Origin of the sequence: Paraburkholderia sp. CNPSo 3272 (genome assembly GCF_024206495.1) — a bacterium.
In the GTDB taxonomy this organism is placed as follows: domain Bacteria; phylum Pseudomonadota; class Gammaproteobacteria; order Burkholderiales; family Burkholderiaceae; genus Paraburkholderia.
In genome coordinates this window covers 1-46013 of record NZ_JAMBPQ010000049.1, presented here as the reverse complement: position 1 = coordinate 46013, position 46013 = coordinate 1, and the positions used below count along the sequence as shown (strand labels likewise).

The window sequence follows — 46013 nt, the reverse complement described above, 5'->3', positions numbered from 1 at the left end:
GGGCGGGATGGGCTGGGCTCGCGCCGGGCTTGAACGCTTCGGCGACGGTGGCCGGTGTCGCCGCCGCTGCACTCGACGTGCCGAGCGCGAGCGTCACGCCGGCTGAAACGGCGAAGACGGCAACGTAAGCATGCAGGCGAGACGCGCGCGGGAACCGAAAGGCAGAAGAAAGGGACATCCTTGTCATTGGCTTACGGGTCGCGACTGCGGCGACCCTTCAGTGGCGGCGGAGGAAAAGACAGCGGGACGATGCGCGCGGCTGGGGGCGCGTTGGCGCGGCGCAAAGGCTGCCGCCGCCCCGTTCGTCGGAACGTTCGACGCGCTGCCGCAATTTTGGTGCCCGCTTTGTGCGGGGTGGCCCGCATGCGTTTGCGGAACCGCCAAATACGGCGCGGCGCACGAAAGGTGAGTGCTGACTATGCCGGGAGTATGCCTCTTTCACCTTACGAACTCGGATGAGGCGCGCACGCCGGGCGTCGTTAAAAGGGACGCTTCATGCCGGCTTCGGTTCGCGGCGTACGCGGGTTTTGATCAGTGGCGCGTGCGCCCGGGCGAATGCTACCGTTGCACGGTCAACATTCAGGCCCGCCAGAGGCCGACGAGGAGCGCCATGAACAGCGTCAGCATGACCGGAGTGCGCAAGGGCAAACTGAGCCGCACGCAGTTGATCGTCGCCGCCACAATCGGCAATGCGCTCGAATTCTTTGATTTCACCGTCTACAGCTTCTTCGCGCTGACCATCGGCAAGCTGTTCTTTCCCACCATGTCGAGCTACGGGCAGTTGCTGGCCTCGGTGGCGACCTTTGGCGTGGGTTTCGTGATGCGGCCGCTGGGCGGCGTCGTGATCGGCGCCTATGCCGACCGCGCCGGACGCAAGCCTGCCATGACGCTCACCATCTTCATGATGGCGCTGGGCTGTATGCTGATCGGCCTCGCGCCCACCTATGCGCAGATCGGCGTCGCCGCACCGGTCGTGATCGTGTTCGCGCGCTTGCTGCAAGGGTTTTCCGCGGGCGGCGAAGTGGGCGCTTCCACCACGCTGCTGATCGAGGCGGGCACGCCCGCCAATCGCGGCTTGCTCGGCAGCTGGCAGTTTGCGAGCCAGGGAATGGGCGTTTCGCTCGGCGCATTAACGGCCGGACTCCTGACGACTTTCCTCGCCGCCGACACGCTGCTCGCCTGGGGCTGGCGCGTGCCTTTCCTCATGGGCGTGGCGATCGCGCCGCTCGGCATGTGGATTCGCCGGCGTCTGGACGAGCAGTTGCCGCAGCAGGCGAGCGTGGTGCGCATGCCAGTGCTCGCCGTGCTGCGCGACCACTGGCGGCGCGCGGCGCTCGGCATCCTGCTGACGATCGGCTCCACGGTCACGGCCTATGTCGTTACGTTCTATATGCCGACGTATGCGATTCACGAACTGAAGGTGCCCGCGCCCACGGCGTTGCTGGCGGGGCTCGTTTCCGGCGTCGTGACCTTTCTGGTGGCGCCCGTGTCGGGCCTGCTCTGCGACCGGTTCAGCCGCCGCGCGCTGATCTTCTGGCCGCGCGTGGGCGTCTTGCTGTTGATCTACCCGGCGTTCCTGTGGCTCGCGAGCGGCCCGGATGCCGCGCGTCTTTTGATCACCGTAGGCGGCCTGAGCGTGCTGCTGGGGCTGCAGGCTGCGCCCTCCATCACGATGCTGCCCGAGATGTTCCCGCGCGCGGTGCGCGCGACGGGCATGGCGATCGTCTACGGCATTGGCGTGGCGATTTTCGGCGGCTTCGCGCAGACCGTCGCCACCTGGCTCGTGAAGAGCACGGGCAATCTGCTCGCGCCCGCGTGGTACGTGATGGGGTGCGTGGCGATCTCGTGCCTCGCGTTGCCGTTCATTCGCGACCTCACGGGCAAGCCGCTCGAGGATTGATGGCTAGCGTTTGTGGCGCGCCGCTTCGAGATTCGCGTCGAGCTGGCGCGCCAGACCGTAGAGCATGCCGAGCGAAGGCGCCGCGATGCCCACGCGCTGCGCCAGTTCATAGGGCGCGCCAAGCAGTGCTTCGACTTCGAGCGAGCGGCCCGCCTCCACGTCTTGCAGCATCGAAGTCTTGAACGCGCCGAGCTTGCGCGTGAGCGCGCTGCGCTCCTCGATGGTCATCGCAATGCCAATGCCGAGCGCTTCGCCAATCGCCCGCGCCTCGACCATGACCGTGCTCACGAGTTGCGCCGTGAGCGGGTCGTCCAGAATCACGTCGGCGGTCGAGCGCGTGAGCGCGCTGATGGGGTTCATCGTCATATTGCCCCAGAGCTTCGCCCAGATATCGGCCTGAATCGGCGCGGCCTTGGTGACCTCGAACCCGGCCCGCGCAAGCAGATCGCGCGCTTCCTGCGCGCGCGCGGCCATGTGCGCCGAGCCCTCGCCGACGATCAGATGATTGCCGCCGCCCTTGCGGATCACGCCCGGCTCCGCAATCGACGACGACAGATGCACGACACAGCCCGAAGCCTGTGCGGGCGGCAACGCCTTCGAGACGACGCCGCCCGGATCGACCGCTTCCAGCCGGCCGTTCGCGTGCGCGCCGCCGAAGCCGTGGAGGAACCACCAGGGTACGCCGTTCATCGCCGAGACGATATGCGTGTGCGGCGCCACGAGCGGCGCGAGCGAAGCGGCCGACTGGGCGAGCGCCTGACCCTTCAGGCAAACGAAGACGATGTCTTGCGCGCCGAGCGTTGCGGCGTCGTTCGTGGCGTTGACGGCTTGCGTGTAGCGCGTGTCGCCTTCGACGATCGTCAGACCGTCGCGGCGAATCGCTTCCAGATGCGCGCCGCGGGCGAGCAGATTTACGGCGATGCCCGCGCGCGCCAGACGCGCCGCGATCAAGCCGCCGATCGCACCGCCGCCGACGACGGTGATCTTCTGATTCGGTGTGTTCAAACTTTCACTCCTGATATGACGGGTCGATGCGCGTGACACGACGGACCAGCGCGTCGAGCACGTTCTGGCCCGCGCCATGTTCGGGCGAGAACTGCAAGGCGTCGCGCGTCGAGCGCTCGGTAATGGCGGGCGAAATCGGCAGCGTCTGGCCGCGCATCGAATCGGTCAGGACCTGCACTTCGCATGCGCGGTTGAGCGTCCACAGCAGCGCAAACGCGTGCGCGAGGGTCACACCGTGCGAAAGCAGCCCGTGATTGCGCAGGATGAGCAGCCGCTTGTCGCCCATCGACTGCAGGATGCGCGATTTTTCTTCGGCGTGCACGGTGATGCCTTCGAAGTCGTGATACGCGACCATGTCGTGCAACTGCGCCGAATAGAAGTTCGTATATGCGAGGCCTCCTTCCATGCACGCCACCGCGAGCCCTGCCGTGGTGTGCGTGTGCATCACGCAATGCGCGTCTGCCACGTTTGCATGGATCGCGCTGTGAATCACGAAGCCGGCCGGGTTGATCGGATACTCGCTCGGACTCAGGATGTTGCCTTCGAGATCGATCTTGACGAGATTGGAGGCCTTGATTTCGTCATACGTGAGCCCGAACGGGTTGATGAGGAAATGCTTGTGCGGCCCGGGCACGCGCAGCGTAATGTGATTGAAGATCAGCTCAGTCCAGCCCATGAGATGAAACACGCGATACACGGCGGCGAGTTGCACGCGCGCCGCCCATTCCGTGGGGTCGCACCATTCGGGGCGCGTGCGCTGGATGTTTTCATTCATGAAAGTCTCCTCGTGGCGGGCTCTGATCTCGCCGATCCTACGCGCAAATAAATGCGTGTGCAAGCATCAAATCGTCAATGAAATGCCTGCAGAATAGGGCTTTCATCGATGCTATCCTGATGGCGTGGCCGCATTTCGCGGCCGGTGAAAACCAGGCGGGAAGATCGATGACGGGGAAGTACAACCTTGCGGAGTTGTTCACCTACCGGCTCCATGTGCTCAAGAAGCAGACCGATCGCACGATGAGCGACGCGTTCGAGGCAGCGCTTTCGCTGTCGCTCACGGAGGCGCGGCTGCTGCTCAGCGTGGGCGCGTTCGGATCGTTGTCGGTGTCGGATCTCGGGCGCGTGTCGAACCTCGACCGCAGCCAGGCGAGCCGCGCGACCGACGTGCTCGAACGCAAGGGCCTGCTCGCCAAGACCTCGAACGAGGCGGACGGGCGAGGCGTGCTCGTGGCGCTCACGGCGCAGGGGCGCAGCACCTACCGGCGCGCCGCGGCGATCTCGAAGGCGACGAACGACGCGATTCTCGCCACGCTGAGCGAGCACGAGCGCGAAGTGCTGGCGAGCGTGTTGGCCAAACTCGTGCAGAGTGGGGAAGAGGGCGAATGAAGCGCGCTCCGCGCGTGATGGGGTGAACGCGTACCGAACGCGAAGAGCGCGCGTTAGACGCGGCCGCAGGGTGGCGGAATTTGCCGGCCAGTTCGCTTGCGCTGCGGGCGAGCAACGCCTGCGCGATCGCTTCGAGCTGGGCAGTTCGCTCACGTACGAGTCGGCAAGTGCGGCCCACAGGCCGATTTGCCGGCCGCCTTGCGCGAGGGCACGCGCGAACGGCTGGCGGGTACGGCCATCATTACGGCATCCTGATCAGATGAAATGGAAGCCGATGCCGCCTAGCGTGCCGTAATCGGCATGGAACGTATCGCCCGCGCGCGCCGTAATCGGGGCCGTGAACGAGCCGCTCAGGATCACGTCCCCGGCTTCCAGGCGCTCGTCGTGGCGCGCGATCTTGTTGGCGAGCCAGGCAACGCCGGTTGCCGGATGGTCGAGCACCGCGGCGGCCAGCCCGCTTTCCTCCACGGCGCCGTTCCTGTAGAGCAGCGCGCCGACCCAGCGCAGGTCCACGTCGAGCGGCTTGACCGGGCGGCCGCCCAGCACGACGCCCGCGTTTGCGGCGAAGTCGGAAATCGTGTCGAACACCTTGCGCGGCGCTTTAGTTTCGCGGTCGAACTGCTCGATGCGCGCGTCGATGATCTCGATGGCCGGCGTCACATAGGCCGTCGCGTCTAGCACGTCGAAGAGCGTGACGTTGGGCCCTTGCAGCGGCCGGTTCAGCACGAACGCCAGTTCCACTTCCACGCGCGGCGCGATGAAACGGTCCGCGCGAATCTCGCTGCCTGCTGGGATGAACATGCTGTCGAGCAGCGGCGCGTAGTCGGGCTCGTCGATCTGCGACGCGCGCTGCATGGCGCGCGACGTAAGGCCAATCTTGCGGCCCTTGATCGTGTGCCCCGCGGCGAGCTTGAGCTTGACCCACTCGCGCTGGATCGCGTAGCCGTCGTCGATCGTCATGTCCGGATGCGACCGCGAAAAATGCCGCAGCTGCGTACGCGTGCGTTCCGCTTCGTCGAGCCGTGCAGCCAGCTCGCAGATGGTTTGCTGATCTAGCATCATGAACTCGCGTTTTTGAGCCGTGCGTGCAGGTTGTTGTGCTTCCACGCGCCTTCTTCGCTGAACTCGACGATTTCGAGCGAGAGCGCGAGGCCCTGCGACGCGAAGGCAAGGGCGAAGTGCTGTTTGATCGCATCGAAAAGTGCATCGCCCGTCGCGCGGCGTACAGCTTGGGAGCGACCCGCGCCGATCTTCAGGCAGCCGTGCAGGAAGGCGTTGCCGGGATCGCCGTCGGCAATGAAGTACTGCTCGCAACGCAGCGCGCGCGTGCGAATGCCGCCGCGCGGAAAGACGCGCGCGCCGTTTTCATCGCGTTGCGCATCGAGCACTTGGGCAAGCGTTTCGCAGAGCTGAGCCATGCTGCTCGCGTCCGCGAGATTCGCGCTGTATTCGAGGGTGAGATGGGGCATGGCGTTCTCCCGTGTTCAGGTCGGCAGAGGCGTGACCGGCAGCACGGCGTTGATCTGTCCGGTGCCGGAGCTGCCGAAATACGGCGTGACGACTTCCGCCACGCCTTCGTAGCGGTCCCACCCGAGCGCGCCGAGCAGCATGGCCGTGTCGTGCATACCGCCTTCACCCCAGCACTTTTCGTTGTACATCGGCAGCATGTCGCAGAAGGTTTTCCAGTCGCCACGCTCCCACATCGCCACGACGTTGCGATCGGTCGCTTCGAGAAACGGGTCCCAGACCTTGTGCATGAAGGCTTCGGCCGTGCCGTTGTTGGCGAAGTGGTGGCTCAGCGACCCGCTCGCGAGTATCGCCACCGTGCCGTCGTAGCGCTCTTCGATCGCGCGTCGTACGGCCAGGCCAAAGCGCGCGCTGGTGGCGAGGTCGTGCCACATGCACCAGCCTGCCACCGAAACCGTGCGGAAATGTTCGTCGCCGTTCATGTAGCGCATGGGGACGAGCGTGCCGTATTCGAGGTCGAGCGTCGTATCGCTATGTGCGCGCGTTTTCACGCCCATTTCGTTCGCGACATCGGCAATCAGATGGCCAAGCTGCGGATTGCCGGGGTACGCATACGGCATGTTCTTGATGAAATGCGGCAGCTCGTTGCTCGTGTAGACGCCTTCGAAGCGCGGCGCGCAGTTGATGTGATACTCGCTGTTCACGAGCCAGTGCACATCGAACACGACGATCGTGTCGACGCCCAGTTCGCGGCAGCGGCGGCCGATCTCGTGATGGCCGTCGATGGCCGCCTGGCGGCAGCCCTTGTGGGGGCCGTCCAGTTCGGAGAGGTAAAGCGAAGGCACGTGCGTGACCTTGGCCGCCAGCGCGAGTTCGCCCATTACACGCCCCAGTGCGGAATGTGATGCGAGCCGAGCGAAACACACACGTTCTTCGGCTCGAGGAACACTTCGTAGCTCCATGTGCCGCCTTCGCGGCCCACGCCCGAAGCCTTCGTGCCGCCGAACGGTTGGCGCAGGTCGCGCACGTTCTGGCTGTTCACGAAGCACATGCCCGCTTCGACGGCGGCGGCCACGCGCAGCGCGCGGCCGGTGTTCTCGGTCCACACGTAGCTGGACAGGCCATAGGCGATGTCGTTGGCAAGGCGGATCGCGTGCGCTTCGTCGTCGAAGGGAATCAGGCACGCCACCGGGCCGAAAATTTCTTCCTGCGCAATGCGCATGCGGTTATCGACATCGACGAACACGGTCGGCTGAACGAAGTTTCCATTCTTCACCGCGTCGGGCAGCGCCGGCGCGTCGAGGCCGCCGCACGCGAGCGTCGCGCCTTCCTTCGGTCCGAGCTCGATATAGCTGCGTACCTTCGCGAGATGGCCCTCGCTGATCATCGGGCCGACGATGGTTGTCTCGTCGAGCGGATCGCCTACTCTGATGCGCTTCGCACGTTCGACGAAGCGCTCGGCGAACTTCGCGTAGATCGAACGCTGCACGAGAATGCGCGAGCCCGCCGTGCAGCGCTCGCCGTTGTTCGAGAAGATCATGAACACAGCGGCGTCGAGCGCGCGCTCGAAATCGGCGTCGTCGAAGATCACGAACGGGGATTTGCCCCCCAGCTCCATCGAGAACTTCTTGAGGCCCGCGGCCTGCACGATGCGGTTGCCCGTAGCCGTCGAGCCCGTGAACGAAACCGCACGCACATCGGGGTGCGCGACGAGCGGCTCGCCCGCTTCCTTGCCGTAGCCATGCACGACATTGAGCACGCCCGCCGGAATGCCGGCGTCGAGCGCAAGCTGGCCGAGCATCGAGGCCGTGAGCGGCGATAGCTCGCTCATCTTCAGCACGGCGGTATTGCCGAACGCGAGGCAGGGCGCGACCTTCCACGTGGCGGTCATGAACGGCACGTTCCAGGGCGAGATGAGCGCGCACACGCCCACGGGATGAAACAGCGTGTAGTTCAGATGCGTGGACGTGGGGTAGGTGTGGCCGTCCACGGCGGTGCAGACTTCGGCGAAGTAGCTGAAGTTGTCGGCGGCGCGCGGTACGAGTTGCTTGCCGGTTTGCGAAATGGTCTGGCCGGTGTCTTTCGTTTCGGTCTGCGCGATTTCGGGCACGTTCTTCGCGATCAGCTCGCCGAGCTTGCGGATCGCCGTCGCGCGCTCCGCGGCGGGCGTTGCCGCCCAGGTGGGGAAGGCGTCTTTCGCGGCGCGCACCGCGAGATCGACTTCCTCTGCGCCGCCGCGCGCGACTTCCGCGAGCACGTCCTGGTTCGCGGGATTCACGGTTTCGAAGTAGTCGCGTCCGCTGTGTGCGCGGCCGTTGATCAGATGGTCGATTCGCATGTCTAACGTAGTCCGTGTTCGATTCGTTGGCGGATCAGCGCCCGTAGTCGGCGTCGCTCGCGACGGTGTTGACGAGACGGCCCAGACCGTCGATCTCGCACACCACTTCGTCGCCCACATTCACGTTGACGACGCCTTCGGGCGTGCCGGTCAGAATGACGTCGCCGGGGGCGAGCGTCATGAAGCCGCTCAAATACTCGACGAGCTCCGCGATGCCGGTGACGAGATCGCGCGTGTTGCCGTTCTGCTTGAGTTCGCCGTTCACGTAAGCACGCAGGCCGAGCGCGTTGACGTCGGCGACATCGGCGGCGTCGACGAACCAGGGGCCCAGCACGGTGCCGCCGTCCCGGTTTTTCACGCGCAGGTTCGGGCGGTAGTAGTTCTCCAGATAGTCGCGGATCGCGTAGTCGTTCGCGATCGTGTAGCCGGCCACGTACTGCATGGCGTCCTCGCGTTTCACGTTGTACGCGGTGCGGCCGATCACGACGGCAAGCTCGCACTCGTAGTGCATGAATGTGACGTCGGCGGGCCGGCGCGTGGCGCCGCGATGGCCGATCACGCTGCCCGGCCCCTTGAGGAACACGAGCGGCTCTTCCTGCTTCGAGAACTGCAGTTCTTTGGCGTGCTCGGCGTAATTGAGCCCAAGGGCGAAGATCGTGCCGGGCTCGAAAGGCGCGAGCCAGACGACTTCGTGCTCCTCGCGCACGCGGCCGTCGGCGAGCCGCACGCGGTTTCCTTCGGGCGTGGCTTCGTGGATGGCGCCTGCATAGGCAACGCGTGCGCGCATCATGCTTGTGCTCCCTGCGCCACGTCTGCCGCGACGAATTCGATTTCGAGCGGCGCCCAGTCTCCAATGGAGATCACTGCACGCGCGCCGGCCTGAACCACGGGTGCGCCATGCGGCACGCCGAGCGTGATGACGTCGCCGGGGGCGAGCGTCATGAAGTCGGTGACATCGGCGAGCAATTCGGCTACGCCACGAACGCTCGTGGCCGTCGTTGCATGGAAGGCCGTGCCGCCTTCGATGTTCACCGCAATGGCAAGCGCATCGGGATCGGCCACATACCGGCGCGCGACGACGGCGGGGCCGATGACGCAGAAGTTGTCGCGCGCGCGAAACCGCACCGAGGGGCGATAGACGCTCGCATGCGGCACGCTCAGATCGGCCACGAGCGTATAACCCGCGATGTAGTCGAACGCTTCGTGTTCGGCGACGCGCGCGGCGGTTCGCCCAATCACGACGCCGAGCGACGCGCCCACCTGAACGCCGTCGCTGCCGGGCATGGCCACGCGCGCGCGGTGGCCCGCGAGCGTGTTGCGCGGCTTCAGGTAGAGAATGGGCGCGCGCGGCGGCGCTTTGTAAGGGGGCGCGTTCACGGCGTCGCCCAGTGCTTCGAGCGCGTGGCGGTCGTTGAGCAGCGTGCCGTAGACAGCGCCGCTCACAGGCGCCCGGCAACGCGCGCCGGTCGCGAGCAGCCCGCGCATGGCAGCGGCGCTGACGTCGCGCGGCAAGGCCTCGCCTTCGACGTGGAGCAGATGATCGGCAACGGAAAACATGGCTTGGATGGGCTTCATGGAAACACTAATATGTGAGTGATGGTGCGCTTGCTATCATCCGTCGTCAATCGTCGATGGGATTTTTTCGGGTTTCCCCTGGCCCAGGGCCTCGAATTCTTCGTTTAGCTGAAACCGCCATGTCCGATACCTCGCGTCCGACCACTCGCGTTGCGCACCGCAACCTGCCGATGCTGCTGCTGCGCGCACGCGAAAAGATGATGGAACGCTTTCGCCCGCTGATCACGGCGCACGGTCTCACCGAGCAGCAGTGGCGCGTGATCCGTGCGCTCAATGAGTGCGGACCGCTCGAGCCGCGGCAGATTTCCGACCTGTGCACGATCTCCAGCCCGAGCATGGCGGGCGTGCTCGCACGTATGGAGACGCTCGGCCTCGTGACGAAGGAGCGTTTCGCCGACGACCAGCGGCGCGTGCTCGTCTCGCTCACGAAGAAGAGTCATCAGCTCGTGAAAGCGATTTCGAAGGAACTGGAGGCGCGCTACAAGGCGCTGGAAGCGGAGGTGGGGCCGGAGGTGGTCGAGCGTGTGTATCGCGCGATCGACGATCTGCTCGCCGGCCTGGAGGCGTGAGCGCGGCGCGCCTTCGGGCGCGCCCGCGCGCAAAGGTGAGGCTTTTCGGGAGCGGTCCGCTCGGATCGTTCGGACCGCGTAGGAGGGCGCGGCGCGACTACGCGAGCGAAGCGAATGCCTCGTCGAGATCGGCGGCGTTTTGCGGACGCACCACGCGCGCGACCTCCACGCCGTCGCGCAGGAAAATGAGCGTGGGCCAGAGTTTTACGCGGAACGAGCGGCCCAGCGCGCGGCCCGGTCCATCTTCCACTTTCAGACGACGCACCTGCGGATTGCGCTCGAACGCCGCGCCGATCAGCGGTTGCGCACCCTGGCAATAGCCGCACCAGTCGGTGCCGAATTCGACGACGGCAGCCCCGCTGAGCGAGTCGATCTCCTTGCGGGCGGGCGCGTTCGTGGCGTAGCTCATCGCGTGATTCCTCGTATTGGCATCTGCAGACATCCACATACGATACCGCATCGCGCGGCAACGTTCAGGCTTCGCATTGGGCGTCCGCATGGACGTTCGCATGGACGTTCGCGCGAGAGGTGAGGCTTTTCGGGAGTGAGCAGGATGGCACTTGATCACGCACCTTGAACCGAACGGCGCGAGCGCGCGGGTCGTGCCGTCGTGAGTAAAAGTGCCTTGAAAACAAGGGCGAAACGCAAATCCGGTGTGTGATGCGGTGAGCGCGAGCCGATCGGAAGACGCACTCGAAGCGGCGTGGATCCGCGCTTCGAAGCACAAAGGTGAGCGCTTACGGGAGGGGATGGAGAGCGCCATCGGTGATCACGCGAAGCGACGTGAGGCACCTGCCAGGTTATCATGCGAAACCCACATTAGCCCTGATTTCAAGGGGTTTTTTAGTCGCCGGGCACGACGAAGCGACAAGCCGTCGCGTTCGCGGCCTCTGCGCGTGGGCGGCAAAGGTGAGAAGATTCGGGAGTGCGCCTTGCGTTGTCCCTCGCGCTGCCTGGCCTCGAATGGACGCCCGGACGCGATGGGTATATAACATTAAAAAGTGCGGGATTCTTTTGACTATTGCTCACCAAGGGAGATCGAGTTCATCATGACGAGCGACGACAAGCAAAAGCAGGACGCTCAAATGCCTGGCGCCGGTTCATCGCAACCGGATCTGGAGAGTCTGAACGCCGCCTTCAGTCACGTCGACGAAGGCGTGAAATCCGGGAAGATCGCGGCGGGCGCGGCCAAGGGCCTCGTCTTCAGCCTCGTCGAAACGCTGGGCGCGCTGGTGGGCGACCCCGATCTGCCGCAACACGCGCGTTCGGGCTACGAAGGGTTGCTCGAAGCCGCGCGCGAGTTGCGCGCCAAGCTGGATCACTAATCGTTCTCAACGCGTGCGGCGGCTCTGCCGGGTCGGCAGCCGCACGCTCACGCAGCCAGCAGGGCGGCCGCGAGGCCGTCCGGCGCTGTGCCGATGCGTAGCTCCGGCGTGCCGTGCCAATCCGCGCAACGCTGCAGCGCCCGGCGCAAGTCGGCCACCAGACGGCCGCTCGCGCGCACGCCGGGCTCCAGATGCAGCGACTTCACCTCGAACACCTGCTGCGCCCGATGCGCCTTTGCGTCGATGCGCCCGACCAGCCGCCCACGATTCAAGATCGGTAGTACGAAGTAACCGTATTTTCGCTTCGCAGCCGGCACATAGCATTCCATGGCGTAATCGAAATCGAATAGCGCGAGCGCTCGCTTGCGATCCCACACCACCGGATCGAAGGGCGAGAGCAGGGTCGTGACCGTGGAGGCCAGCTTGCCGCTCGCCGCATCGTCGAGGAGCGCCGCGTGCTCGCGATGCACGAACGCGTCGTGCTTCCAGCCTTCCACGCGCACGGGCAGCAGCTCGCCCGCGTCGGCGAGTGCGTGCAGGGCATCGGCATAGGGGCGGCGCGGCAGGCGGAAGTAGTCGGCGGCCCAGTCCGCGCGGATCACGCCGAGCGCGCGGCAGGAGCGCAAGAGCAGTTCGCGCTCCGCTTCGGCGCGTGGCGGCAGGTCGCGCGCGTCGTTCCAGTGCGGCAGCACGCGTTCGGCCACGTCGTACACACGCTGGAAGTTGTGGCGCTGCGCCACCATCAGCGCGCCGGTGGCGAACAGCACTTCCAGATGCCGTTTCTCCGGTTTCCAGTCCCACCAGCCGCTGCCTTTGGCGCCCTCGGCGCGCGCGAAGTCGGCGGAACGCACGGCGCCCTCGGCGCGAATGCGCTCGAGCAGGGCGTCGATGTCGTCACGGTACTGGTCGTGCCACTCGGCCGCGTATTTCCAGCCCATGCCGGCAGGATCGAGCATGCGATGGCGCAGCAGCCCGTAGTCTTCGATGGGCAGGAAGCAGGCCTCATGCGCCCAGTATTCGAACAGGCGCCCTTGCGCGAGGTGCGCGTCGAGCCATGCCGGCTCGAACGCGCCTATGCGGCTGAACAGCACAAAATAGGGACTGCGCGCGACCACGTGAATCGTGTCGATCTGCAGTTGCGCCATGCGGCGAATCGCGTAGAGCACGTCGTCCCGGGTCGCCTTGCGGCGCGGCGGTGCAAGCAGCCCCTGCGCCGCGAGGTGAAGCGTGCGGGCCGCCGCGAGCGACAGAACTAGCGGGGAACCGGCTTCGGCAACCGTGGGCGCTTCTGCAACCTCCGCAGCGCGCTCACGCATGGACGCCCGCAACCACCGTCACCGGCCGCAGCGCGGCGAGCCGTTGATGGATCTGCGCGACCACGGCCGCACCTTCGCCCACCGCCGCGGCCACGCGCTTGGTCGAGCCCGCGCGCGCGTCGCCGATCGCGTAGACGCCTTCCACCGAAGTCGCGAGGCTGCACGACTCGTTGTCGCCGGTCAGCACGAAGCCGTGCGCGTCGAGCTTCACGCCGCATGCGCGCAGCCAGCCGGTGTTCGGGTCCGCACCCGTGAAGAGGAACAGGTGGCGCGAATCGAAATGGTCGACGCCCTCCGGGCACGGCATCTTCAGGCGCACGGCGGCCAGGCCGCTCGTGTCTTCGTCGAGGCCGCCGATCTCGCTGTGTCCATGCACGCGCACGTTCGACAGCGACGCGATACGGTCGATCAGATAGCGCGACATCGTCGATTCGAAACCGGCCTTGCGGATCAGCACGTCGATCTGGCGCGCGTGTGTGGAGAGATAGACAATCGCCTGGCCCGCCGAATTGCCGCCGCCCACGAGCACGATGTTCTCGTGCTTGCAAAGCTTCGCCTCGACCGGCGAGGCCCAGTAGTAAATGCCGCGCCCCGTATAGCGATCGATGCCCTCGATCGCAGGCTTGCGGTACACGGCGCCGCTCGCGATCACGACCGTATGCGCGCGCACATCGCCGCTGCAGGTTTCGAGCCGTCGCGGTTCTTCATCGCAGATCAGCTTGCGCACCGAGACCGGAATGGCCACGTGCGCGCCGAACTTCTGCGCCTGCACGAACGCGCGGCCCGCGAGCGCCTGGCCGGATATGCCGGTGGGAAAGCCCAGATAGTTTTCGATACGCGAGCTGGCGCCCGCCTGGCCGCCGGGCGCGCGCGAGTCGAGCACGATCACCGAAAGGCCTTCGGAAGCGGCATAGACCGCAGTGGCGAGACCGGCCGGGCCCGCGCCCACCACGGCGACGTCGTACACGCGCTCGCCGTCCAGCTCGGGCAGGATGCCGAGGCACGTGGCCAGCTCGGGCGCACTGGGATGGCGCAGCACCGACCCGTCGGGGCAGATCACGAGCGGCAGGTCCTCGCAGCGCGCGGCGAAACGCTCGATCACGCCGCAAAGCATGCCTTCGTCGCGCTCGTCGAGCACGGAATACGGATGGCCATTGCGCGAAAGGAAGCCTTGCAGCGAAACGAGCGTGGGATCGTCGTGCTTGCCCACGAGAATCGGGCCGCCCGCGCCCTTTTCGATCAGCGAGACGCGGCGCAGGATCAGCGCGCGCACGATGCGCTCGCCGAGTTCGGCTTCGGCGACGATGGCCGCGCGCAGCCGCTCGGGCGGAATCAGGATCGCATCGACGGGTTCGAGCGCCGTGCCGTCCACGAGCGCCGGGCCGCCCGAAAGCTGGCCCACTTCGGCGAGAAAATGCCCGCGTCCATGCTCGACGATGAGCCGCTCGCGGCCCAGCCCGTCGCGCTGGGACACTTTCACGGAACCGGAGAGCAGCACGAACATGCCGGGGCCGGTTTCACCCGTGCGAAAGAGCAACTCCCCTGCAGACCAGTGGCGCTCTTCGCCGAAGCGCGCGAGGCGCGCGATTTCGTCGTCGTTGAGCTCGGGGAACATCTGATGGCGCCGCGTGGAGAGCGTCGAGAACGGCGCTTCGGCGGGTTGCGGCTGCGTGTCGGAGTGGCGGCTCGCGGAAGGAAGTTCCTCGGATTCGGGAACCTCGGCTTCGGTGATCGTGCCCATCTGGCGGTTCTCCTCGTGCGGGCGGCTCGGGAGCGGGCCGCCCGGATCAGATAGCTTTAGGCGTGATGTTGACCGGGACTTCGGTGTGGGCGTGCAGCTGGAGCGACTCGAGCGTGCGGCCGGCGTCGCGCCACGCGTCGAGACCGCCCAGCAGCGGGACCACATCGGTAAAGCCGGCCTCGGCGAGCTTCTTCGCCATCCAGGCCGCGGAAATTTCATTGGGGCACGAGCAGTAGATCACGAGCTTCTGGTCGTTCGGATACTTGCCGACGATCTCGTCGAGCTTGCGCTCGTCGGCGAACAACGCACCCGGAATGATGTACGGATCGAGCTTGCGCTTTTCTTCTGAACGAATGTCGAACACGACCGGCGGCGGCTTGGCGCCCATCGCGCGGTAAAGGTCTTCCACCGTGATGCGCGCGTTCGCGAGCTTTTTGATGAGCTGGCGGCGGCGCTGCCAGCGGTAGGTCGCGTAAAGCACCAGCAGCACGGCCACCACAACGAGGGCGAAGCGGCCAAGGCGGCTTGCACCGCTCATCAGCATGTCGATCTGCGGCGCGAACATCACGCCGACGAGCAGTCCGGTGCCGGACCACAGCGCCGCGCCGACGCCGTCGAAGCCGACGAACTGGCGGTAGGGCACGCCCATCGCGCCGGCCATCGGCACGGACACGAGCGACAGGCCCGGTACGAACTTGGCGACGGCGAGTACGCGCACGCCCCAACGGCCGAAAAAGCGCTCGGTTTTTTTCACGCAGGTGTCGCGCGAGAGCGAGAGCTTGCAGAGCGTCTTGAGCGTGTTGCCGCCGTAGAGGCGCCCGGCCATGAACCACACGCTGTCGCCGATCAGCATGGCGAAGATGGCGAGCCCGAGCACCGGCGCAACCTGCTGGCCGATCGAACCGGGATGCATGGCCGCCATCGCGCCGAACAACACGAGCGCGGGCATCGCGGGCACGGGCAGCCCAAGCGATCCGGCGAGCACATTGATGAACACCAGCGCAGGCCCGTATTGCGCGACGAGGTCATGTAGCATCGGCTTACTTCCGTTGCGCCGTCAGGCGAGGAACGGGAAAGATAGAAGGGTAACGTAAAGATTATGGACGTATTTCGAACGCGTGCAAGCGACCCCCTGCACGCGCGTGAGAATGCCTGCCGAGTAGGGCAGGCATATGAAAAAAGCGCCGGATTAAAAGAGAGAAACGCGAGGTGTTCGCGAGAGGAGCGCGATGAGTGGAAAGCGACAGAACGCAGCACACGAGACTGCGCGTGCCGCGTTCCTGCCGTCAGTTTCCGTGCGCTTAGCGCGTGTGTGATTCCCCGGGCAGCTCGGCGCCTTGTGCGCGAATTGCCGCGATCAACTCGGCCGGCGTGATTTCGTAACGCACTTCGCGATGGATGCCCGGCTTGCGCTCGTCGACTTCGACCAGCAAGAGGCTTTTGCCGTCGGCCGCCGATTCGAGGCGCAGTGAACGCAGTTCGCGTCCGGTCGCGTCGTCATGCTCGGTGAGCAGGGTCATGTTTCCGGAAGACCCGGTCGTGCGCATTGATGTTGTCCTCGTGCGTTGGGTGGTCGAGCCATTGTACGGGGTCGGCTGCCCGGCGTGTTTATGCAAGTGAGCGCAGACACACACAGCGAGATCGCCGTGCCGCGACCCTGGCCAGCCAGTGTAACGCGACTGGCCGGCGCAACGCCCGTTTTTGCGCGCCCTGCAACGGGCCATGCGAAATGCGTTGCGCGTTGCACCGCTGTCATGGTTGCGAAGCAAAGCGATGCCAGGCGCCAGGCCGGCGCAGCAGAAAAAACGGCCCACCCGGGCAGGCCGGGCGAGCCGTTGAAACGCCGTTGTTACTCGGATCAGCAAACCGGGGTACGGCTTGCTGACGGTTTTCATGGTGCCGTCCGCGCGCCGCACTGTCGAGATGGGACTAACGCCGATCTCTCAGACCAATAGACGAAGCCACCCGACTGCGTTGGCGGCGCGGCGTGCGAGCCGGTCGCTATGCCGCGATCTCCTCGGCCGCTTCGGCAAGATCGACGCTCTGGCGGCGCGCCGGGGCGCGGGCGGGCTTCGCGCGCGTTGCCGCCTCGGCGCCCGCCACGGTGAACAGACGCACGGCCTCGTCGAGCACGTCGGCCTGCTCGGCGAGCCGCTGCGCCGTGGCGGCGGCCTGCTCGACGAGCGCCGCGTTCTGCTGCGTGGCGCTGTCCAGATGCGCGACAGCCTGATTGACCTGGCGGATGCCTTCGGCCTGCTCGCCGCTCGCGTTCGCGACCTCGGTGATGATCGACGAGACGCGGCTCACGGCTTCGTCGATCGAGCGCATCTGCGCAGTCGTGTTGCCAACGAGGCGCGTGCCCTCGGCGATCTCGTTGACACTGGCGTCCACCACCTGCTTGATCTCCCTTGACGACGCCGCGCAGCGCTGCGCGAGCATGCGCACCTCGCCCGCGACCACGGCGAACGAGCGGCCGGCCTCGCCCGCGCGCGCGGCTTCGACGGCGGCGTTGAGGGCGAGGATGTTGGTCTGGAACGCGATGCCGTCGATCACGCCGGTGATGTCGCTGATCCGGCGCGACGCGTCGGTGATACCCGTCATCGTGCGCTCCATCTGCGCGGCGATCGAGCCGCCCTCGGCGGCCGCGGACTGGGCGTCGCGCGCGAGATCGAGCGCGCGGGCGCTGGCTTCGGCGTTGGCCTGCACGGTGGTCGTCAGCTGATCCATCGTGGCGGCGGTTTCTTCGAGCGATGCTGCCTGCATTTCGGTGCGGCGCGAGAGATCGAGATTACCGCTCGAGATTTCGTGCGCAGCGTCGAGCATGCCGTCGATCTGCGAGCGCACGTCGAACACGATCGCCGTGAGATTGGCCTGCAGCTGGTTGAGCGCCTGGAGCACGTCGCCTAGATCGTCGTTCGTGGCGACCGCGAGTGTGGCCGTGAGGTCGCCCGCGGCCATGCGCGTGGAGGCCGTGGTCATCTGCGAGAGCGGTGCGCCGAGGTGGCGCGTGGTGAGACGCCAGGCGCCGAGCGCACACACGCAGGCCGCGCCGAACGCGCCCCAGAACGGCAGCGGCGGCAGCCCCTGCCAGGCGGCGAAGCCGGCCGCGGCGAACACGGCGGGCACGGCGCCATAGCCGAAGGCGACACGCGTGGCGATGGGCACGCGCAGGAGCGCCTGCAGTGCGCCCACGAGGCCGGTGCGCACCACCGAGCCGCGGTGCAGCCGCACGCCTCGCAGACGGTCCTCGCGCATTTGCGCGTAGAAGGCTTCGGCCGTGCGGATCTCATCGCGCGTGGGCTTCACGCGCACGCTCAGATAGCCGACCACCGTGCCGTGCTCGGAGACGGGCGTTACGTTCGCGCGCACCCAGTAGTGGTCGCCGGACTTGCGGCGGTTCTTGACGATCGCGGTCCAGGGACGGCCTTCGCGAACGGTCTCCCACAAGTCGGCGAACGCCTCGGCCGGCATGTCGGGATGACGAATGATGTTATGTGCCTTGCCGATCAGCTCTTCTTTCGTGAAGCCCGACACCGCGACGAACGCAGGATTGCAGTACTGAATGCGGCCCTTGAGGTCGGTGGCCGAGACGAGCATCTGCGAAGCGGGATAGTCGAATTCCTGTTGCGTGACGGGTTGATTGTTGCGCATGAGATTCCTTCGATAGGGCCGCTCGAGACCCAACAACACAGCGAGGCATAACGGCATTTCCCTTACAAACTTTAGGGATATGCACGCGTGAGGCAAGCCTGGGACGATCGGCGCGCAGCGAGAAAATCCGTTGTGCTATCAATGGATTGGCGCGGATGTTGGGGGGTGTATGCACAGACTTTTCCCCGTTAACTGTGGACAAGTCTACTGCCTCCAAAACGTGCAACTTCTCTGTCGCGTGGCGCATTGGCGTTTGCGATCAGGGACTTAGGTTCGCTGTCCAGAAGTTGTGCACAGGGCTGCCAACAAAATCTGTGGAAAACACGGGTAGGTTTCGACGCGCTGCGAGGCGGTGTTGCCGCGATTGGGAACGCCGTGGATTAACCGAAACGCATCAAGGACTTGATGCGGTCTTCCAAGGGTTACGCACAGGGCTGCCAACAAAATGTGTGGACAAGTCATGGCCCACGTAACGGTTCGTGTTGCCAACGAAACCGGCCTCGACGGCGCGCTTCGAACGACGCGCCTCACCGGCGACTTAACCTTGAGTTATGTCGTCGTAACCGATTTCAATTGCCGCCTCGCTGCAAGGCATGAATACTCGGGTGCGGCGCACGAAGCGCCGACGGACCATCCGGAGGAGACTAAATGAAAAAAGTTGCAACGCTCGCAGCAGTCGTCATGGGATGCACGTATCTCGGGCCGGCTCAGGCGCAGGACGCCACGAGCGCTACTCTGAAAAAAATCCGCGATACAGGCGTGATTGCCCTGGGCGTGCGGGAATCGTCAGTGCCGTTCTCCTACTACGACAGCGAGCAACACACGATCGGCTATGCGCAGGACATCGCGCTGAAGATCGTCGACGAGGTGAAAAAGGAGCTGAAGCTCGACAAGCTCACGGTCAAGGAAATTCCGATCACTTCGCAGAACCGCATTACGCTCGTGCAGAACGGCACGATCGATATCGAGTGTGGTTCGACCACGCACACGAAGGAGCGCGACAACCAGGTCGCGTTCACGAACAGCTTCTTTCAGTACGGCGTGCGCCTGATCGCGAAAAAGGATTCCGGCATCAAGGACTTCCCCGATCTCGCAGGCAAGACGGTGGTGACCACGGCGGGCACGTCGGAGGACCGGCTGCTGCGTGAGATGAACAACGACAAGAAGATGGGCATGCAACTCATCGCCGCCAAGGACCACGCGGAGTCGTTTCTCAACGTGAAGACGGGGCGCGCGGTCGCGTTCGTGATGGACGAGCCGCTGTTGTACGGGGCGCGGGCCAAGGAGGCGGACCAGCAGGACTACGTGATCACCGGCACGCCGCCGCTCTCGGAGGTTTACGGCTGCATGGTGCGCAAGGACGATCCCGTTTTCAAGAGGCTGGCCGATGGCGTGATCGCTCGCATGCAGACTTCGGGTGAAGCGCAGCGGCTGTACACGAAGTGGTTCACGCAGCCCGTGCCGCCAAAGGGGATGAACCTGAACTATCCGCTGTCCAACGAAAACCGGGCGCTGTTTGCGCATCCGAATGATCGGGCGCTCGATTGATTGCAGGTTTTCAATGCGGCGGCCGCAACCGCGCGGCCGCCACGCATGGCCGCGTAGATGTGAAGGTTCGAAGTCCCGACGACTGCGCCAGGCTTTTCCAGCATGAAGAAAATCACCCGTAGTGAATCAGTCCGCGCCAGTCGCGGCGGCGCACGAAATCCTTCTACTCTTGCATTAGCGCCGCCTCGTTAAACGAGCGCTCCGGGCCGGCATCGGCGTGCCAATTCGATCGTCATTCGCAAAAGAACACATTTAGTTGATGTCGCCAGCGGTGTCGCCAAAAGCCAATTCCATTTGAAAGAAAGTACAAAATATGGAATGATATCGATTCTCATTACCGTGGACCCCTCCCAACCCCAACCAGGTCTATGCGCTGCTGTGGCCTTCCTGCTGTACGTTGCGACTCTGGAGTGAAACATGAGCTTTTCCGATACCGCCGAGATCGACGCGCCGGCGGTGCCGCGCACGCGTCTCGACGCCGAACAGCGCGACGAACGCGCGACGCGCTCGCGCCGCGCGACCTTCATCAAGTGGCTGCGCAAGGTGCACGGCTGGGTGGGCCTCTGGGGCGCGGCGCTTGGCCTGCTGTTCGGCGCAACGGGATTCGTGCTCAACCATCGCGCCGAGCCGCTGCGCATCTCGCCGGGCGCGCCGCAAGTCTCGACGGTGCAGATCGCCGTGCCCCACCCCGCGCCCGAAACGCCGCGTGAGATGGTGAAATGGCTGCGCTCGCAACCGGATCTGAAACTGCCGGCGCGCATGGGCCGCGTTCAGAAGGAGCCTGAGCACAACGTTGCGTGGGGCGATCGCCAGGTCGTGCAGCCCGAGCATTGGCAGATGATGTTCATGTCGCCCGCCGGGAGCGTGATGGTCGAGTACTGGGTGGGCAACGACAAGCTCACGCTCAAGCGCAACGACAATTCGCTGGTCTCGACGATCACGAACCTGCACAAGGGTACGGGTATGAGCGTCGGCTGGGTGCTGTTCATCGACAGCTTTGCCGGGGCGCTCATTCTGCTTTCGCTCACGGGCGTGCTGTTGTGGACGGAGCTGAACAAGCGCAAGACTGTGGGCGCGTTGCTGCTGTTCGGCTCGATTGTCGTCGCGGTATGCGTGGGGCTGGCGTAAGCCTCAGCGCCTGAATCAGGCAACGGGCGCGAGCGTCGCTGTTCGTCCCGTTCTGCTTTTAGTCTTTCACACCGCGCTTGCGCAACAAATACGTGTCCATGATCCACCCGTTCGCTTCGCGCGCCTGGGCGCGAACACGGACGATTTCGTCTTTCACATCCTCCAGCCGGCCCGCCACCAGGATCTCGTCAGGGGTTCCGACATAAGCGCCCCAGTAGATATCGAGTTCCTCGCCCGCGAGCTGCGCGTATGCGTTCTGCGCGTCGAGCATGACCGCCGCGCTGTCCGCGTCCTGCGGAAAGCCGCCCTGCGCGAGCCGTCTTCCCGTCGTGATGCTCACCGGCTTGCCGATGAAGTTGAGCGGCACGCGATGCTTCGCCGCGAGCGCCTGCACGCTGCTGATGCCGGGAATCACCTCGAAGTCGAACGCGAGCCGGCCTTCGGCCAGGATCGAATCGAGAATGCGGATCGTGCTGTCGTAGAGCGACGGGTCGCCCCAGACGAGAAACGCGCCGCATTGGCCGTCGGTCAGTTCCTCTTCGATCAGGCGCTCGAATACGCGCTGCTTGTCGCGGTTCAGCTCGTCCACGGCGGCCTTGTAGTCGAGGCCTTCGTCGCGGCGTCGCTCGGGGCTCGCGGCTTCCACGATGCGATAGTCGTGGTCCTTGATGAAGCGAGCGCAGATCTCTTTGCGCAGCGCGACGAGCTTGTCCTTGGCCGCACCCTTGTCCATCACGAAGAACACGTCGGCCGCGTTGAGCGCTTCGATGGCCTGCACGGTCAGGTACTTCGGATCGCCCGCGCCGATGCCGATGATGAGGATCTTTTTCACGTTGCAGTTCCGGAATGGGAGTCGTCGGTGCGGCGCAATGATAGCGCGAGTTCGGCGCTGTCCCGCGCCCGCGGCCAGGGCAATTTTCTTCAATACGCGCGCGGCGCGCGCGTCTACCCTCGACGCGTGTTGATCGCCCAAGAGCGTAGCGAGGAAAACCGTGAGCACTGCCTTGTCGATGGCCGCCTTCGCGCTGGCCACTTCCATCACCCCCGGGCCAGTCAATATCGTCGCGCTGAGCGCGGGCGCGCGCTACGGGCTGCGCGCGAGCCTGCGCCACGTCACCGGGGCGACCGTCGGCTTCACATTGCTGCTGCTGCTGACTGGTCTCGGCATGCAGGAACTGCTGGCGCGCCTGCCGTCTCTCACGCGCGCGCTCGAATGGGCGGGAGTGGTCTTCCTGCTGTACGTCGCCTACCGGCTCGCCACCGACGATGGCCGCATCGACTCTCCGAACGCGGCGCGCGGTCCCTCGTTGACGGTGGGCGCCACGATGCAATGGCTCAATCCCAAGGCGTGGCTCGCCTCGATAGCGGGCATGGGCTTATATGCGGCTTCCGGCGAGAACGCGCTCGTCTGGCAGTTCGCCGCGATCTATTTCGTGGTGTGCTACGTGTCGATCGCTTGCTGGGCGTGGGCGGGCGCGTCGCTTCGCCAAGCCTTGCGCGAACCGTCGCGCGTGCGTTTGGTCAACCGCGCGATGGCGTTGTTGCTGGCGGGCAGTGCGGTTTGGCTGGTGCTCGCCTGAGCGCGTGGCGGCGACGTTAGCCGCGATATTGGCCAGGCGTCGCGGCAACGAACTGGCGGAATGCGCGTTGCAGATGCGCTTGATCGGCGAAACCCGCTTGCGCCGCCACATCCGCAATGGCGTGCCCGCGACGCAGTTGCGTGCGGCTGAACTCGATCCGCCGGTTCACGACATACGCGTGCGGCGTCATGCCGTATTGCTCGCGAAACGCGCGAATCAGGTAGGAGGGCGAAAGATCGGCCGCGGCGCAGATCTCTTCGAGCTTGAGCGTGCGCGTGTAGTTGCCGTCGATGAATTCCGCCGCGCGCGCGAGACGCTCGTTCGGTTCGCGTGCGCTGACCGGCGCGGGATTCAGTGACTGCTGGAGCCTCGAGAAATAAGCTACGGTGGCGCATTCCTTGCGCAACGCCGATTCGTTCTGGTCGACGAGCAACTCATAGAGTGAGTTGAGCCCGTCGAACAATTCGCGCTCCCAGCTCAAGGTCTGTTCGAACGGGCGAAAGCCCTCGAGCGCGCCGAAGCCCAGATCGTGTTGCAGATTCGCGAGCCACGCCGTGTCGAGATAGAACATGCGGTAGGCCCAGGGCTCATCCGCGGCCGGGTTGCAGGCGTGCACGACTTCCGGGTTGATGACCACCACCGCGCCCGCGCTGATATGCGAGAGCGTGCTCCCGTTCAGGCAGGTGCTGCGCCCGCCCGTGACCGCGCCGATCGAGAACGTGCTGTGTGCGTGACGGCCGTAGCGGACCTTGCGGCCGTCGGCGATCGCGCGCACCTCGATGAAGGGCAGGTCAGCGTCGCGCCAGAAGTAAGGGTGTGCGTCGGACGTCGTGGCTTGCGGCATGGGGGACCTCGGAGTGATGCTGCGCGCATCGAGCGGCAGGTGGTCCATCTTAGCGCAACGCGAGCAGGCAGGCGGGACGTGATAGGCTTGTTCGAATCGCACGGGTCATTCCCTTTCCATGCCAGGCGCTGCACATGAACGAAACGAAGCCGACGAAGGCAACGAATACGGCGATTCGCCCGCTGACCGAACAGGATGCCGAGGCGTTTCACGCCATGCGTTTGTACGCGACCGAAAATAATCCTGCCGGCATCGTCCCGACCTATGAAGAGGAATCGAAGCGCACGCCCGAAGAAAGCCGCGCCCGGGTGCGCGCCACGGAGAACCAGGTCGTATTCGGCGCATTCGTGGACGACACGCTAGTCGGCATCACCGGCCTCATGCGCGAGCCGCGCCGTAAGCTTGCACACAAGGGGCTCATTTGGGGCGTCTTTGTCGATCCCGCATGGCGAGGCGCCGGCATTGCGAAGCAATTGATGGAAGGCGTCATCGCTCACGCTCGTGCGCTAGGCTTGCTCCAGGTGCAACTGGTGGTGAGCGTGCTGAACCCCCGCGCCCAGGCGTTCTACCGCTCGTGCGGCTTCGTGCGCTACGGAGTCGAGCCCCGCGGCCTGTACCTCGACGGCGAGTACGCCGACGACGAACTGATGGTGCTCTTTCTCGACGACCCGGCCGTGCCCGAGTGAGCGCCGCGGCGTGGCCGGACAATGCGCAACGCAGAGCGAACGTCAAGTGTGGCGTAACGCACAGTGCGCTCGGGCGAATTATGCGTAGTCATCATTTCGTCATACCTGAACGTCGATAATCCACCGCGAATAAATTGGCCGACGTGTCCCGAGCCGCGCAACCATAGCGCGGCCGGCGCGACGAAGGCCCGGGGATTTCGACATGACCATTCGTCACCGCATCACGCTACTCATCGTCCTGATGTTCGTCGCGCTGTCCGCCATCGGCGGATACGCTGCCTTGCAGGCCCGCCGCAGCGCCACCGACGTCCGCCAGGTTACCCAAGGCGTCGTGCCGAGCGCGCTCGCGTCGTCCGACCTCGTGTCGCTCGTGAAGGACGTGCAGCTCGCCACCATGACGCTCGTCTACGCACCCGACGCCACGGTCGCGTCGCTCGCGCAAAACGAGCTCAAGGACAAGGAAGCCGCGTTGCGCGCCGCACTCGAGGTGCAGCGCAAGGCCGCCGCGAGCCACGCGCAGGAAGGCCTGGTTTCGCAGGCGCAGGAAAGCCTCGCGAACTACTTCTCCGCGATCGACGACACCGCGAAGATGAAGGCGAGCGGCAAGAACGAACTCGCGCAGGCCTATCTCTTCGCGAACGTCGCGCAGTACCGCGACGAACTCGAAGGCATCGTCACGACGATGCGCGTGGAAAAGAACCGCCAGAAGGACGACGCGATCCGCACGCTCAACGGCACGCTCGACACCACGACGAGCGCGATCGCGGGCGTGACGGGCGGCGCGGTGCTGCTGCTCACGCTCATCGGCGCGCTGCTCTATCGCCAGATCACGCGGCCACTCTCGCGCATGCAGGCCATGATGAGCGAGATCGCGTCGAGCCAGGACTTCACGCGCCGCGTGCCCGTGGGCCGCATGGACGAAATCGGTCATTCGATCGTCGCCTTCAACGGCATGATCGAGAAGATCCAGCAGAGCTCCGCGCAGCTCAAGCGCAAGACCGCCGACATTCAGGCGATGCTGCAGAACATGCAGCAGGGCATTCTCACGGTGATCGAAGGCGCGACGATCCACAACGAATATTCGGCGTATCTAGAGGCAATCTTCGAAACGAACGAGATTGCGGGCCGATCGCTCATGGATCTCGTCTTCTCGCATACGGATCTCGACGCCGACACCCTCGCGCAAATCGACGCCGCCGTGCACGCGTGCCTTGGCGAAGACGACGTGAACTTCGCCTTCAATCAGCATCTGCTCGTGAATGAAATCACGCGCACGCTGCCCGATGGCCGCACGAAGGTGCTCGACCTGAGCTGGTCGGCCATCACCGACGAAAACGACGTGGTCGTGCGCCTCATGCTGTGCGTGCGCGACGTGACGGAGCTGCGCGAACTCGCGGCAGAAGCCGGCGAGCAGAAGCGCCGCCTCGAAATGATCGGCGAAATTCTCGCCGTGAGCGAAGAGAAGTTCCATCACTTCGTGGAAAGCTCGACGAGCTTCATTCACGAGAACGAGCACATCATTCGCCAGCACGACTGCGCGGATACGAGCGCGATTGCCGCGCTGTTCCGCAACATGCATACGATCAAGGGCAATGCGCGCACGTACAGCCTGCAGCATCTCACGGGCGTGGTGCACGAAGTCGAGCAGCGCTACGACGCATTGCGCCGCGAAGACACGAGCCACACGTGGGACCAGCAGGCGCTCATCGACGATCTGGAACGTGTGAAGACGGCGCTCGAGCACTATTCGAGCATCAACGAAGTGAGCCTCGGGCGCGGCCCGCGTGCGGCTGGCGCGCAGAACGGCGCGGCGAGCCTCACCGTCACGCGCGAAGCGATCGAAGAGACGCTGCGCATCGTCGATCGCACCGACGACAACGACTTGCCCGCGCTGCGCGCGATGCGCGCCGAACTGCGGGCTACGCTGCGCGCCATCGGCACCGAGCGCGTGGCCGATGCGCTCGCGGGCGTGACCGGCTCGCTGCCCTCGCTCGCGCAGGAACTCGGCAAGGTCGAACCGGTAGTGCGGATCGCGGACAACGGCTATCGCCTGCGCAGCGAGGCCGCCGGCACGGTGAAGAACGTGTTCATGCACCTGCTGCGCAACTCGCTCGACCACGGCATTGAAATGCCGGCGCAGCGCCGCGCCATCGGCAAGGACGAGTCGGGTCACATCGACATCGACGTGAACGTGCACAACGGTGCGCTGCAACTGACGCTCGCCGACGACGGTCGCGGCCTCGCGCTCGCGCGCATTCGCGGCATTGCGGTGGAGCGAGGCTGGCTGCAAGCGGAAGAAGCGGTGGGCGACGACGTGATCGCGGCGTTCATTTTCCGCCCCGGCTTTTCGACCGCGGCGAGCGTGACCGAAGTCTCGGGCCGCGGCGTGGGCATGGACGCGGTGCGCGATTTCCTCGAACGCGAGGGCGGCGCAATCGAACTGCGTTTCACCGATGACCGTGCGGGCGCCGATTACCGGCATTTCCAGACCGTCGTGCGTTTGCCGCAGCAGTGGGCCGTAAACATGACGGATGCAACGCAGACAAAGCAAGAGGAAGCGCTGGCGGGCTAGCGCATGGCGGGGGTGGAAGTGGTCTTACCGTATTTGATCGAAGGCGCGGCGCTCGTCGCTCTGGCGGCCGGCCTGGCCGTCGTGTGGGGCAAGCGTGCGCAAACGAAGGCAGGTGAGGCGGCGCGGGCGCAGGACACCGCGCATGCGGCCGCGCTTGCACAGGCGCAGGCGCACCATGCGGCGCAGCAGGAAGACGCCGCGCGTGAACACGAGTCGCTGGCTGCGCAGATCGAGTCGCTGCGTGCGGAACTTGCGCAGCGCAAGTCTGTGGCCGACGCACTCGAAGCGGCGCTCGCGAGCGAGCGCGCACAGCGTGACGACGCCATGCAGCACGCGGCGCGCATCGCGAGCGAGGCTTCGCGCCTGAAGCTCATGTCGTCGACGTTCGAGCGCTGGCACGAGCAGATGATCTCGCTGATGGCGCAAAACAACGACATGCACAAGAAGAACCAGGAGCTGTCGTCGATCGTGAGCCATGTGCTGATCGTCTCGCTTAACGCTTCGATCGAAGCGGCACGCGCGGGCGCGGCCGGCCGCGGCTTCTCGATCGTGGCGGGCGAAGTGCGCTCGCTCGCCACGCGTTCGCAGGACCTTTCGAAGAGCTACCGCGACAGCCTGAACCGCAACGACCTCATCACGGCCGCGACGTTCCAGGACATTCAGGCGGGCGGCAAGATGATCGCGGCGACGCTCGCGAGCGTGGAAGCGTCGACGCAGCAGCTGCATCACCAGCTCGAAGCGACGCGCGCCGGGGCGCACGCATGATCGGCACGCACGCGAAGGACAGCATCGAGCGGATTTTTTTCGCGGCGGCGCGCATGCGTCTCGTGACCGACGCGCAGCACAGCTGCGAAATCGAGCCTCGTACAGGCGACGCGCCTCAAGGCGAGCACCTGGTCGTGCTGACGATTTCGTCGATGCAGTTCCGCCTGCTGTTGCTGCTGCACTTCGAAGATGACGAGCGCACGCAGCGCTACTACGTGGGCGACGCAGCGCGCGTGCTCACCGAGTGCTTCATGGAGTTCGGCAACCTGTGCTGCGGGGCCATGAACCAGCGACTGGTCGAGCATTTCCCCGATCTCGGCATGTCCACGCCCTATGCTCTCAGCAGTGGATGCCTGCCGTATCTGCGCGAACTGAAGCCGGATTACGTGCAGTCGTATGCGCTCACGATCGATCACGACGTCCGGCTCGGCGCCACGCTGTGCGTCTGCACGCAAGCGCCGCTCGATTTCGTGGCGAGCGCCGCTGCAGTCGAAGTGCACGACAGCGCGGGCGAACTCGAGTTGTTTTGAAGGCAGAGAAAGGAAACATGAACACGAATAAGCCAGTCAGCAAGCTGTTGCTGCTGGAAAGCGATACCGCTCGTGCCGAGGCGATCGCGCAAACCGCAGCCGCACACGATTGCGTGTGCGTGCCGGTGCGGCGCGAAGCGCTCTCGGCGGCGCTGAAGACGCATTACGACCTGGGAGGCGTGCTGCTGGGCGAGGACTTCGGCGGCTCGCTCGAAGCCGCGGCGGCGGTGGCCGTCGCGCTGGAAGCGGAGCGCCCCGAACTACCTGTCGTGCTGCGGCGCGCAGCAAACGAGCACAGCGATGCGTTGCCCGAGCCATTGCGCCGCCTGCCGTGCGCCAGCTGGCACGAAAGCGGTCCCGCAACGTTGATCGCGGCGCTCGAAGCGCACGTGTTCTCGCACGACTACCCGGACCCGCTCGTGGACGGCATCACCGACATGACGCTCGGGCGCCTGCGCGGCCTCTTCGCCGGACTCGAAGTGAACTGGGACACGCCGAGCATCGTGCGCGACCGCATCATCTTCGGCGAGGTGTTGACGCTGATTCCGATCGAGACCGCATGGTGCCGTGGCTGGCTTCTCATGCAGACCGAGGAGGCGCCGCTGATCGAACTGCTGCCACCGCGAGCGGGCCGCGACGAAGCGAGCGACTTCCGCGACGTGAACGGCGTGCTCGCCGAACTCACGAATCTCGTGTGGGGGGCGTTCCGCAACCGCTATCTGGGTAACGCACACACTGCCGGCGAAGCGGGTTGGGGCCGCGCGCAGGTGCAGGTGCCGCTGCTCATCAATCATCGGCGGCGTTATTTGTCGTTTGGCTCCGACAACCCGCAGTTGTGCATCAAGTACCGGCTTACGTGCCCGAATACGGGCCGCGAAGTGATGATCGACCAGCGGTTCGTGTTCAGCCTCGGCTGGTCGCGCGAAGGGTTTGACGAGACGGCCGCGCAGGCCGCCGCTGCAGCCGTTGAAGAGCAGGCCAGCGGCGAACTCGAATTATTTTGATCAAATGCGCGCCCTAAGCGGCGCAACAGAGAGGGACAACATGGCAAAGATTCTGGTGGTGGACGATTCGAGCACGGTGCGCGACGAAGTGGCGGGTTTTCTGCGCAAGAACGGTCTGGACGTGGATACGGCCGTGGACGGCAAGGACGGTCTCGCGAAGCTGCGCTCGAACCCGGGCGTGAAGCTCGTGGTGAGCGACGTGAACATGCCGAACATGGACGGCCTCACGATGGTCGAGAAGATCCGCAGCGAACTCGCGAATACGGCCGTGAACGTGGTGATGCTGACCACGGAAAGCAGCCCGGCCATGAAGGAGCGCGGCAAGGCGGCCGGCGTGCGCGGCTGGATCGTGAAGCCGTTCAAGGGCGAAGCGGTGCTCGAAACGTTCCGCAAGCTCGCGAGCTAAGCGCCGCGCATGCAAAAAGGCCCCGTCGTCACTGCCGGGGCCTCCAGACCAGACATCACGCCGCGATGGCGTGATCGATAGCCGTGGCAGGGCTCAGCAGCACCGGAATCGACTTCGAAGTGGGCGTGCCCGCGCCATCGGCGATGGACGAAAGCGGCACGAGCGGATTGGTCTCGGGATAGTACGCGCCGAGGCAGCCGCGCGGAATGTCGTACTCCACCAGCATGAAGTCCTCGACGTGGCGCTCCACGCCGTCGTCCCACACGCTCGTGATGTCCACGTGCTGGCCCGGCTCGAAGCCCAGCATCGTCATGTCTTCGCGATTCGCGAACAGCACGCGGCGCAGGCCGTACACGCCGCGATAACGGTCGTCGAGACCGTAGATCGTCGTGTTGTACTGATCATGCGAGCGCGTGGTCATGAGCGTCATGAGACGCGGACCATGCTCGGCGCGCGCGCGGTGAATGGGCGTATCGAGCGCGATGGGGTGCACCACAAACTGCGCTTTTGCGCTGGGCGTTTTCCACACGCGCTCGCGCGAGGCCACACCCAGATGGAAGCCGCCCGGGTGCTTCAGGCGTTCGTTGTAGTTCTCGAAGCCGTCGAACACTTTTTCGATGCCGTCGCGGATCTTCGCATAGTCGGCGGCGAGGTCGAGCCAGTCCACCTTGTCGCTGCCGAGCGTGGCGTGCGCCATGCGCGCGACGATCGCGATTTCCGAAAGCAGGTTCGTCGAAGCGGGGCGGTTCATGCCGTAGGAGATGTGCACCATGCTCATCGAGTCCTCGACGCTCACGCCTTGCGGCACGCCGTTCTGCAGGTCGATCTCGGTGCGGCCGAGCGTGGGCAGAATGAGCGCGTCGCGGCCGTGAACGAGGTGGCTGCGGTTGAGCTTCGTCGTGATGTGCACCGTGAGCGCGCACGCGCGCATGGCTTCCCACGTGCGCGGCGTGTCGGGCGTGGCAATCGAGAAGTTGCCGCCCAGACCGATGAACACCTTCACATGGCCTTCGAGCATCGCGTGGATGGTTTCCACGACGTCATAGCCGTGCTCGCGCGGCGGCTCGAAGTTGTAGGCGTTGCCGAGGCGGTCGAGAAACGCCTGCGTGGGCTTTTCCTCGATGCCCACCGTGCGGTCGCCCTGCACGTTCGAATGGCCGCGCACGGGGCACAGGCCCGCGCCGCGGCGGCCGATATTGCCGCGCATCATCATGAGGTTCGAAAGCAACTGGATCGTCGCCACCGAATTCTTGTGCTGCGTGAGGCCCATGCCCCATGTCGAGATGACGGCGCGGCCTTTCACGTAGATATCGGCGAGCTTGAGCACTTCTTCCATCGGCACGCCCGCTTCGGCGACGATGGTGTCCCACGATTCGGCGCGCAGATCGGCGGCGAACGCGTCGAAGCCCACGCAGTGTTCGGCGATGAAATCGACGTCGAGCACGCGTTGCGTGCCTTGTGCGAGCGCTTCGTCGTCGAGTTCGATCACGCGTTTGGCCACGCCCTTGATGAGCGCGAAGTCGCCGCCCACGCGCGGGCGGATGAACACGGAACTGATCTGCACGCCCTTGGGCGAGAGCATGTCGAGCGTGTGCTGCGGGCTCGCGAAACGCTCCAGCCCGCGCTCTTTCAGCGGATTGATCGAGATGATGGTCGCGCCGCGCTTCGCGCATTCGCGCAACTCGCCGAGCATGCGCGGATGGTTCGTCGCGGGGTTCTGGCCGAAGATGAGCAGCGTGTCGGCGTGCTCGAAGTCGTCGAGCGTGACCGTGCCCTTGCCGATGCCCACCGTGCCCGGCAGGCCGCGGCTCGTGGCTTCGTGGCACATGTTCGAGCAGTCGGGGAAATTGTTCGTGCCGTACATGCGCACGAAGAGCTGGTAGAGGAACGCGGCCTCGTTGCTCGCGCGGCCCGAGGTGTAGAACGCGGCGCGGTTCGGGTCGTCGAGCGCGTTGAGGTGCTTCGCGATCAGCTTGAATGCATCGTTCCACTCGATCGGCACGTAGCGGTCCTGCAGCGCGTCGTAGACGAGCGGATCGGTCAGGCGGCCGTGCTGCTCCAGTTCGTAGTCCGACTGCGCCATCAGCTCGCTAACGGTGTGCTCCTGGAAGAACCCGGGCGTCACGCGCTTGCTGGTCGCCTCCGCCGCCACGGCCTTCACGCCGTTCTCGCAGAATTCGAACGTGGAAGCGTGCTCGCGGTCGGGCCAGGCGCAGCCGGGGCAGTCGAAGCCGTCGGGCTGGTTCTGCTTGAGCAGCGTGCGGTAGTTGCCGCCCGTCACCTTCTCCTTGATGAGGTTGATGGCGACTTGCTTGAGCGCGCCCCAGCCGGCGGCGGGGTGGTGATACGGCTCGATGCGACCTTGCGGCTTCTTCATGATGCGGTGGCTTTTCGTTTCCAGGGCGGTCTGCCCGATGACTCAAGGCTACTGTGTTCCTGTGCCCCCGGAGATCACAGAAAAAGCAAAAAGCAAGGGATACAGTTGCGGCGTTTTGTCATAGACTTGCCGTGATCGGCCTCGGCCTCGCGCCTGTAGCTTTCCCCCTTCGCCTGATTGAACCTGACCGGAACGCAACCCGAACGTGACCCGCTACGAGCAACTCGCCGACGATATCGAAGCCGCCGTGCGCCGCGGCGTGTTCGGCCCTGGCGAGCGCATTCTCTCGGTGCGGCGCGCGAGCCAGCAGCACGGCGTGAGCATCAAGACGGTGCTGCGCGCGTATGCACTGCTGGAAAGCCGCAGCGTGATCGAGTCGCGGCCGCAATCGGGGTATTTCGTGCGGGCGCTCGTGGGTGCGCCGCAAGGGCGCGGCGCAGCGGGCATACACGGCGCGCAGGGCCAAGACGCGGTCTCCCCTGGCAAGCCGCGCCGCGCGAGCGTGCCCAGGCAACCGTTGCCCGCCAACGTGGACGTGAGCCGGCTCGTGCTTTCCACGCTGCGCAGCATCGGCGCGCAGGACGCCGTGCCGCTCGGCTCGCCGTACCCGGACCCGGCGCTGTTTCCCTGGCGGCGCATCAACCAGTACGCCAACGCGATTGCGCGCCGCCATGCGAGCTGGAACCTCATCGACGACCTGCCGCCCGGCAACCCCGAACTGATCCGCCAGATCGCGCGGCGCTACGCCGAAAACGGCGTGAGCGTCGATCCCGAGGAAATCGTCATCACTGTGGGCGCGACCGAAGCGATCAACCTGAGCCTGCAAGCCGTCGCCAAGCCGGGCGACACGGTGGCCGTCGAATCGCCGACCTACTACGCGATGCTGCACGCCATCGAGCGTCTGGGCATGCGCGCGATCGAAGTGAGTACGCGCGCGGATACCGGCATCGACCTCGACGCGCTGGAGCGCGTGCTCGCGCGCCAGAAGGTCGCGGCCTGCATGGTGATGCCGAACTTCCAGAATCCGCTGGGTTTTCGCATGCCCGACGCAAACAAGGCGCGGCTCGTGGCGCTTGCCGAGGCGCACGACCTGCCCGTGATCGAGAACGACGTCTATCAGGAGCTGTACTTCGGGCAGACGCGGCCTTCCACGCTCAAGCAGTTCGACACGCGCGGCCTCGTGCTGCATTGCGCCTCGTTTTCGAAGAGCCTTTCCGCTTCGTATCGCATCGGCTGGGCGCTGCCGGGGCGCTACCGCGCGCAGGTCGAAAAGCTCAAGTTCCTCAACACGCTCACGACACCCTCGGTTCCCCAGGTGGCGCTGGCCGACTACCTGCGCCACGATGGCTACGACCGGCACCTGCGCCGCGTGCGGCGCTTCTACCGGCAACAGGCGCGGCTCATGCGGGCGATGGTCGAGCGCTTCTTTCCGGCGGGCACGCGCAGCTCGGAACCGCAAGGCGGCTACGTGCTGTGGGTGGAACTGCCGCCGCGCGTCGATTCGATGCGGCTTTATCAGGCGGCGCTCGCGCAGGGCATTACTATCGGGCCCGGCTACATGTTCTCGATGCGCAACGAGTATCACCACTACATCCGGCTGAACTACAGCTACCCATGGAACGCGCAGACCGAAGCCGCGCTGAAGACGCTAGGCGAAATGGCCGCGAAGATGGCATGAGGAGACAGACGATGAACGCAGATAAAGAGCGCGAAGACGGCGCAGACGACTTGGGCGTCGACCCGGTGCTGATTGCCGTGCTCGAGCGGTTGTGGCGCGCCGAGTGTGAGAAGAGTGAGCATCACGAGCGGCAGGGCCGGGCGTGGTCGCTCGCGAAACTCTCGAAACAGGCCGGCGTGCCGATGAGCGGATTGCGCAGACAATTGACGGCGCTCGTAGACGGCGGCCTCGTGGTGACGACGCAGGCCGAAGATGGGACCGGCACGGCGAGTTTGTCGGACGAGGGGCGGGCGTTCTGTGCGGAGGTGTTCGGCGAGGGCGACTGAAACGCATTAAGCTACGCCAACACGATCCCTCTCACGACCATGGACTACATCGACAGCCTGCGGATCTTCCGCTCCGTCGTCGAGGCGCGCAGCTTCACGCGCGCCGCGGACATGCACAGCCTCACCACGCCGGTCGTCTCGCGCGCCATCGCGCGCCTCGAAAAGCGCCTCGGCAGCCGGCTCTTTCATCGCAGCACGCGGGCGGTGTCGCTCACCGAGGCGGCCGAGCGCTTCTACGAAGGCTGCTGCCGCGTGCTCGACGATCTCGACGCGCTAGAGGCCGACGCCACCGTCCAAACGCGCGAAGCGAGCGGCGTGCTGCGTCTGGTCGCGCATACTACGGCCACGGTCAATCGGCTCGTGCCGCTCATCGCCAGCTTCAAGCGCACGCATCCCAAGGTGACGCTCGACGTGATCCTCACCGAGCGCCCCGTCGACCTGATCGCGGATGGCTACGATCTCGGCCTCGTGCTGCCGTTCATGCTCAACAACGAATCGACCGTCACGCGCCTGCTCGAGCGCATTCCGCTCGCGCTCGTCACGACACCCGCGTATCTCGCAGCGCGTGGCACGCCGAAGCATCCTGCCGACCTCTCCGATCACGTGTTCGTGCCGATGCCGCCTTCCATGCGCAAGCCCGCGATCGCGTTTCGCGTGGGCGACGAGGAAGTCGTCGTGCCGTTGCACCACGAAATCGCCTCGAACAACCCGGAGTTCAACCGCGCGATGGTGCTGCAGGGCTTCGGCATCGGCATTCTCCCCACCGCGCTCGTCGGGGAGGAACTCGAGGCGGGCAAGCTCGTGACGGTGCTCGACGACTTCCCGCTCGTCGACATGCAGATCGAGATTCGCCTCGCTTACACCACGCGCACGCTGCTGCCGGCGAAGGTGCGCGCGTTCATCGACCACGCCACGGCATTCTTCGACGATGTGGCGCACGAGGCGCCTTCTGAAGTGAAGGCAAATTGAAAGATTGGCGGCGATTATTGTCGCCGCGTCCATAATGTGATGCTGCGCGTACGGCTTGTTGGGGGCCTTATTGGCGACTACTCTGTGCATATGCACATCTACCAGTCACCCGAGCACGACGATTGCTTTGCGGTACGCCAGGCCGCGCGGCATCTGTCGCAGCTTTACGAGCGGCACCTGAGCGCGGCGGGGCTCACGCCCACGCAGTTCAGCATTCTCGGCGCGCTGGGCCGCGCGTCGAGCCTCACGATGGCGGAACTCGGGCGGTCGATGGTAATGGAGCGCACCACGCTCGTGCGGGCCTTGCGGCCGCTGTTGCGCGGCGCGCTCGTGGCCGATGCGCCGGACTGCGGTGAACGCCGCCGCCGCCTCGCGCTCACGCAAGTGGGCCGTACGCGGCTCGACGCGGCGCACGAACACTGGCGCGCGGCGCAAGACGAATTCGAGCGCCGCTTTGGCGCACGACGCGCCGCGTGGCTGCGGCGCGAGTTGTTCCGCATCACTCGAGCGGTTTAGTGTTTTCGGTTGGATTTGTGGGTTGCGTCGCGCTTGTTCCCATCGCGGCGTTTTTTTCATCTTTAGTAGTGTATATGCACAGGTAAACGTCATGTCGAGTCCTTCCACTTCCGTCGTGGTCGAGCCCACGCAAGCGAGAGAGCGTACGCGCATCTCGCGCATGCGTCTCGCGCTGGGCGCGGTCGCTCTCGTGCTGGCGGCTGCCGCCGGCTATTGGTTCTTTGTGCTGCGCTTCGTCGAGACCACCGACGACGCCTACGTGGGCGGCAACGTCACCGTGATGGCGCCGCGCGTGAGCGGCTTCGTCTCTGAGATTCCCGTGCAGGACAACCAGCGCGTGCACGCGGGCCAGGTGCTGTTGCGTCTGGACTCGCGCGATTACGACGCCAAGCTCGCCCAGGCCAACGCCGAGCTTGCGAGCGCGCGCGCCGCGGTCGACGAGCTGCAGGCGAGGCGCACGTTGCAGGAAGCGGTGATCAACCAGCACCAGGCCGAAGTGCGCGCCTCGAATGCGGAACTCACGCGCAGCGGTCAGGACCAGACGCGCTACCGCGAACTGGTGAAGGACGACGCGGTCTCGAACCAGCTGGTCGAGCGCGCGGATTCCGACTACGCGAAGGCCCAGGCGTCGGTTGCGCAAAGCGGCGCGGCGGTGCTGGCGGCGCAACGCCAGCTCGACGTGCTGGCCGCGCAGATCAACGACGCTCAGGCGCGTGTCGCAACGGCCGAGGCCAATCAGCGCCTCGCGCAACTGAACGTCGAATACACGACGTTGACCGCGCCCGTGGATGGCTACATCGGTAATCGCACGGCGCGGGTGGGCACGCTTGCCAACGTGGGCGCGCCGCTGCTGACCGTGGTGCCCGCCACCGGCCTGTGGGTGGACGCGAACTTCAAGGAAGACCAGTTGAAGAAGATGCACGCGGGCGACCGCGCCGACGTGACGCTCGACGCGGCCAGCGGCACGCTGCACGGCACAGTGGAGAGCCTCGCGCCGGCCACGGGTGCGACCTTCAGCGTGCTGCCGCCCGAGAACGCCACCGGCAACTTCACGAAGATCGTGCAGCGCGTGCCGGTGCGCATCCGTGTCGACGCGAATGCGCCGGCGGACCTGCAAGCCGCGCTGCGGCCCGGTCTCTCGGCGACCGTGAAAGTGCATCTCACGCAAGCGCATTGAAGAGGTGACGACGATGAACGCCACGACAAGCGCCGACCCGACACTCGCCCCCCATCTCCAACCGATGGCGCAACGCGCCTTCGCGTTCGCGCTGATGTGCATCGGCTTCTTCATGGCCACGCTCGACATCCAGATCGTCGCTTCGTCGCTGCGCGACATCGGCGGCGGTCTTTCCGCGAGCCAGGACGAGCTGTCATGGGTGCAAACGGCTTATCTGATTGCCGAGATCATGGTGATTCCCATGTCGGGCTGGCTCTCGAAGGTGTTCTCCACGCGCTGGCTCTTCGTGGCCTCCGCGGTGGGCTTCACTATCACGAGCATGTTGTGCGGCCTCGCCTGGGACATCAATTCGATGATCGTGTTTCGCGGCCTGCAAGGCGCACTCGGCGCAGCGATGATCCCCACCGTGTTCACCACGGCCTTCGTGCTCTTTCCCGGCAAGCAGCGTCTCGTTGCCTCCACGACGATCGGCGCGCTCGCCTCGCTCGCGCCCACGCTCGGGCCCGTGATCGGCGGCTGGATTACCGATCAATGGTCGTGGCATTGGCTGTTCTATCTGAACCTCGTGCCGGGTATTGCGGTGGCCGCGCTCGTGCCCAAATACGTGAACATCGACAAGCCCGATCTTTCGCTGCTCAAGCGTGGCGACTATCTGGGCATCGTGCTCATGTGCGGCTTTCTCGGCTGCCTCGAATACGTGCTCGAAGAAGGCCCGCGCAAGAACTGGTTCGGCGACGACGTGATCGTTGCCTGTACGTGGATCTCCGCGATCTGCGGCTTTCTCTTCATCGTTCACGCGCTCACGGCGAAGGACCCTATCGTCGACCTGCGCGCGCTGCTCGTACGCAACTTCGGCATTGGCAGTCTGCTTTCGTTTGTCACGGGCATCGGCATTTTCGTGGCCGTTTATCTCACGCCGCTCTTTCTCGCGGAAGTGCGCGGCTACAGTTCGCTGCAAATCGGCTTGTCGCTGCTTTCGGTGGGCGTGTTCCAGTTGCTCGCGCTCGCCGTCTACGCGTTCGCCACGCGCTATTTCAGCATGCGCGCGCTGATGCTGTTCGGCCTGATCTGCTTCGCGTTTGGCTGCTATCTGTACGTGCCGCTCACGCACGACTGGGGCTGGCAGCAATTCCTCGTGCCGCAGGCGTTGCGCGGCATTGGCCAGCAATTCGCCATTCCGCCCATCGTCACGATGTCGCTCGGCTCGCTGCCGCCTTCGCGGCTCAAATCGGCCAGCGGTCTCTTCAATCTCATGCGCAACCTGGGCGGCGCAATCGGCATTGCCGTGAGCGCGACGATGCTCAACGACCGGCTCAACTTTCACTATCTGCGCCTGAACGAGAGCGTGACCGGCGGCGCGCCGCAGATGCAGTTGCTGCTGGCGGGCCGCACCGCGTATTGGTCGTCCGTGGCGGGCAACGCAGTCGACGCCGCCGAAGCGGGCCTCGCGCAACTGCACGCACTGGTTCTGCGCGAAGCGCTCGTGATGACGTTCTCCGATACGTTCTTCGTGCTCTCGCTTTGCTTCCTGGTCGCCATTGCGAGCGTGGCGTTCTCCAAGCCGATTTCGCTGGGTGGCCCGCCGCCCGACGCCCATTGAGGTGACCCATGAAAACCCCTGAACGCTCATCGACTCCCATGCGTCTCGTACTTTCGCTGCTTTCCGCCGCCGTGCTCGCCGCATGCGCGGTGCAGCCCGCGCAGCATCCCGACCTGCCCGCCACGGTGCACAAAACGGCGCCTGTGGCATGGCGGATCGACGCGCCACAGGACGCCATCGAAGCGCGCGCCTGGTGGGCGCAGTTCGGCGACCCGACGCTCGATACGCTGCTCGCCTCGGTGTTCGAAGGCAACCTCGACTTGCAGGCCGCCGCCGAGCGCGTGAAGCAGGCGCAATCGATCACGACGCAAAAGCACGCGGCGCTGCTGCCGCAACTCGACTTCACGGCGCATGGCGCTTATACGCGGCAGAACACGCCGCCGCCGCTCGGCTATGTGAAGCAGGCAGGCGCAGGCCTCGCGTTGAGCTGGTCGCCCGACGTGTTCGGCGGCGAGCGGCTCGACCTGCTCGCGGCGCAAGCGAACCTCGTGGGCCAGAAGCATGCGCTCGATGCCGTGCGCCTCGCGCTCGCGGCGAATACGGCCTCGGCGTACGTCGATCTGCGCTATGCGCAGGCAGAGTTGAAGATCCTTCAGGATAACCTGGAGATTCGCAAACACACCTTGCTGCTCACGCAAGACCGCCTGAAATATGGCCTTTCCACGCAACTGGACGTGGCCCGCGCGCAAACGCAGCTAAGCGAGCTGCAAGCGCGCATTCCGCGCGCACAGGCAAGCATCGATCATCAATTGAACCTGATTGCCGTGTATACGGGGCGCACGCCGGAGTCCGTGGCGCAGCTCGCGCTTGCGCAAACGGCGCCCATTCCCGGCGTGCCCGCGAGCGTGCCGCAGATGCTGCCTTCGGAAGCGCTGCTGCGCCGCCCCGACGTGCAGGCCGCCTACGCCACCGTGCAGCAGCGCGCGGCGGAAGTGGGCGTGGCGCGCGCCGAGCGTTATCCGAAGTTCACTCTCAATCTCACGGACGGCATTCTCGCGGCGTCCTATCTCGGCATGCCCACGCTCACGGATAACCTCTTTAGCGCGGCGATCGGCGCGACGAGCCCGATCTTCAACGCGGGGCGCATCACGGCCGACATCGACCAGAGCGAGAGCCGCATGCGCGAATCGCAACTGAATCTGCAGGAGACCATGCTGCAGGCATTGCGCGAAGTGGAAGACAGCCGCAGCGATCTGGTGAGCACGGCGAGCCAGACGGTGCAGTTGAACGACGCGCTGGCTTCGTCGGCGCAATCGCTCAAGCTCGCTAACCAGCTCTACAAGGGCGGCGCCACGGACTTTCTCGACGTGCTGAGCGCGCAGCAGACCCTGCTCGCCGATCAGGACCTGCTCAACGATGCGCAGCGCGAACGCGCGCTCGCGGCGGTGGCGCTCTACCGGTCGCTGGGCGGCGGCTGGAGCCAGAGCGGCGACGTGGTGCTCGCGCAGGAAACGCCCGCGCACGGCGGCTAAACGGCACGGCCCGAAGCCATGACCTTGCGCTCAAGCGCCCGAAGCCGCCTCGCGCGCCAGCGAGCGCCACTGCGCCGGCGTCATGCCCACGTGGCGCTTGAAGCCGCGCTGGAATGCGGCGTCCGACTGGTAGCCGACGAATTCGCCGATCTCCGCCACGCTGTCGTTGCTCTGCGCGAGCATGCGGCCCGCGAGCGTCATGCGGATATCGGTGAGCACGTCGGCGGCCGAGCGGCCGATGGCCTCGTCGAAGTGCCGCGCGAAGGTCGCGCGCGACATGTGGCAAAGCTCGGCAAGCTCGGGCAGCGTCCAGGACTTGCTGGGCGCTTCGAACATGGCGTCGATGGCGGGTTGCAGGCGTGGACGCTGCGCGAGCGCGAGCAGGCCGCGCGGCGGGGCGTCTCCGGCGCTGGCGTAGCGCAGCGTGAGCCCGAAGAGCGCGCCCGACAGATGGTTCACGAGCGACTCGCTGCCCGGCGCCGCCTCATACGCTTCGTCGCGCAACAGTGCGATCAGGCGCACGAGACGTTCGGGTGCTTGCGTGCCGTCCCGCGCGCTATGCACGACGAGGCGCGCCGGCAGATTCTCTCGCAGCAGGCGCTGCGGCACGGCAGGCAGCAGGAAACGGCCGCACAGGACGTCGGCGATGGCGCCATCGCCCACATTCGTTTCGATGCTCACGCCGTTCTCCATCCGCCTGGCAACCACGGCGGGCGCTGCGCCGCTGCCGTCGTGCAGCACGTGCGCGCTGCCCGAGGGAAACAGCACGATGTCGCCCGCATGGAGCGCGACGGGCGCGCCGTGCGCATCCTCGACGATGGCGCGCCCCGCAAGCAGCACGTGGTAGCGGATCTCGCGCTCCTTCGCAGCGGGATCGTCGATGCGCCAGGGCGCGCCGAAATGACAGCGCACGTCGAGGCGGCCGGCAACGGGCATCAGCGCGAGAAGGCGGCTCAGCAGATCCATGGTGGGCGAGTGAGACGATTGAGCATAAAGTCGCGCCATTCTGGCATTAAAAGCGCGACGGTGCGCGACTAGACTGCATCCATGCCATCGACGATGGCAACGCGACACAGACACCCGCTCGCGACCATGCAACGTTAAAGGAGCAAAACATGTCCCGTCTTTCCGCCATCAAGCCTGAAGCCGCCACTGGCGCCGCCGCTGAAATCTTTGCAAAGATCCGCAAGGCCGTGGGCAAGGTGCCCAACGCGTACGCCACCATCGGCACGCATAGCCCCGAAGCGCTCGGCGCGCTGCTCAACATGGAGGCCGTGATCTCCGCCGGCACGCTGTCGAAGCCCGACATCGAAGCGATCAAGCTCGCGGTGAGCGAAGTGGCGGGTTGTGATTACTGTCTCGCCGCGCACACCCTGGCGGGCAAGTTCGCCGGGCTCGCGCCGGAGACGATGAAGGCGGTCCGCGCAGGCGAAGCGACCGGCGACGCGAAGCGCGACGCACTCGTGCACTTCGTCCGCCTGCTGGTGAAGACGCACGGCACGGTGCCCGAAGCGGAAGTGAGCGCGATTCGCGAAGCCGGTTATACCGAGCACCAGATCGTGGAAATCGCGCTCGCCGTGACGTCGATTACGTTCACGAACCTCGTGAACCGCATCAACGATACGACACTCGATTTCCCGGCCGCGCCGTAACGTAGCGGCAACGGTTTTACCACCCCGCGTGCGCTGGATACGACATCAATCGTGCCAGCGCACGCGAGCGCTTGTTCCACAAAAACGTTTGAAAGTGTGCATATGCATACATAGAATGCTAGTGGAATGGTGCACATGAAAGGAGAGTCGACCATGAGTACACGCGAGATCGTTTTGTGCCAGCCGGTGCGTACGGCAATTGGCGGATTCAACGGTGCGTTCAAGGGCGTGCCGGCTACGGAGCTAGGCGCGGCGGCGGTGCGCGAAACGCTCGCGCGCGCGAAGCTCGACCCCGCTCGGCTCGGCTCCGTGGTGCTCGGCAATGTGATCCAGGCGGGCAACAAGATGAATCCCGCGCGTCAGGCCGAGCTTGGCGGCGGCGTGCCGGTTCAGGTGCCCGCGCTCACGGTGAACCGCGTGTGCGGCTCCGGCGCGCAAGCTGTTGCGAGCGCCGCGCAGGAGGTGATGCTGGGTCTTGCCGACGTCGCGCTGGCGGGCGGCATGGAAAACATGGACCGCGCGCCGTACTTGCTGGATGGCGGCCGTTGGGGCTATCGCATGGGCAACGCCGAGATTCACGACAGCATGCTGCGCGACGGCCTCGTCGATGCGTTTTCGGGCCAGCATTCGGGCTGGCATACGGAAGACCTCGTGACGCGGGCCGGGCTCACGCGTGCTGAACAGGACAACTGGGCCGCGCGTTCGCAGCAACGCTTTGCTTCCGCACAAGCGGCGGGGCGCTTCAAGGAAGAAATCGTCGCGGTGGAGATCAAGGGCAAGAAGGGCATGGAGCGCATCGATACCGACGAAGCGCCGCGTCCCGACACGACGCTCGAAGGGCTCGCGAAACTGCGTCCCGCGTTTCGCCCGGACGGCACGATCACGGCGGGCAACGCGCCGGGCCTGAACAGCGCGGCGAGCGCCATGCTCGTGGCGGAGCGCGGCTTCGCCGAAGCCGAGGGGCTCTCGCCGATGGTCAAGCTCGTGGCGTGGGGCGTCGCGGCGGTGGAGCCGGGCCTGTTCGGCCTCGGCCCCGTGCCCGCCGTGCAACTCGCGTTGGGGCGCGCCGGCTGGTCGCTGGCCGACGTCGAGCGCTTCGAGATCAACGAGGCATTCGCGGCGGTGCCGCTCGCGGTCATGAAGCAACTCGGCATTCCCGAGGACATCGTGAACGTGGAAGGCGGTGCGATCGCGCATGGCCACCCCATCGGCGCGACGGGCGCGATTCTCACCACGCGCCTCGCATGGTCGATGCAGCGCGACGGGCTGCGTCGCGGCGTCGTGACGCTTTGCATCGGCGGTGGCCAGGGTATCGCGCTCGCGCTCGAGAAAGTATGATGGCCGGGCCACGTGAGGCGCGTGGGGCTGAGATACGGACTGTGACACAGGCGGGGAACACGATGACGAAGCGGATCGTACGCGAGGAATGCAACTGTTTTGCGCTGCGGCAGGCCGCGCGTTTCGTCACGCAGCTTTACGAGCGGCATCTCTCGCAGGCCGACGTGACGGCCGCGCAGTTCACCATCCTCTCTCGCCTCGCGGGTCGGCCCGACGCCACGGCCGCCGAACTCTCCGACGACCTCGTGATGGACCGCACGACGCTCGTGCGGGCGCTCAAGCCGTTGCAGCGGGACGGCCTCGTGCTCACGGCGGCGGCCGAGCACGACACGCGTACGCTGGTCTACCGGCTCTCGGCAGCGGGCTTGCGGCGCTACGACAAGGCGCATGCGCTATGGCTCGACGCGCAGGCCGAGTTCGAGCAGCACATGAAGCGCGACCGCGCGAAGGCGCTGCGCAGCGAGCTGTTCGCGCTGACGAAGGCTGCTGCGGGCTGACACGACACATATCGAAACACGCGTTCCGTAAGCTCTCCGGGAAAGGCGGCCGCGCCAGCGATCAGATCTGGCGCGAAAATGGCATCATGGGAATTCCAGAGTCTGACGCTCTGTCGCCGGGTTCTCATGAGACGATATCGACCGCCGCCGCCCAATTTTCTGCGTGACCACGCGCATCCAGCCTGGCGCGATATCGCCTTGACGACGCTGCCCGTGGCCCTGTTCTGCGCGGTGGTCGTCGGTCTCGTCTTCTGGCTCGTCGATCCGGCGCCCCCGCGCACCATCACGATCAGCGCGGGCCCTGCCGACAGTTCCTTCATGCAGATGGCGCAAGCCTACCGCGCGATCCTCGCGCGCAACGGCGTCACGCTCAAGATCCTCGAATCGGACGGCTCGGTGCAGAACCTGCAGCGCCTGCTCGATCCGAAGCAGCACGTGGACCTCGCCTTCGTGCAGGGCGGCGTCGCCGACGGTATCGACACAAGCTCGCTGATGTCGCTCGGCAGCGTGGCCTATGTGCCTATCGTCGTTTTCTATCGCGGCTCGGGCCTCACACGGCTCTCCGAACTCGACGGCCAGCGCATCGCCATTGGCCGCGTGGGCAGCGGCACGCGCGAGCTGGCGCTCAAGCTGCTCTCCGCGAACGGCATCGATCCCGGCGGCGACTCCACGTTCCTGCCGCTCGACGGCATGGATGCGGCCACGGCGCTCGTCTCCGGCCGCGTGGAGGCCGCGATGCTGAGCGGCGACTCGACCACGCGCGCGCTCATGCTGCGTTTGCTCGATATTCCCGGCATCTCGGTGATGAGCTTCGATGAAGCGGCCGCTTATACGCGGCTCTTTCCGTATCTGGAGGACGTCGATCTGCCGCCCGGCGTGCTCGATCTGCGCCGGCGCCAGCCACGCGAGACGGTGCATCTGATCGGTCCGACCGTCGAACTCGTCGCGCGCGATACGCTGCATCCCGCGCTCTCCGATCTGCTCATCGAAGCCGCGGGCGAGGTGAACGGCGCGCCCGGGCTCCTGCAGCGCGAGGGCCAGTTTCCGAGCCCGGCGGTGCACGACTTTCGCGTGAGCGAGGACGCTACGCGCTACTACAAGTCGGGCAAGAGCTTTCTCTATCGCGCGCTGCCGTTCTGGCTCGCGAGCGTGACGGACCGTCTGCTCGTGCTGCTGTTGCCGCTGGCCGTGCTCGTGATTCCCGCGTTGCGCACGATACCGGCGCTGTATCGCTGGCGCGTGCGTTCGCGCATTTATCGCTACTACGGCGCGCTCATTGCCATCGAGCGCGACGCGCGCATGCATACGAACGAAGAACAGCGGCGCGCGCTGATCGAAGAACTCGACGAGATCGAGCGATCCCTCAATACGCTGCGCATGCCGCTAGCGTTCGCCGATGCGTTTTACGTGTTGCGCGAACACGTGGGTTTCGTGCGCATGCACTTGAATGCCGGCGAGTCGCAATCGCACTCCAGCGCGGTCTAATTCGTATTCACGATATTGTTACGCTCAACGTAGTTTCCGTCTCGTTGATGCACATCGCTTAATCGCAGTGTTGCACCCCTTCTTCGGTTGACAGTGCGAGTCTCGTCCCTTTATTTTTTGTAGCCACGCCGTCGCGGCTTTGCGACTGTGAGGATCACTTGAGGTTTGCGAATGTTCGATCCCTGCGCATATCAGAACCATTGTTCGTAACCGGGAGGACCATAACGTGAAAACATCCGGTGCAAGCCAGCGTCTTGCCTGGCTCGTGTGCGCCACACTTGCTGGCGCGCCGCTCTTCGTGGGGCCGCTTGGACCCACTGCCGCACCTGCGCAGAATGCGGCGCATCTTTCGAACCAGCAGCTCGATTCGCTCACCGCGCCCATCGCGCTCTATCCCGACGCGTTGCTCGCGCAAGTACTGATGGCCGCGACGTTCCCGCAAGACGTGTCCGCCGCCGCAGCGTGGACGAAGTCCAACCCGAACCTCAAGGGCGACGACGCAGTGAAGGCCGTCGCGTCCCAGCCTTGGGACCCGAGCGTACAGTCGCTCGTGGCGTTTCCGCAGGTGCTCGAAACCATGGCTTCGAAGCCCGACTGGGTCCAGCAGATCGGCAACGCGTTTCTCGCGCAGCCCAACGACGTGATGGACTCGGTGCAGCGCTTGCGCGCGCAGGCGCAGAAGGCGGGCAACCTCAAGTCCAACGAGCAGCAAAAGGTCGTGGTCCAGCCGGCCTCGAGCACCTCGACCACGCAGACCATCGTGATAGAGCCTGCGAATCCGCAGGTGGTCTACGTGCCGACCTATAACCCCACGGTCGTCTTTGGCGTCTGGCCATATCCGGCCTATCCGCCCGTGTATATGCCGCCGCCTCCGGGTTACGCCATTGCGGCGGGTTTCGTCGGCGGCCTCGCGTTCGGCGCGGGCATTGCGGTCGCGAATTCGTTGTGGGGCGGCTTCAACTGGAACAACCATGACGTGAATATCAACGTCAATCGCTACAACAACATTAACGTCAACAACCGCATCAATTCGAACAACGGCACGGCGAACTGGAATCGCAACGCCAATGTCGAGCGCCGCCAGAACTACAACAACGCGAACCTGAACGGGCAGCGCAACCAGTACCGGGGCTACGACCAGTCGCGCACGCAGGCCATGGAGACCCTGCAGAATCGCACTGGCCAGAACATGAGCGGCAATGCCCAGCAGAGACTCCAGGGCATCCAGGAAGGCGGACGGCCGAACGCCAACGGCGGCAACGGGCTCAACAACCGCGGGCAAAACGGCGCGCAAAACGCGAACCGTGGCAACGAGCTGAACAACCGCGCTCAAAACGGCGCGCAAACCGCAAACCGCGGCAACGACCTGGGCAATCGCGGGCAGAACGGCGCGCAAAACGCGAACCGCGCGAACGATCTCAACAACCGGGCGCAGAGCATGAATCGCGACAACGCGTTACGCGGCGCGGGCGACGGCGCCAATGCGCGGCTCGAACAGCAACGCGGCCAGCAAAGCCGCGAAGCGTTCCAGAGCCATGGCGGCTTCAACGGCGGCGGAGGCGGTGGCGGCTTCCATGGCGGTGGTGGCGG

The 46013-nt window shown here is 65.4% G+C and carries 44 protein-coding genes; 26 read left to right on the top strand and 18 right to left on the bottom strand.

The genetic code is table 11. The features are described 5' to 3' along the window. The first annotated feature begins 610 nt into the window (after nucleotides 1-610). Nucleotides 611-1900, top strand: a complete 1290-nt coding sequence (locus M3I53_RS33710) for an MFS transporter (RefSeq protein ID WP_254320116.1) — start codon at nucleotides 611-613, stop codon at nucleotides 1898-1900. Nucleotides 1901-1903: 3 nt separating this feature from the next. Here M3I53_RS33710 and M3I53_RS33705 read toward each other — a convergent pair whose 3' ends face one another. Continuing rightward, nucleotides 1904-2905 carry a 2-dehydropantoate 2-reductase gene (locus M3I53_RS33705; RefSeq protein ID WP_254320115.1) on the bottom strand — a complete coding sequence of 334 codons (1002 nt, stop codon included), beginning with the start codon at nucleotides 2903-2905 and terminating at the stop codon, nucleotides 1904-1906. 4 nt (nucleotides 2906-2909) lie between these two features. Next, on the bottom strand, nucleotides 2910-3680 hold the full coding sequence (locus M3I53_RS33700) for a class II aldolase/adducin family protein (protein ID WP_254320114.1): 771 nt from the start codon (nucleotides 3678-3680) through the stop codon (nucleotides 2910-2912). Between the two features lie 167 nt (nucleotides 3681-3847). On the opposite strand from M3I53_RS33700, the gene M3I53_RS33695 reads away from it, so the two are divergent. Further along, nucleotides 3848-4291, top strand: a complete 444-nt coding sequence (locus tag M3I53_RS33695; RefSeq protein ID WP_254320113.1) for a MarR family winged helix-turn-helix transcriptional regulator — start codon at nucleotides 3848-3850, stop codon at nucleotides 4289-4291. Nucleotides 4292-4546: 255 nt separating this feature from the next. On the opposite strand, the gene hpaH is transcribed toward M3I53_RS33695, so the two are convergent. The 6 genes from hpaH to M3I53_RS33665 are packed head-to-tail and all read right to left on the bottom strand — an operon-like array spanning nucleotide 4547 to nucleotide 9653. Next, nucleotides 4547-5350, bottom strand: coding sequence for a 2-oxo-hept-4-ene-1,7-dioate hydratase (gene hpaH / locus M3I53_RS33690; RefSeq protein WP_254320122.1), 804 nt, complete (start codon nucleotides 5348-5350; stop codon nucleotides 4547-4549). Then, nucleotides 5350-5760 (bottom strand): 5-carboxymethyl-2-hydroxymuconate Delta-isomerase, encoded by a 411-nt coding sequence (locus M3I53_RS33685; RefSeq protein ID WP_254320112.1) that lies wholly within the window; start codon nucleotides 5758-5760, stop codon nucleotides 5350-5352. The genes hpaH and M3I53_RS33685 overlap by 1 nt, the downstream gene beginning before the upstream one ends. 15 nt (nucleotides 5761-5775) lie before the next feature. Further along, entirely contained in the window at nucleotides 5776-6639 is an 864-nt protein-coding gene (gene hpaD / locus M3I53_RS33680; RefSeq protein ID WP_254320111.1) for a 3,4-dihydroxyphenylacetate 2,3-dioxygenase, read from the bottom strand. Then, nucleotides 6639-8096 (bottom strand): 5-carboxymethyl-2-hydroxymuconate semialdehyde dehydrogenase, encoded by a 1458-nt coding sequence (hpaE, locus tag M3I53_RS33675; RefSeq protein WP_254320110.1) that lies wholly within the window; start codon nucleotides 8094-8096, stop codon nucleotides 6639-6641. Before hpaE ends, hpaD begins: the two co-directional genes overlap by 1 nt. Nucleotides 8097-8130: 34 nt before the next feature. After that, nucleotides 8131-8886, bottom strand: coding sequence for a fumarylacetoacetate hydrolase family protein (locus M3I53_RS33670; RefSeq protein WP_254320108.1), 756 nt, complete (start codon nucleotides 8884-8886; stop codon nucleotides 8131-8133). Continuing rightward, the gene (locus tag M3I53_RS33665; protein ID WP_254320121.1) at nucleotides 8883-9653 is read right to left on the bottom strand and encodes a fumarylacetoacetate hydrolase family protein; all 771 of its coding nucleotides are present in this window, start codon (nucleotides 9651-9653) and stop codon (nucleotides 8883-8885) included. Before M3I53_RS33665 ends, M3I53_RS33670 begins: the two co-directional genes overlap by 4 nt. A gap of 188 nt (nucleotides 9654-9841) precedes the next feature. Here M3I53_RS33665 and hpaR point away from each other — a divergent pair, with 188 nt between their 5' ends. Further along, the gene (gene hpaR / locus M3I53_RS33660) at nucleotides 9842-10240 is read left to right on the top strand and encodes a homoprotocatechuate degradation operon regulator HpaR (protein WP_254320120.1); all 399 of its coding nucleotides are present in this window, start codon (nucleotides 9842-9844) and stop codon (nucleotides 10238-10240) included. 97 nt (nucleotides 10241-10337) lie between these two features. Here the strand turns inward: hpaR and M3I53_RS33655 are convergent, their stop codons facing one another. Continuing rightward, a complete protein-coding gene (locus tag M3I53_RS33655) occupies nucleotides 10338-10649 on the bottom strand; it encodes a thioredoxin family protein (protein ID WP_254320107.1) in 312 nt (103 codons plus the stop codon). 640 nt (nucleotides 10650-11289) lie between these two features. Between M3I53_RS33655 and M3I53_RS33650 the strand changes: the two genes are divergently transcribed. Beyond that, nucleotides 11290-11565 (top strand): hypothetical protein, encoded by a 276-nt coding sequence (locus M3I53_RS33650; RefSeq protein WP_254320106.1) that lies wholly within the window; start codon nucleotides 11290-11292, stop codon nucleotides 11563-11565. Nucleotides 11566-11612: 47 nt separating this feature from the next. On the opposite strand, the gene M3I53_RS33645 is transcribed toward M3I53_RS33650, so the two are convergent. From M3I53_RS33645 to M3I53_RS33625, 5 genes are all read right to left on the bottom strand, one after another. After that, nucleotides 11613-12881, bottom strand: coding sequence for a winged helix-turn-helix domain-containing protein (locus M3I53_RS33645; protein ID WP_254320105.1), 1269 nt, complete (start codon nucleotides 12879-12881; stop codon nucleotides 11613-11615). Next, nucleotides 12874-14622 (bottom strand): FAD-dependent oxidoreductase, encoded by a 1749-nt coding sequence (locus M3I53_RS33640; protein WP_254320104.1) that lies wholly within the window; start codon nucleotides 14620-14622, stop codon nucleotides 12874-12876. Before M3I53_RS33640 ends, M3I53_RS33645 begins: the two co-directional genes overlap by 8 nt. Before the next feature lie 46 nt (nucleotides 14623-14668). After that, the gene (locus tag M3I53_RS33635; protein WP_254320103.1) at nucleotides 14669-15658 is read right to left on the bottom strand and encodes a DedA family protein/thiosulfate sulfurtransferase GlpE; all 990 of its coding nucleotides are present in this window, start codon (nucleotides 15656-15658) and stop codon (nucleotides 14669-14671) included. A 265-nt stretch (nucleotides 15659-15923) separates the two neighbouring features. Then, nucleotides 15924-16169, bottom strand: a complete 246-nt coding sequence (locus M3I53_RS33630) for a hypothetical protein (RefSeq protein ID WP_028207914.1) — start codon at nucleotides 16167-16169, stop codon at nucleotides 15924-15926. 454 nt (nucleotides 16170-16623) lie between these two features. After that, complete coding sequence (locus tag M3I53_RS33625) at nucleotides 16624-18273, bottom strand: PAS domain-containing methyl-accepting chemotaxis protein (protein WP_254320102.1); 1650 nt, start codon at nucleotides 18271-18273, stop codon at nucleotides 16624-16626. A 460-nt stretch (nucleotides 18274-18733) separates the two neighbouring features. On the opposite strand from M3I53_RS33625, the gene M3I53_RS33620 reads away from it, so the two are divergent. The 3 genes from M3I53_RS33620 to M3I53_RS33605 all read left to right on the top strand — a co-directional run bounded on the left by M3I53_RS33620 (nucleotide 18734) and on the right by M3I53_RS33605 (nucleotide 20949). Beyond that, nucleotides 18734-18925, top strand: a complete 192-nt coding sequence (locus M3I53_RS33620; protein WP_254320101.1) for a hypothetical protein — start codon at nucleotides 18734-18736, stop codon at nucleotides 18923-18925. Further along, complete coding sequence (locus tag M3I53_RS33615) at nucleotides 18922-19821, top strand: glutamate/aspartate ABC transporter substrate-binding protein (protein ID WP_254320100.1); 900 nt, start codon at nucleotides 18922-18924, stop codon at nucleotides 19819-19821. Before M3I53_RS33620 ends, M3I53_RS33615 begins: the two co-directional genes overlap by 4 nt. A 417-nt stretch (nucleotides 19822-20238) precedes the next feature. After that, nucleotides 20239-20949, top strand: coding sequence for a PepSY-associated TM helix domain-containing protein (locus M3I53_RS33605; RefSeq protein WP_254320099.1), 711 nt, complete (start codon nucleotides 20239-20241; stop codon nucleotides 20947-20949). 58 nt (nucleotides 20950-21007) lie between these two features. Here M3I53_RS33605 and cobF read toward each other — a convergent pair whose 3' ends face one another. Further along, on the bottom strand, nucleotides 21008-21781 hold the full coding sequence (gene cobF / locus M3I53_RS33600; protein WP_254320098.1) for a precorrin-6A synthase (deacetylating): 774 nt from the start codon (nucleotides 21779-21781) through the stop codon (nucleotides 21008-21010). A gap of 160 nt (nucleotides 21782-21941) precedes the next feature. Here cobF and M3I53_RS33595 point away from each other — a divergent pair, with 160 nt between their 5' ends. Continuing rightward, nucleotides 21942-22529 (top strand): LysE family translocator, encoded by a 588-nt coding sequence (locus M3I53_RS33595; protein WP_254320097.1) that lies wholly within the window; start codon nucleotides 21942-21944, stop codon nucleotides 22527-22529. Between the two features lie 16 nt (nucleotides 22530-22545). Here the strand turns inward: M3I53_RS33595 and M3I53_RS33590 are convergent, their stop codons facing one another. After that, complete coding sequence (locus M3I53_RS33590; protein ID WP_254320096.1) at nucleotides 22546-23373, bottom strand: AraC family transcriptional regulator; 828 nt, start codon at nucleotides 23371-23373, stop codon at nucleotides 22546-22548. Nucleotides 23374-23507: 134 nt separating this feature from the next. On the opposite strand from M3I53_RS33590, the gene M3I53_RS33585 reads away from it, so the two are divergent. The 6 genes from M3I53_RS33585 to M3I53_RS33560 all read left to right on the top strand — a co-directional run bounded on the left by M3I53_RS33585 (nucleotide 23508) and on the right by M3I53_RS33560 (nucleotide 29336). After that, nucleotides 23508-24059, top strand: a complete 552-nt coding sequence (locus M3I53_RS33585) for a GNAT family N-acetyltransferase (RefSeq protein WP_254320095.1) — start codon at nucleotides 23508-23510, stop codon at nucleotides 24057-24059. Nucleotides 24060-24261: 202 nt separating this feature from the next. Then, nucleotides 24262-26631 (top strand): HAMP domain-containing protein, encoded by a 2370-nt coding sequence (locus tag M3I53_RS33580; RefSeq protein WP_254320094.1) that lies wholly within the window; start codon nucleotides 24262-24264, stop codon nucleotides 26629-26631. Nucleotides 26632-26634: 3 nt separating this feature from the next. Further along, nucleotides 26635-27396, top strand: a complete 762-nt coding sequence (locus M3I53_RS33575) for a methyl-accepting chemotaxis protein (RefSeq protein ID WP_302057950.1) — start codon at nucleotides 26635-26637, stop codon at nucleotides 27394-27396. After that, nucleotides 27393-27926 (top strand): hypothetical protein, encoded by a 534-nt coding sequence (locus M3I53_RS33570; protein ID WP_254320093.1) that lies wholly within the window; start codon nucleotides 27393-27395, stop codon nucleotides 27924-27926. The genes M3I53_RS33575 and M3I53_RS33570 overlap by 4 nt, the downstream gene beginning before the upstream one ends. Nucleotides 27927-27943: 17 nt before the next feature. Further along, nucleotides 27944-28930 carry a chemotaxis protein CheX gene (locus M3I53_RS33565; protein WP_254320092.1) on the top strand — a complete coding sequence of 329 codons (987 nt, stop codon included), beginning with the start codon at nucleotides 27944-27946 and terminating at the stop codon, nucleotides 28928-28930. 40 nt (nucleotides 28931-28970) lie between these two features. Next, on the top strand, nucleotides 28971-29336 hold the full coding sequence (locus tag M3I53_RS33560; RefSeq protein ID WP_028229743.1) for a response regulator: 366 nt from the start codon (nucleotides 28971-28973) through the stop codon (nucleotides 29334-29336). Nucleotides 29337-29391: 55 nt separating this feature from the next. Here M3I53_RS33560 and M3I53_RS33555 read toward each other — a convergent pair whose 3' ends face one another. Continuing rightward, complete coding sequence (locus tag M3I53_RS33555) at nucleotides 29392-31713, bottom strand: FdhF/YdeP family oxidoreductase (protein WP_254320091.1); 2322 nt, start codon at nucleotides 31711-31713, stop codon at nucleotides 29392-29394. A gap of 205 nt (nucleotides 31714-31918) precedes the next feature. Between M3I53_RS33555 and M3I53_RS33550 the strand changes: the two genes are divergently transcribed. The 7 genes from M3I53_RS33550 to M3I53_RS33520 all read left to right on the top strand — a co-directional run bounded on the left by M3I53_RS33550 (nucleotide 31919) and on the right by M3I53_RS33520 (nucleotide 39451). Beyond that, nucleotides 31919-33391 carry a PLP-dependent aminotransferase family protein gene (locus M3I53_RS33550; protein ID WP_254320090.1) on the top strand — a complete coding sequence of 491 codons (1473 nt, stop codon included), beginning with the start codon at nucleotides 31919-31921 and terminating at the stop codon, nucleotides 33389-33391. Between the two features lie 11 nt (nucleotides 33392-33402). Next, nucleotides 33403-33717, top strand: coding sequence for a helix-turn-helix domain-containing protein (locus M3I53_RS33545; RefSeq protein ID WP_254320089.1), 315 nt, complete (start codon nucleotides 33403-33405; stop codon nucleotides 33715-33717). A gap of 39 nt (nucleotides 33718-33756) precedes the next feature. Next, the gene (locus tag M3I53_RS33540; RefSeq protein WP_254320088.1) at nucleotides 33757-34686 is read left to right on the top strand and encodes a LysR family transcriptional regulator; all 930 of its coding nucleotides are present in this window, start codon (nucleotides 33757-33759) and stop codon (nucleotides 34684-34686) included. Between the two features lie 90 nt (nucleotides 34687-34776). Further along, nucleotides 34777-35202, top strand: coding sequence for a MarR family winged helix-turn-helix transcriptional regulator (locus M3I53_RS33535; RefSeq protein WP_254320118.1), 426 nt, complete (start codon nucleotides 34777-34779; stop codon nucleotides 35200-35202). A 91-nt stretch (nucleotides 35203-35293) separates the two neighbouring features. Next, nucleotides 35294-36379 (top strand): HlyD family secretion protein, encoded by a 1086-nt coding sequence (locus M3I53_RS33530; RefSeq protein WP_254320087.1) that lies wholly within the window; start codon nucleotides 35294-35296, stop codon nucleotides 36377-36379. Nucleotides 36380-36443: 64 nt separating this feature from the next. After that, the gene (locus M3I53_RS33525; RefSeq protein ID WP_254320117.1) at nucleotides 36444-37979 is read left to right on the top strand and encodes a DHA2 family efflux MFS transporter permease subunit; all 1536 of its coding nucleotides are present in this window, start codon (nucleotides 36444-36446) and stop codon (nucleotides 37977-37979) included. A gap of 38 nt (nucleotides 37980-38017) precedes the next feature. Continuing rightward, nucleotides 38018-39451, top strand: a complete 1434-nt coding sequence (locus tag M3I53_RS33520) for an efflux transporter outer membrane subunit (protein WP_375542620.1) — start codon at nucleotides 38018-38020, stop codon at nucleotides 39449-39451. A 30-nt stretch (nucleotides 39452-39481) separates the two neighbouring features. On the opposite strand, the gene M3I53_RS33515 is transcribed toward M3I53_RS33520, so the two are convergent. After that, nucleotides 39482-40417 (bottom strand): AraC family transcriptional regulator, encoded by a 936-nt coding sequence (locus tag M3I53_RS33515; RefSeq protein ID WP_254320085.1) that lies wholly within the window; start codon nucleotides 40415-40417, stop codon nucleotides 39482-39484. 149 nt (nucleotides 40418-40566) lie between these two features. On the opposite strand from M3I53_RS33515, the gene M3I53_RS33510 reads away from it, so the two are divergent. From M3I53_RS33510 to M3I53_RS33490, 5 genes are all read left to right on the top strand, one after another. Next, nucleotides 40567-41103: a carboxymuconolactone decarboxylase family protein gene (locus M3I53_RS33510; protein ID WP_254320083.1), complete on the top strand. Its 537-nt coding sequence runs from the start codon at nucleotides 40567-40569 to the stop codon at nucleotides 41101-41103. A 153-nt stretch (nucleotides 41104-41256) separates the two neighbouring features. Beyond that, entirely contained in the window at nucleotides 41257-42441 is a 1185-nt protein-coding gene (locus tag M3I53_RS33505) for a thiolase family protein (protein WP_254320082.1), read from the top strand. 62 nt (nucleotides 42442-42503) lie between these two features. Beyond that, nucleotides 42504-42938 carry a MarR family winged helix-turn-helix transcriptional regulator gene (locus M3I53_RS33500; RefSeq protein ID WP_254320081.1) on the top strand — a complete coding sequence of 145 codons (435 nt, stop codon included), beginning with the start codon at nucleotides 42504-42506 and terminating at the stop codon, nucleotides 42936-42938. Between the two features lie 126 nt (nucleotides 42939-43064). Continuing rightward, a complete protein-coding gene (locus M3I53_RS33495) occupies nucleotides 43065-44423 on the top strand; it encodes a TAXI family TRAP transporter solute-binding subunit (RefSeq protein ID WP_254320080.1) in 1359 nt (452 codons plus the stop codon). Between the two features lie 226 nt (nucleotides 44424-44649). Beyond that, nucleotides 44650-46013 (top strand): DUF3300 domain-containing protein (locus M3I53_RS33490; RefSeq protein WP_254320079.1); only part of this gene is annotated, 1364 nt, incomplete at its 3' end.

Bases quoted from the DNA above. Each gene is read 5' to 3' on its own strand.
- M3I53_RS33580 (WP_254320094.1), top strand. From the start codon at position 24,262: ATGACCATTCGTCACCGCATCACGCTACTCATCGTCCTGATGTTCGTC.
- M3I53_RS33685 (WP_254320112.1), bottom strand. From the start codon at position 5,760: ATGCCCCATCTCACCCTCGAATACAGCGCGAATCTCGCGGACGCGAGC.
- M3I53_RS33570 (WP_254320093.1), top strand. From the start codon at position 27,393: ATGATCGGCACGCACGCGAAGGACAGCATCGAGCGGATTTTTTTCGCG.
- M3I53_RS33585 (WP_254320095.1), top strand. From the start codon at position 23,508: ATGAACGAAACGAAGCCGACGAAGGCAACGAATACGGCGATTCGCCCG.
- M3I53_RS33635 (WP_254320103.1), bottom strand. From the start codon at position 15,658: ATGCTACATGACCTCGTCGCGCAATACGGGCCTGCGCTGGTGTTCATC.
- M3I53_RS33710 (WP_254320116.1), top strand. From the start codon at position 611: ATGAACAGCGTCAGCATGACCGGAGTGCGCAAGGGCAAACTGAGCCGC.
- M3I53_RS33655 (WP_254320107.1), bottom strand. From the start codon at position 10,649: ATGAGCTACGCCACGAACGCGCCCGCCCGCAAGGAGATCGACTCGCTC.
- M3I53_RS33535 (WP_254320118.1), top strand. From the start codon at position 34,777: ATGCACATCTACCAGTCACCCGAGCACGACGATTGCTTTGCGGTACGC.
- M3I53_RS33615 (WP_254320100.1), top strand. From the start codon at position 18,922: ATGAAAAAAGTTGCAACGCTCGCAGCAGTCGTCATGGGATGCACGTAT.
- M3I53_RS33525 (WP_254320117.1), top strand. From the start codon at position 36,444: ATGGCGCAACGCGCCTTCGCGTTCGCGCTGATGTGCATCGGCTTCTTC.
- M3I53_RS33520 (WP_375542620.1), top strand. From the start codon at position 38,018: ATGCGTCTCGTACTTTCGCTGCTTTCCGCCGCCGTGCTCGCCGCATGC.
- M3I53_RS33555 (WP_254320091.1), bottom strand. From the start codon at position 31,713: ATGAAGAAGCCGCAAGGTCGCATCGAGCCGTATCACCACCCCGCCGCC.
- M3I53_RS33630 (WP_028207914.1), bottom strand. From the start codon at position 16,169: ATGCGCACGACCGGGTCTTCCGGAAACATGACCCTGCTCACCGAGCAT.
- M3I53_RS33510 (WP_254320083.1), top strand. From the start codon at position 40,567: ATGTCCCGTCTTTCCGCCATCAAGCCTGAAGCCGCCACTGGCGCCGCC.
- M3I53_RS33670 (WP_254320108.1), bottom strand. From the start codon at position 8,886: ATGATGCGCGCACGCGTTGCCTATGCAGGCGCCATCCACGAAGCCACG.
- M3I53_RS33645 (WP_254320105.1), bottom strand. From the start codon at position 12,881: ATGCGTGAGCGCGCTGCGGAGGTTGCAGAAGCGCCCACGGTTGCCGAA.
- M3I53_RS33650 (WP_254320106.1), top strand. From the start codon at position 11,290: ATGACGAGCGACGACAAGCAAAAGCAGGACGCTCAAATGCCTGGCGCC.
- M3I53_RS33495 (WP_254320080.1), top strand. From the start codon at position 43,065: ATGAGACGATATCGACCGCCGCCGCCCAATTTTCTGCGTGACCACGCG.
- M3I53_RS33575 (WP_302057950.1), top strand. From the start codon at position 26,635: ATGGCGGGGGTGGAAGTGGTCTTACCGTATTTGATCGAAGGCGCGGCG.
- M3I53_RS33625 (WP_254320102.1), bottom strand. From the start codon at position 18,273: ATGCGCAACAATCAACCCGTCACGCAACAGGAATTCGACTATCCCGCT.
- M3I53_RS33560 (WP_028229743.1), top strand. From the start codon at position 28,971: ATGGCAAAGATTCTGGTGGTGGACGATTCGAGCACGGTGCGCGACGAA.
- M3I53_RS33530 (WP_254320087.1), top strand. From the start codon at position 35,294: ATGTCGAGTCCTTCCACTTCCGTCGTGGTCGAGCCCACGCAAGCGAGA.
- M3I53_RS33700 (WP_254320114.1), bottom strand. From the start codon at position 3,680: ATGAATGAAAACATCCAGCGCACGCGCCCCGAATGGTGCGACCCCACG.
- hpaH (WP_254320122.1), bottom strand. From the start codon at position 5,350: ATGCTAGATCAGCAAACCATCTGCGAGCTGGCTGCACGGCTCGACGAA.
- M3I53_RS33505 (WP_254320082.1), top strand. From the start codon at position 41,257: ATGAGTACACGCGAGATCGTTTTGTGCCAGCCGGTGCGTACGGCAATT.
- M3I53_RS33590 (WP_254320096.1), bottom strand. From the start codon at position 23,373: ATGCCGCAAGCCACGACGTCCGACGCACACCCTTACTTCTGGCGCGAC.
- M3I53_RS33500 (WP_254320081.1), top strand. From the start codon at position 42,504: ATGACGAAGCGGATCGTACGCGAGGAATGCAACTGTTTTGCGCTGCGG.
- hpaD (WP_254320111.1), bottom strand. From the start codon at position 6,639: ATGGGCGAACTCGCGCTGGCGGCCAAGGTCACGCACGTGCCTTCGCTT.
- M3I53_RS33545 (WP_254320089.1), top strand. From the start codon at position 33,403: ATGAACGCAGATAAAGAGCGCGAAGACGGCGCAGACGACTTGGGCGTC.
- M3I53_RS33565 (WP_254320092.1), top strand. From the start codon at position 27,944: ATGAACACGAATAAGCCAGTCAGCAAGCTGTTGCTGCTGGAAAGCGAT.
- M3I53_RS33695 (WP_254320113.1), top strand. From the start codon at position 3,848: ATGACGGGGAAGTACAACCTTGCGGAGTTGTTCACCTACCGGCTCCAT.
- M3I53_RS33540 (WP_254320088.1), top strand. From the start codon at position 33,757: ATGGACTACATCGACAGCCTGCGGATCTTCCGCTCCGTCGTCGAGGCG.
- M3I53_RS33515 (WP_254320085.1), bottom strand. From the start codon at position 40,417: ATGGATCTGCTGAGCCGCCTTCTCGCGCTGATGCCCGTTGCCGGCCGC.
- M3I53_RS33640 (WP_254320104.1), bottom strand. From the start codon at position 14,622: ATGGGCACGATCACCGAAGCCGAGGTTCCCGAATCCGAGGAACTTCCT.
- M3I53_RS33620 (WP_254320101.1), top strand. From the start codon at position 18,734: ATGGCCCACGTAACGGTTCGTGTTGCCAACGAAACCGGCCTCGACGGC.
- hpaE (WP_254320110.1), bottom strand. From the start codon at position 8,096: ATGCGAATCGACCATCTGATCAACGGCCGCGCACACAGCGGACGCGAC.
- M3I53_RS33665 (WP_254320121.1), bottom strand. From the start codon at position 9,653: ATGTTTTCCGTTGCCGATCATCTGCTCCACGTCGAAGGCGAGGCCTTG.
- hpaR (WP_254320120.1), top strand. From the start codon at position 9,842: ATGCTGCTGCTGCGCGCACGCGAAAAGATGATGGAACGCTTTCGCCCG.
- M3I53_RS33605 (WP_254320099.1), top strand. From the start codon at position 20,239: ATGAGCTTTTCCGATACCGCCGAGATCGACGCGCCGGCGGTGCCGCGC.